The organism is Pseudomonas atagonensis, assembly GCF_011369485.1.
Taxonomy (GTDB): Bacteria; Pseudomonadota; Gammaproteobacteria; order Pseudomonadales; family Pseudomonadaceae; genus Aquipseudomonas; species Aquipseudomonas atagonensis.
In genome coordinates this window covers 111,851-169,521 of the sequence record NZ_VXCA01000011.1, presented here as the reverse complement: position 1 = coordinate 169,521, position 57,671 = coordinate 111,851, and the positions used below count along the sequence as shown (strand labels likewise).

General features: G+C 59.9%; 49 protein-coding genes and 2 pseudogenes (2 of these 51 running past the window's edge). 27 read left to right on the top strand and 24 right to left on the bottom strand.

All coding sequences use genetic code 11. The features are described from left to right. The 8 genes from gcvP to arcD (F2P67_RS07905) all read right to left on the bottom strand — a co-directional run. On the bottom strand, positions 1 to 2,797 hold the 5' portion of the coding sequence (gcvP, locus tag F2P67_RS07940; protein ID WP_425511019.1) for an aminomethyl-transferring glycine dehydrogenase. The gene continues 56 nt to the left of window position 1, outside the view; the window shows 2,797 of its 2,853 coding nt (coding positions 1-2,797); it begins with the start codon at positions 2,795 to 2,797; its stop codon lies off the left edge, out of view. Between the two features lie 11 nt (positions 2,798 to 2,808). After that, positions 2,809 to 3,192: a glycine cleavage system protein GcvH gene (gcvH, locus tag F2P67_RS07935; RefSeq protein ID WP_007951190.1), complete on the bottom strand. Its 384-nt coding sequence runs from the start codon at positions 3,190 to 3,192 to the stop codon at positions 2,809 to 2,811. A 434-nt stretch (positions 3,193 to 3,626) separates the two neighbouring features. Next, positions 3,627 to 5,135, bottom strand: coding sequence for a sigma-54-dependent transcriptional regulator (locus tag F2P67_RS07930; RefSeq protein ID WP_166219182.1), 1,509 nt, complete (start codon positions 5,133 to 5,135; stop codon positions 3,627 to 3,629). Between the two features lie 285 nt (positions 5,136 to 5,420). Then, positions 5,421 to 5,783 (bottom strand): DUF5064 family protein, encoded by a 363-nt coding sequence (locus F2P67_RS07925; RefSeq protein ID WP_166219180.1) that lies wholly within the window; start codon positions 5,781 to 5,783, stop codon positions 5,421 to 5,423. A 62-nt stretch (positions 5,784 to 5,845) separates the two neighbouring features. Beyond that, positions 5,846 to 6,775 carry a carbamate kinase gene (arcC, locus tag F2P67_RS07920; RefSeq protein ID WP_166219178.1) on the bottom strand — a complete coding sequence of 310 codons (930 nt, stop codon included), beginning with the start codon at positions 6,773 to 6,775 and terminating at the stop codon, positions 5,846 to 5,848. A gap of 69 nt (positions 6,776 to 6,844) precedes the next feature. Beyond that, positions 6,845 to 7,855: an ornithine carbamoyltransferase gene (locus F2P67_RS07915; protein ID WP_047296014.1), complete on the bottom strand. Its 1,011-nt coding sequence runs from the start codon at positions 7,853 to 7,855 to the stop codon at positions 6,845 to 6,847. A gap of 69 nt (positions 7,856 to 7,924) precedes the next feature. Further along, entirely contained in the window at positions 7,925 to 9,181 is a 1,257-nt protein-coding gene (gene arcA / locus F2P67_RS07910) for an arginine deiminase (RefSeq protein WP_166219176.1), read from the bottom strand. A 35-nt stretch (positions 9,182 to 9,216) separates the two neighbouring features. Next, on the bottom strand, positions 9,217 to 10,644 hold the full coding sequence (gene arcD / locus F2P67_RS07905) for an arginine-ornithine antiporter (RefSeq protein ID WP_166219174.1): 1,428 nt from the start codon (positions 10,642 to 10,644) through the stop codon (positions 9,217 to 9,219). Positions 10,645 to 11,081: 437 nt separating this feature from the next. On the opposite strand from arcD (F2P67_RS07905), the gene arcD (F2P67_RS07900) reads away from it, so the two are divergent. Together arcD (F2P67_RS07900) and F2P67_RS07895 are read left to right on the top strand one after the other, a co-directional pair. Next, positions 11,082 to 12,509, top strand: coding sequence for an arginine-ornithine antiporter (arcD, locus tag F2P67_RS07900; RefSeq protein ID WP_166219172.1), 1,428 nt, complete (start codon positions 11,082 to 11,084; stop codon positions 12,507 to 12,509). Beyond that, the gene (locus F2P67_RS07895; protein ID WP_166219170.1) at positions 12,506 to 13,369 is read left to right on the top strand and encodes a DNA-3-methyladenine glycosylase 2 family protein; all 864 of its coding nucleotides are present in this window, start codon (positions 12,506 to 12,508) and stop codon (positions 13,367 to 13,369) included. Before arcD (F2P67_RS07900) ends, F2P67_RS07895 begins: the two co-directional genes overlap by 4 nt. A gap of 273 nt (positions 13,370 to 13,642) precedes the next feature. On the opposite strand, the gene F2P67_RS07890 is transcribed toward F2P67_RS07895, so the two are convergent. The 9 genes and pseudogenes from F2P67_RS07890 to gap form a co-directional block, all read right to left on the bottom strand. Next, entirely contained in the window at positions 13,643 to 14,992 is a 1,350-nt protein-coding gene (locus tag F2P67_RS07890) for a CoA transferase (protein WP_166219168.1), read from the bottom strand. 175 nt (positions 14,993 to 15,167) lie between these two features. Next, a pseudogene (locus tag F2P67_RS28060) lies at positions 15,168 to 15,695 on the bottom strand (methyl-accepting chemotaxis protein); the annotation flags it as partial. A gap of 330 nt (positions 15,696 to 16,025) precedes the next feature. Then, a pseudogene (locus F2P67_RS28055) lies at positions 16,026 to 17,033 on the bottom strand (methyl-accepting chemotaxis protein); the annotation flags it as partial. A 670-nt stretch (positions 17,034 to 17,703) separates the two neighbouring features. Next, a complete protein-coding gene (locus tag F2P67_RS07880; protein ID WP_166219164.1) occupies positions 17,704 to 18,093 on the bottom strand; it encodes a YbaN family protein in 390 nt (129 codons plus the stop codon). 172 nt (positions 18,094 to 18,265) lie between these two features. Beyond that, on the bottom strand, positions 18,266 to 18,862 hold the full coding sequence (locus F2P67_RS07875; RefSeq protein WP_166219162.1) for a biliverdin-producing heme oxygenase: 597 nt from the start codon (positions 18,860 to 18,862) through the stop codon (positions 18,266 to 18,268). 111 nt (positions 18,863 to 18,973) lie between these two features. Further along, positions 18,974 to 21,559 (bottom strand): TonB-dependent receptor, encoded by a 2,586-nt coding sequence (locus F2P67_RS07870; RefSeq protein WP_166219160.1) that lies wholly within the window; start codon positions 21,557 to 21,559, stop codon positions 18,974 to 18,976. 122 nt (positions 21,560 to 21,681) lie between these two features. Beyond that, complete coding sequence (locus tag F2P67_RS07865) at positions 21,682 to 22,647, bottom strand: FecR domain-containing protein (protein WP_166219158.1); 966 nt, start codon at positions 22,645 to 22,647, stop codon at positions 21,682 to 21,684. A gap of 124 nt (positions 22,648 to 22,771) precedes the next feature. Further along, complete coding sequence (locus F2P67_RS07860; RefSeq protein WP_166219156.1) at positions 22,772 to 23,290, bottom strand: sigma-70 family RNA polymerase sigma factor; 519 nt, start codon at positions 23,288 to 23,290, stop codon at positions 22,772 to 22,774. Between the two features lie 191 nt (positions 23,291 to 23,481). Further along, on the bottom strand, positions 23,482 to 24,483 hold the full coding sequence (gene gap, locus F2P67_RS07855; RefSeq protein WP_166219154.1) for a type I glyceraldehyde-3-phosphate dehydrogenase: 1,002 nt from the start codon (positions 24,481 to 24,483) through the stop codon (positions 23,482 to 23,484). A 220-nt stretch (positions 24,484 to 24,703) separates the two neighbouring features. On the opposite strand from gap, the gene edd reads away from it, so the two are divergent. The 11 genes from edd (at position 24,704) to F2P67_RS07800 (ending at position 38,393) form a co-directional block, all read left to right on the top strand. After that, positions 24,704 to 26,530: a phosphogluconate dehydratase gene (gene edd / locus F2P67_RS07850; protein WP_166219152.1), complete on the top strand. Its 1,827-nt coding sequence runs from the start codon at positions 24,704 to 24,706 to the stop codon at positions 26,528 to 26,530. Continuing rightward, a complete protein-coding gene (locus tag F2P67_RS07845; protein WP_166219150.1) occupies positions 26,527 to 27,480 on the top strand; it encodes a glucokinase in 954 nt (317 codons plus the stop codon). The genes edd and F2P67_RS07845 overlap by 4 nt, the downstream gene beginning before the upstream one ends. 158 nt (positions 27,481 to 27,638) lie before the next feature. Next, positions 27,639 to 28,370 (top strand): response regulator, encoded by a 732-nt coding sequence (locus F2P67_RS07840; RefSeq protein WP_025112821.1) that lies wholly within the window; start codon positions 27,639 to 27,641, stop codon positions 28,368 to 28,370. Continuing rightward, complete coding sequence (locus F2P67_RS07835; protein WP_166219148.1) at positions 28,360 to 29,829, top strand: ATP-binding protein; 1,470 nt, start codon at positions 28,360 to 28,362, stop codon at positions 29,827 to 29,829. The genes F2P67_RS07840 and F2P67_RS07835 overlap by 11 nt, the downstream gene beginning before the upstream one ends. Positions 29,830 to 30,123: 294 nt before the next feature. Beyond that, positions 30,124 to 31,383 (top strand): D-mannose isomerase, encoded by a 1,260-nt coding sequence (locus F2P67_RS07830; protein WP_166219146.1) that lies wholly within the window; start codon positions 30,124 to 30,126, stop codon positions 31,381 to 31,383. Positions 31,384 to 31,502: 119 nt separating this feature from the next. Further along, positions 31,503 to 32,804, top strand: a complete 1,302-nt coding sequence (locus tag F2P67_RS07825; protein ID WP_166219144.1) for an ABC transporter substrate-binding protein — start codon at positions 31,503 to 31,505, stop codon at positions 32,802 to 32,804. Between the two features lie 221 nt (positions 32,805 to 33,025). After that, positions 33,026 to 33,934 (top strand): carbohydrate ABC transporter permease, encoded by a 909-nt coding sequence (locus tag F2P67_RS07820; RefSeq protein ID WP_085697145.1) that lies wholly within the window; start codon positions 33,026 to 33,028, stop codon positions 33,932 to 33,934. After that, complete coding sequence (locus F2P67_RS07815; RefSeq protein WP_166219142.1) at positions 33,927 to 34,772, top strand: carbohydrate ABC transporter permease; 846 nt, start codon at positions 33,927 to 33,929, stop codon at positions 34,770 to 34,772. Before F2P67_RS07820 ends, F2P67_RS07815 begins: the two co-directional genes overlap by 8 nt. A gap of 2 nt (positions 34,773 to 34,774) precedes the next feature. After that, positions 34,775 to 35,935, top strand: coding sequence for an ABC transporter ATP-binding protein (locus F2P67_RS07810; protein WP_166219140.1), 1,161 nt, complete (start codon positions 34,775 to 34,777; stop codon positions 35,933 to 35,935). Between the two features lie 137 nt (positions 35,936 to 36,072). Beyond that, positions 36,073 to 37,422: a carbohydrate porin gene (locus tag F2P67_RS07805; protein WP_166219138.1), complete on the top strand. Its 1,350-nt coding sequence runs from the start codon at positions 36,073 to 36,075 to the stop codon at positions 37,420 to 37,422. 116 nt (positions 37,423 to 37,538) lie between these two features. Next, positions 37,539 to 38,393, top strand: coding sequence for a D-hexose-6-phosphate mutarotase (locus F2P67_RS07800; protein ID WP_166219136.1), 855 nt, complete (start codon positions 37,539 to 37,541; stop codon positions 38,391 to 38,393). 207 nt (positions 38,394 to 38,600) lie between these two features. Here F2P67_RS07800 and F2P67_RS07795 read toward each other — a convergent pair whose 3' ends face one another. Then, positions 38,601 to 39,461, bottom strand: a complete 861-nt coding sequence (locus F2P67_RS07795; protein ID WP_171057240.1) for a MurR/RpiR family transcriptional regulator — start codon at positions 39,459 to 39,461, stop codon at positions 38,601 to 38,603. A 226-nt stretch (positions 39,462 to 39,687) separates the two neighbouring features. Between F2P67_RS07795 and zwf the strand changes: the two genes are divergently transcribed. From zwf to F2P67_RS07775, 4 genes are all read left to right on the top strand, one after another. After that, a complete protein-coding gene (gene zwf / locus F2P67_RS07790; protein WP_166219134.1) occupies positions 39,688 to 41,154 on the top strand; it encodes a glucose-6-phosphate dehydrogenase in 1,467 nt (488 codons plus the stop codon). Beyond that, positions 41,141 to 41,854 (top strand): 6-phosphogluconolactonase, encoded by a 714-nt coding sequence (gene pgl / locus F2P67_RS07785; protein WP_166219132.1) that lies wholly within the window; start codon positions 41,141 to 41,143, stop codon positions 41,852 to 41,854. Before zwf ends, pgl begins: the two co-directional genes overlap by 14 nt. Positions 41,855 to 41,871: 17 nt before the next feature. Continuing rightward, positions 41,872 to 42,537, top strand: coding sequence for a bifunctional 4-hydroxy-2-oxoglutarate aldolase/2-dehydro-3-deoxy-phosphogluconate aldolase (locus F2P67_RS07780; protein ID WP_016773539.1), 666 nt, complete (start codon positions 41,872 to 41,874; stop codon positions 42,535 to 42,537). A gap of 187 nt (positions 42,538 to 42,724) precedes the next feature. Beyond that, the gene (locus F2P67_RS07775; RefSeq protein WP_166219130.1) at positions 42,725 to 43,450 is read left to right on the top strand and encodes an intradiol ring-cleavage dioxygenase; all 726 of its coding nucleotides are present in this window, start codon (positions 42,725 to 42,727) and stop codon (positions 43,448 to 43,450) included. 6 nt (positions 43,451 to 43,456) lie between these two features. Here the strand turns inward: F2P67_RS07775 and F2P67_RS07770 are convergent, their stop codons facing one another. Together F2P67_RS07770 and F2P67_RS07765 are read right to left on the bottom strand one after the other, a co-directional pair. Continuing rightward, positions 43,457 to 44,638, bottom strand: a complete 1,182-nt coding sequence (locus tag F2P67_RS07770) for an aminotransferase class V-fold PLP-dependent enzyme (protein ID WP_166219128.1) — start codon at positions 44,636 to 44,638, stop codon at positions 43,457 to 43,459. Between the two features lie 30 nt (positions 44,639 to 44,668). Beyond that, positions 44,669 to 44,905 carry a DUF3820 family protein gene (locus tag F2P67_RS07765; RefSeq protein ID WP_003227425.1) on the bottom strand — a complete coding sequence of 79 codons (237 nt, stop codon included), beginning with the start codon at positions 44,903 to 44,905 and terminating at the stop codon, positions 44,669 to 44,671. A gap of 206 nt (positions 44,906 to 45,111) precedes the next feature. Between F2P67_RS07765 and F2P67_RS07760 the strand changes: the two genes are divergently transcribed. Next, positions 45,112 to 45,579, top strand: coding sequence for a ferritin-like domain-containing protein (locus F2P67_RS07760; RefSeq protein ID WP_166219126.1), 468 nt, complete (start codon positions 45,112 to 45,114; stop codon positions 45,577 to 45,579). A gap of 66 nt (positions 45,580 to 45,645) precedes the next feature. On the opposite strand, the gene F2P67_RS07755 is transcribed toward F2P67_RS07760, so the two are convergent. Together F2P67_RS07755 and F2P67_RS07750 are read right to left on the bottom strand one after the other, a co-directional pair. Beyond that, positions 45,646 to 46,116, bottom strand: coding sequence for a MaoC family dehydratase (locus tag F2P67_RS07755; RefSeq protein WP_093099066.1), 471 nt, complete (start codon positions 46,114 to 46,116; stop codon positions 45,646 to 45,648). A gap of 42 nt (positions 46,117 to 46,158) precedes the next feature. Then, the gene (locus F2P67_RS07750) at positions 46,159 to 47,103 is read right to left on the bottom strand and encodes an alpha/beta hydrolase (RefSeq protein WP_166219125.1); all 945 of its coding nucleotides are present in this window, start codon (positions 47,101 to 47,103) and stop codon (positions 46,159 to 46,161) included. 238 nt (positions 47,104 to 47,341) lie between these two features. On the opposite strand from F2P67_RS07750, the gene fadD2 reads away from it, so the two are divergent. Both fadD2 and fadD1 read left to right on the top strand, forming a co-directional pair. After that, positions 47,342 to 49,030, top strand: coding sequence for a long-chain-fatty-acid--CoA ligase FadD2 (fadD2, locus tag F2P67_RS07745; protein WP_166219123.1), 1,689 nt, complete (start codon positions 47,342 to 47,344; stop codon positions 49,028 to 49,030). Between the two features lie 362 nt (positions 49,031 to 49,392). Next, complete coding sequence (gene fadD1, locus F2P67_RS07740; RefSeq protein ID WP_166219121.1) at positions 49,393 to 51,090, top strand: long-chain-fatty-acid--CoA ligase FadD1; 1,698 nt, start codon at positions 49,393 to 49,395, stop codon at positions 51,088 to 51,090. A 163-nt stretch (positions 51,091 to 51,253) separates the two neighbouring features. Here the strand turns inward: fadD1 and F2P67_RS07735 are convergent, their stop codons facing one another. After that, complete coding sequence (locus F2P67_RS07735) at positions 51,254 to 51,631, bottom strand: hypothetical protein (protein WP_007951149.1); 378 nt, start codon at positions 51,629 to 51,631, stop codon at positions 51,254 to 51,256. A gap of 198 nt (positions 51,632 to 51,829) precedes the next feature. Between F2P67_RS07735 and F2P67_RS07730 the strand changes: the two genes are divergently transcribed. The 3 genes from F2P67_RS07730 (at position 51,830) to def (ending at position 53,677) form a co-directional block, all read left to right on the top strand. Next, on the top strand, positions 51,830 to 52,021 hold the full coding sequence (locus tag F2P67_RS07730) for a CsbD family protein (protein ID WP_166219119.1): 192 nt from the start codon (positions 51,830 to 51,832) through the stop codon (positions 52,019 to 52,021). A 163-nt stretch (positions 52,022 to 52,184) separates the two neighbouring features. Then, positions 52,185 to 53,135 carry a YihY/virulence factor BrkB family protein gene (locus tag F2P67_RS07725; RefSeq protein WP_166219117.1) on the top strand — a complete coding sequence of 317 codons (951 nt, stop codon included), beginning with the start codon at positions 52,185 to 52,187 and terminating at the stop codon, positions 53,133 to 53,135. 2 nt (positions 53,136 to 53,137) lie between these two features. Continuing rightward, positions 53,138 to 53,677, top strand: coding sequence for a peptide deformylase (gene def, locus F2P67_RS07720; protein WP_166219115.1), 540 nt, complete (start codon positions 53,138 to 53,140; stop codon positions 53,675 to 53,677). 122 nt (positions 53,678 to 53,799) lie between these two features. Here the strand turns inward: def and F2P67_RS07715 are convergent, their stop codons facing one another. Further along, on the bottom strand, positions 53,800 to 54,216 hold the full coding sequence (locus F2P67_RS07715; protein ID WP_166219113.1) for a GNAT family N-acetyltransferase: 417 nt from the start codon (positions 54,214 to 54,216) through the stop codon (positions 53,800 to 53,802). A gap of 325 nt (positions 54,217 to 54,541) precedes the next feature. On the opposite strand from F2P67_RS07715, the gene F2P67_RS07710 reads away from it, so the two are divergent. From F2P67_RS07710 to F2P67_RS07695, 4 genes are all read left to right on the top strand, one after another. Next, positions 54,542 to 55,483, top strand: coding sequence for a fatty acid desaturase (locus F2P67_RS07710; RefSeq protein WP_166219111.1), 942 nt, complete (start codon positions 54,542 to 54,544; stop codon positions 55,481 to 55,483). Positions 55,484 to 55,525: 42 nt separating this feature from the next. Continuing rightward, positions 55,526 to 56,317, top strand: a complete 792-nt coding sequence (locus tag F2P67_RS07705) for a phosphate/phosphite/phosphonate ABC transporter substrate-binding protein (protein WP_166219109.1) — start codon at positions 55,526 to 55,528, stop codon at positions 56,315 to 56,317. A gap of 114 nt (positions 56,318 to 56,431) precedes the next feature. Next, positions 56,432 to 56,959, top strand: coding sequence for a sigma-70 family RNA polymerase sigma factor (locus F2P67_RS07700; RefSeq protein WP_166219107.1), 528 nt, complete (start codon positions 56,432 to 56,434; stop codon positions 56,957 to 56,959). Further along, positions 56,956 to 57,671, top strand: the 5' portion of a protein-coding gene (locus tag F2P67_RS07695; protein WP_166219105.1) for an ABC transporter substrate-binding protein. Its footprint extends 298 nt past the window's final position; the window shows 716 of its 1,014 coding nt (coding positions 1-716); its start codon is at positions 56,956 to 56,958; the stop codon falls past the right edge of the window. Before F2P67_RS07700 ends, F2P67_RS07695 begins: the two co-directional genes overlap by 4 nt.

Here is a 57,671-nt window from a genome sequence, read left to right as displayed (position 1 = left end):
CGTTGTCGACGCGACCGACCGGCGGCCAGTACTTGCCTTCGATCAACGACGCCACCGGGTACACCGCCTGCTCGCGGCTGTACGGGTGGGTCCACTCGCCAACCAGTTCTGCTGCGGTGTGCGGGGCGTTCTTCAGCGGGTTGTCGTCCTTGTCCAGCGTGCCATTCTCTACAGCGCGGATTTCTTCGCGGATGCGGATCATGGCGTCGCAGAAGCGGTCCAGTTCTTCCTTGGATTCGCTTTCGGTCGGCTCGATCATCAGCGTGCCGGCCACCGGGAACGACATGGTCGGGGCGTGGAAACCGAAGTCGATCAGACGCTTGGCGACGTCATCGACGCTGATGCCGCTGCTGTCTTTCAGCGGACGCAGGTCGAGAATGCACTCGTGCGCCACCAGGCCGTTGCTGCCGGTGTACAGCACTGGGTAGTGCTCTTCGAGGCGACGGGAAATGTAGTTGGCATTGAGGATCGCCAGTTGCGAAGCTCGCTTCAGACCCGCGCCACCCATCATGCGAATGTACATCCAGGTGATCGGCAGAATGCTCGCGCTGCCGAACGGTGCTGCGCAGACCGCGCCTTCCTTGCGTTCCATGTGGCCGTGGCCTGGCAGGAACGGCGTCAGGTGCGATTTCACGCCGATCGGGCCGACGCCCGGGCCGCCGCCGCCGTGGGGGATGCAGAAGGTTTTGTGCAGGTTCAGGTGCGAGACGTCGCCGCCGAACTTGCCCGGCGCACAGAGGCCGACCATCGCGTTCATGTTGGCGCCGTCGATGTAAACCTGGCCGCCGTTGTCATGAATGATCCCGCAGATCTCGCGGATACCTTCTTCGAACACGCCGTGGGTCGACGGGTAAGTGATCATCAGCGCCGCGAGGTGTTCGCGGTGCTCGATGGCCTTGGCGCGCAGGTCTTCGATGTCGACGTTGCCACGCGCGTCGCACGCGGTCACAACCACGCGCATGCCAGCCATGTTGGCGGTCGCCGGGTTGGTCCCGTGGGCGGACGACGGGATCAGGCAGATGTCGCGACGGTCATCGCCACGGCTCTGGTGATAGGCGCGAATCGCCAGCAGGCCAGCGTATTCACCTTGTGAACCGGCGTTCGGTTGCAGCGAGATCGCGTCGTAACCGGTGGCGGCGCAGAGCATCGCTTCCAGTTCATCGGTCAGTTGCTGGTAACCGGCGCTTTGCTCGGCCGGAGCGAACGGGTGCAGGGCGCCGAATTCGGCCCAGGTCACCGGAATCATTTCGCTGGCGGCGTTGAGTTTCATGGTGCACGAGCCCAGCGGGATCATGGTGCGATCCAGCGCCAGGTCCTTGTCCGCCAGCTTGCGCAGGTAGCGCATCAGCTCTGTTTCCGAGTGATAACGGTTGAACACCGGATGGCTGAGGATCGGCGACTGACGCACCAGCGAAGCCGGGATGGTGCTTTGCACCGCAGCGGCCAGCGCAGCGAAGTCCGGCAGGGCTTTGCCGTCAGCGAACAGGCTCCACAGGGTTTCGATGTCAGCCTGAGTGGTGGTTTCGTCGACCGACAGGCCCAGACGCTGAGCGTCGACGACGCGCAAGTTGACCTGGGCAGCGTGCGCCTTGTCGTGCAGCGCGGCGGTTTGCGCGCCGGTGGCCAGGGTCAGGGTGTCGAAGAAGTGTTTCTGCTCGACGGTCTGGCCCAGCGCAGTCAGACCCTTGGCCAGAGTCGCGGTCAGGTGATGCACGCGGTTGGCGATCTGGGTCAGACCTTTCGGGCCGTGGTACACGGCGTACATGCTGGCGATGTTGGCCAGCAGCACTTGCGCGGTGCAGATGTTTGACGTGGCTTTCTCACGGCGGATGTGCTGCTCGCGGGTCTGCATGGCCAGACGCAGGGCCGGTTTGCCGAAGCGGTCAACCGAAACACCGACCAGGCGGCCCGGCATGTCGCGCTTGAATGCATCTTTGGTGGAGAAGTAAGCCGCGTGCGGCCCACCGAAGCCCAGCGGTACGCCGAAGCGTTGTGCGGAACCGATGGCGACGTCTGCGCCAAACTCGCCGGGGGCGGTCAGCAGGGTCAGGGCCAGCAGGTCGGCGGCGACGGCGACCAGCGCATTGGCGGCGTGGAAGCGTTCGGTGAGTTCGCGGTAGTCGAACACATCACCGTTGCTCGCCGGGTATTGCAGCAGTGCGCCGAAGAATGGAGTTACGTCGGTCAGTTCACGCTCGTCACCGACCACGACTTCAATGCCCAGCGGCTCGGCACGGGTGCGCAGCACGTCGAGGGTTTGCGGGTGGCTGTGGATCGAGGCGAAGAACTGGTGGCTGCCCTTGTTCTTGCTCAGGCGTTTGCAGAAGGTCATGGCTTCGGCAGCGGCGGTGGCTTCGTCGAGCAGTGAGGCGTTGGCAATCGGCAGGCCGGTGAGGTCGCTGATCAGGGTCTGGAAGTTCAGCAGCGCTTCGAGACGGCCCTGGGAAATTTCTGGCTGGTACGGGGTATAAGCGGTGTACCAGGCCGGATTTTCCAACAGGTTGCGCAGGATCGGCGACGGCGTGTGGCAGTTGTAGTAGCCCTGGCCGATGTAGGTCTTGAACAGCTGGTTCTTGCCGGCGATCGATTTGATCATCGCCAGTGCATCGGCTTCGCTCAGGCCGTCGTCCATGCCGAGCACGCTGGTGCCCTTGATGCTTTCCGGGATCACGCTAGCGCTCAAAGCTTCGAGCGAGTCGAAGCCGAGGCTGTTGAGCATGGCTTGCTCGTCACCGGCACGAGGGCCGATGTGACGGGCGATGAATTCGTTGGCGGTGCCGAGGTTTACTTGGGTCATGTCGTTACTCCTCAGGCTTCGGCTTGGGCTTTGATCAGACGGTCGTAGGCGTCCTGATCCAGCAGTTTGGCGACGGCCGAAGCATCGGCTGGCTTGAAGCGGAAGAACCAGCCTTCGCCCAGCGGGTCTTCGTTGACCAGTTCCGGGCTGTCTTCCAGTGCCGGGTTGGTGGCCAGAACTTCACCGTCCAGCGGCATGTACACGCCGCTGGCGGCTTTTACCGATTCCACGGTGGCGGCTTCAGCGCCTTTTTCATAAGCCTGCAGTTCAGGCAGTTGCACGAACACCACGTCGCCCAAGGCGTTCTGCGCGAAAGCGGTGATGCCGACGGTGACAGAGCCATCAGCTTCGGCGCGCAGCCATTCGTGATCTTCAGTAAAACGCAACTCGCTCATGGAAACTCCTCAGGGGCCAGACTCGTCTGGTGGACGCGGTGGAATACTCGGGCGGTAATGCCCTGATTTTATGAGCGGTTACTTAGCAAGAACGCGGCCAAAGTAAAAATATCCTTATAAAACAATAGCTTGTCTGATATTTAGATGGTTGTGGTCGAGTAGGCTGTAGCGAAAACGCTACAGCTTGGAGCGAAGAAAAAAGCTGAATCGGATCAAAGCCTTGCACAGCAGTGATCGGAGGAGGGTGTATCGATATCGTTCCGCTGTAGCGCTTTCAGTACAGTTGGGGGTCGCTTTTGAATGGGTTTCGAATCCGCCACATACCCTGCGGGAGCGGGCTTGCTCGCGAATACGGTGTGTCAGTCACCATAAATGCTGGCTGACCCGACGCATTCGTGAGCAAGCCCACTCCCACATTTTTGACCGAGTCCGGTTCAGGGCTTGTTGGGGATGCCGTACTTGCGCAACCGATGGGCGATGGCAGTGTGCGAAGTTTGCAGGCGACTCGCCAGTTGCCGGGTCGAGGGGTAGCTGACGTAGAGTTTTTCCAGTAACGAGCGCTCAAAGGCTTCGACCGCTTGTTCGAGGCTGTCGACGTCGCTGTCGGTCTGCCGCGCAACGGAGGTGCCGGCAATGTCGAGGTCGCCAATGTCCACCAGGCTGCTTTCGCAGATCGCGGCGGCGCGGAAGATCACGTTCTGCAATTGCCTCACGTTGCCCGGCCAGCGGTTGCCGAGCAGCGCCGGGTAAGTGCCCGGGGCGAGGCGACAGACCGGGCGCTGAATCTGCGCGCAGGCCTGCTGCATGAAATAACGCGCGAGCAGCAGAATGTCCTGACCGCGCTCGCGCAGGGGCGGCACCTCGACGTTGAGCACGTTGAGGCGATAGAACAGGTCTTCGCGGAACAGGCCTTCGCTGACCATTTTTTCCAGGTCGCGGTGAGTCGCGCTGAGGATCCGCACGTTGACCTTCACCTCACGATCGCCACCGACCCGACGGAAGCTGCCGTCGTTGAGAAAGCGCAGCAGTTTGGCCTGCAAGTACGGCGACATCTCGCCGATCTCGTCGAGAAACACCGTGCCCTGGTTGGCCAGTTCCATCAACCCCGGTTTGCCGCCGCGCGCTGCGCCAGTGAAGGCGCCGGGAGCGTAGCCGAACAGTTCGCTCTCGGCGAGGTTCTCTGGCAGGGCCGCGCAGTTCAGCGCGAGAAACGGCGCGTTGTGCCGCGCACTGATGGCGTGGCAGGCGCGGGCGACGAGTTCTTTGCCGGTGCCGGTTTCGCCTTGAATCAACAGCGGTGCGTCGAGGGCCGCGACCCTTTGCGCGCGGGCCTTGAGGGTGCGGATCGCCGGGGACTCGCCGAGCAGCGCATCGAAACCTTCGGCGTGATCGTGGTGCAACGCCGAGAGTTGTTCGCCGATGCGGTTCGGTTGATACAGGGTCAGCAGGGCGCCGGCGTCGGTGATCGGCGTGGCGTCGAGCAACAGGGTCTGGCCGTTGACGGTGATCTCGCGCAGCGGCAGGCGGAAGCCGTGTTCGAGCAACGTTTCGAGCAGGCCCGGATCGTTGAACAGTTCCGAGACACTTTCACCGGCCGGCTCGCGACCGTACAAGGCGATCAGGGCCGGGTTGGCCAGCAGCACCTTGCCGGCACTGTCCAGGGCCAGTACCGGGTCGGTCATTGCCGCGAGCAACGCGTCGAGCTGCAAGTGCCGACGCTGACCGGGCAGGATGTCGACCACCACCACGGCCTCCACGCCACGCACGCGAAACAACGCATCTTTGAGTTCTTCAAGCACTTGCGGGCTCAGGGTCGGCGCGTCGATGTAGACGTTCGGCGGGATCATTTCCACCGCATCCAGATTGAGGTTGCGCCCACCGAGAATAGCCAGGACTTCCTGGGTGATGCCGACGCGGTCGATGAAGCTGACGTGGATACGCATGGGGCGGTTCTGGGTTCTGGATTGCGGAGGGTGGCAAGTATGCCTTGATGGGGGACTGGGGTGAAATCTTGAGAATGGCGTCGTGCTCGAAATCCACCCCTCACCCCAGCCCTCTCCCGGAGGGAGAGGGAGCTGACCGAGGTGTCTGAGGTTTGACATCGACCTGGAAGAACCAGTCGATTATGGATTCAATAAAGCAAGGTCAGGTCGGCGTAACTCTGGAGCATCCCCGGATCAGTCCCCTCTCCCTCCGGGAGAGGGCTAGGGTGAGGGGCTCTTAAAGGCTTATTCGAAATGCTCTGGATTGACCGGATCCCCGGATTGCATATTCAACTTGGTGCGGATGTCTTCAAACATCAAGTCGTAATGTTTGTGCACCGAGCCGATCTGGCTGTGCGCTTTGGGAATTCCGTATTTTTCGGCGATTCGGGTCACGTCGCGGGCGAAGTTGTAAGCCTCTTCCTTGGGCAGGAAAAACGTCTCCTTCATGTCCTTGTCTTGCATGCTGCCATGCAGGGTGAACTGTATCCCTTTGCCTTTCTGCGGATCGGTGAACACTTCATAGTCGAGGCACACGTTGTAACTGACGTCATCCGGAGTTAACGCGTGCCGCTCGATGTGCAAGCGGCCGGGTTCGAACTGGGCCATGGGTTTCTCCTTTCAAGGCATGGGAGAAGGGCAGGCCTCGCGCCTGCCCCCGGAGTTTCTGATTATCGGTAGCTGATGCCGGGCTTCGCGGTGGTCACGCGAGTACCGGCGGTGCCCTGAACGATGGCTTCGATGTCTGCCAGCGAACCGATCACCGCAACCTTGCCAGTATGGCGCGCGAATTCGCAGGCTGCCTGAACCTTTGGTCCCATGGAACCGGCGGCGAAACCCAGGCGTTCGAGTTCGTCCGGGTGGGCCTCGGCGATGGCTTTCTGAGTTGGTTTGCCGTAGTCGATGAACGCCGCGTTGACGTCAGTGGCGATCACCAACAGGTCGGCTTCCAGTTGCTCCGCCAGCAGTGAGGAGCACAGATCCTTGTCGATCACTGCCTCGATGCCTTTGAGATTGCGCTTCTCGTCGTACATGGTCGGAATGCCGCCACCGCCGGCGCAGATCACGATGCTGCCCTTGTCCAGCAGCCACTTGATCGGGCGGATTTCGAAGATGCGTTTTGGTCGTGGGCTGGCCACCACACGGCGGAACTTGTCGCCGTCGGGAGCGATGGCCCAGCCTTTTTCGGCGGCGAGTTTTTCTGCTTCGGCTTTCTCGTAGACCGGGCCGATCGGCTTGGTCGGGTTCTTGAACGCCGGGTCATTGGCGTCGACTTCAACTTGAGTGAGCAGGGTGGCGAACGGCACTTCGAAGTCCAGCAGGTTGCCCAGTTCCTGTTCGATGATGTAGCCGATCATGCCTTCGGTTTCGGCACCGAGCACATCCAGCGGGTAAGGGGTGACGGAGGTGTAGGCGGCTGCCTGCAGCGACAGCAGGCCGACTTGCGGGCCATTGCCGTGGGCGATGACCAGTTGGTTGCCAGGATGGATCTTGGCGATTTGCTCGGTGGCGATACGGATGTTCGCGCGCTGATTGTCAGCGGTCATCGGCTCACCACGGCGGAGCAGGGCGTTACCGCCCAGAGCTACGACGATACGCATGGTGCATGTCCTTTTTTCGTGTTGATCGTTCCCACGCAGAGCGTGGGAACGATCAGTGCCAAAGTCGGGTTACAGGTCTGCCAAAGTCGACACCAGAATCGCCTTGATCGTGTGCATGCGGTTTTCCGCTTGCTCGAAGGCGATGCAGGCTGGCGACTCGAACACGTCGTCGGTCACTTCGATACCGTTGGCCAGATGCGGATACTGCTCGGCGATCTGTTTGCCGACCTTGGTATCGCTGTTGTGGAACGCCGGCAGGCAGTGCATGAACTTGGTCCGCGGGTTGCCGGTGGCTTTCATCAGCTCGGCGTTGACCTGATACGGCAGCAGTTGCTGGATACGCTCGGCCCAGGCTTCAACCGGCTCGCCCATCGATACCCAGACGTCGGTGTGGATGAAGTCGACGCCTTTGACGGCGGCTTTCGGGTCTTCGGTGAGGGTGATGCGCGCGCCGCTTTCTTCCGCGTATTTCTTGCAGCGATCGACCAGATCGTCATGCGGCCACAGGGCTTTCGGCGCGCAGATGCGCACGTCCATGCCGAGTTTGGCGCCGACCAGCAGCAGCGAGTTGCCCATGTTGTTGCGCGCGTCGCCGAGGTAGGCGTAGCTGATTTCATGGATCGGCTTGTCGGCGTGTTCACGCATGGTCAGCACGTCGGCGATCATTTGCGTTGGGTGATATTCATCGGTCAGGCCGTTGAACACCGGCACGCCAGCGAACTTGGCCAGCTCTTCGACGATTTCCTGCTTGAAGCCACGGTACTCGATAGCGTCGTACATACGACCCAGCACGCGGGCTGTGTCTTTCATGCTTTCCTTGTGGCCGATCTGCGAGGAATTCGGATCGATGTAGGTGACGTTGGCGCCCTGATCGTAAGCGGCGACTTCGAACGCGCAGCGGGTACGGGTCGAAGTTTTTTCGAAGATCAGGGCGATGTTGTTGCCCTTCAGGTGTTGCTGCTCGGTGCCGGTGTACTTGGCACGTTTGAGGTCGCGGGACAGGTCGAGCAGGTAACGCAGCTCACGTGGGGTGTGGTGTTCCAGGCTGAGCAGGTTACGGTTGTGAATGTTGAACGCCATGATGATTCTCCTTGGATTCGGTAATCGGCCCGACCGCGACAGGGTCAGTGCGGCCGGGGAGATGGTCGTTTAGTAGTCGATTGGGTCGCGCACGATGGGGCAGGTCATGCAGTGGCCGCCGCCACGGCCACGGCCCAGTTCGCCGGCGCTGATGGTGATGACCTCCACGCCGGCCTTGCGCAGCAGGGTGTTGGTGTAGGTGTTGCGGTCGTAGCCGATGACCACGCCCGGTTCCACGGCCACCACGTTGTTGCCGTCGTCCCATTGCTCGCGTTCGGCGGCGAAGCTGTTGCCGCCGGTTTCGACGACGCGCAGTTTCGGCAGGTTGAGGGCTTTGGCCACGACGTCGAGGAACGTGCCTTCTTCGCGACGGATGTCGATGCCGCCCTGTTTGCTTTCGTCAGGGCGCAGGGTGAAGGCGACGATCTGGTTGACCACTTCCGGGAAGATCGTGACGAGGTCGCGGTCGCAAAAGCTGAACACGGTGTCCAGGTGCATCGCCGCGCGGGATTTTGGCAGGCCGGCAACGATGACTTTTTCCACGGCTTTGTTCTTGAACAGATTCAGCGCCAGTTGGCCGATGGCCTGACGGGATGAACGCTCGCCCATACCGATCAGCACCACGCCGTTGCCGATCGGCATGACGTCGCCGCCTTCGAGGGTCGAGCTGCCGTGATCCTTGTCCGGATCGCCGTACCAGATTTCGAAGTCGGCGTTGGTGAACTGAGGGTGAAATTTATAGATGGCGGTGGTCAGCAGGGTTTCCTGACGGCGCGCCGGCCAGTACATCGGGTTCAGCGTCACGCCGCCGTAGATCCAGCACGTGGTGTCGCGGGTGAATTGAGTGTTCGGCAGCGGCGGCAGAATGAAGCTGGAGTGGCCGAGGAAGTCGCGGAACATCTGGATGGTCTTGCCACCGAAGCTGTCCGGCAGGTCATCGGCGGACACGCCGCCAATCAGGAATTCGGCGATGTGCCGTGGCTCCAGGCTTTTCAGCCAGGATTTGACTTCGTTGATCAGGCCCAGGCCCACCGAATCGGCGGTGACCTTGCGCTCGAGAATCCAGTCCAGCGCTTCAGGGATGGCGACGATGTCGGTCAGCAGGTTGTGCATTTCCAGCACTTCGATGCCGCGCTCACGCATTTTGGTGACAAAGTCGAAGTGGTCACGCTTGGCCTGGGCGACCCACAGCACGTCGTCGAACAGCAGTTCGTCGCAGTTGTTCGGGGTCAGCCTCTGGTGGGCCAGACCTGGGGAGCAAACCATGACTTTGCGCAGTTTGCCGGCTTCGGAATGGACGCCGTACTTAACTTTTTCCGTGGTCATTTCAGTGTTCCTCCAGATGACAAATCAATCAGGGGTTACAGGGTCAGGAAGCCGTCGTAGAGACCGTAGGCTGCCACCAGGGCACCGACGACCACCGCGGCGAAAATCAGCTTCTCGACGTTGGTGAAAACCGCTTGTTTGAGTTCGAGCTTGGCCTTGGCGAACAGGATCGCGCCGGGGGCATAGAGCAGGGCCGAGAGCAGCAGGTACTTCACGCCGCCGGCGTAGAGCAGCCAGACCGCGTAGACCAGGGCGATGCCGCCGATGATCAGATCCTTGCGCCGCTCGGCCGCAAAGCCTTCGTAGGTTTCGCCGCGCACCGCCAGCAGCAGGGCGTAGGCCGCCGACCACAGGTACGGCACCAGAATCATCGAGGTGGCGAGGTAGATCAGCGACAGGTAAGTGCTGGCCGAGAACAGGGTGATGATGAGGAAAATCTGCACCATCGCGTTGGTCAGCCACAGGGCGTTGACCGGCACGTGGTTGGCGTTTTCCTTGCGCAGGAACTCCGGCATGGTGTGGTCTTTGGCGGCGGCGAACATGATCTCCGCACACAGCAAGACCCACGACAGTAGCGCGCCCAGCAGGGAGATGATCAGGCCGACGCTGATCAGCACCGCACCCCAGTGACCGACCACATGCTCAAGCACGGCGGCCATCGACGGGTTCTGCAGTTTCGCCAGCTCAGGCTGAGTCATGATGCCCAGCGACAGCACGTTCACCAGCACCAGAAACAGCAGCACGGTGATGAAACCGATCACGGTGGCTTTACCCACGTCCGAACGTTTTTCCGCCCGGGCGGAGAAAATGCTCGCGCCTTCGATGCCGATGAACACCCACACGGTGACCAGCATCATGTTGCGCACCTGGTTCATCACGCTGCCCAGATCCGGGTTTTTCACGCCCCAGATGTCAGCGGTGAAGATGTCCAGTTTGAAGGCGAAAATCGCGATCAGCACGAACAGCAGCAGCGGTACGACCTTGGCGACCGTGGTCACCAGGTTGATGAACGCCGCTTCCTTGATCCCGCGCAGCACCAGGAAGTGCACGGCCCACAGCAACACCGACGCCCCGATGACGGCGGCAACCGTGTTGCCTTCACCAAACACCGGGAAGAAGTAGCCGAGGGTACTGAACAGCAGAACGAAGTAACCGACGTTGCCCAGCCAGGCACTGATCCAGTAACCCCAGGCGGACGAGAAACCCATGTAATCGCCAAATCCGGCCTTGGCGTAGGCGTAGACACCGCCATCAAGGTCAGGCTTTCGGTTGGCGAGGGTCTGGAAGACAAAAGCGAGAGTGAGCATGCCGACGGCAGTGATGGCCCATCCGATCAGTACCGCGCCGACGTCGGCGCTGGCGGCCATGTTTTGTGGCAAAGAGAATATCCCGCCACCGATCATTGAGCCGACCACGAGGGCAACCAGTGCACCTAATCGTAGTTTTCCGGGAGCTTCAGACATTGCATGACTCCATTGCAGGAGAGAAGAGATCACAGCGTAGTTCTGTTGTCTGTTCAAACAGCTGACATAGATCAGTGCATGGCCACATTCCATTGTTAATGAATGACTTATGAAACCACTAGAGGCATAAGGATCTGGTCTGCAATGCCTGTACTAGAGGCGTCTTGAGGCTTTTTTAAGGAATTGTTGCTATTACTTTCGAATTAACACGCTAGTTCCTTTTCAGCTTTTCGCAAATTTTTCACATCTGTTTTCAGCACAGAATTGATTTATTAGGATCAGCGCACAAAACTGTCTGAGCGTGCTAGGCGTTAGAGACAACGGCTATATATAAATGAACGTTTGTTGGCGTTACTCAATAAACGTCATTAGTCTTTATCCGTTTAGTTAATAGTTGTTACAAACAAAACCACACCACAGTTTTAAGGGAGACTGGAATGTCGCAACCGACGCAAAAGCTGCGCCTTGGCGCGTTGATCGCCCTGGTGGTGGGTTCGATGATTGGCGGGGGGATTTTCTCGTTGCCGCAAAACATGGCGGCGCGGGCCGATGCCGGGGCGATCCTGATCGGTTGGGGGATCACCGCCATCGGCATGCTGACCCTGGCCTTTGTCTTCCAGACGCTGGCCAACCGTAAGCCGGAGCTGGACTCCGGCGTCTACGCCTACGCCAAGGCCGGATTCGGTGATTACATGGGCTTTTCGTCGGCGTGGGGTTACTGGATCAGCGCCTGGCTGGGCAATGTCGGTTACTTCGTCCTGCTGTTCAGCACCCTCGGTTATTTCTTTCCGGTCTTTGGCCAGGGCAACACGCCCATCGCCATCGGTTGCGCCTCGGTGCTGTTGTGGGCCGTGCATTTTCTGGTGATGCGCGGGATCAAGGAGGCGGCGTTCATCAATCAAGTGACCACGGTGGCGAAGATCGTGCCGCTGATCATGTTCATCGTCATTGCCGCCGTAGCGTTCAAGGCGGACATCTTTACCCGCGACATCTGGGGCCACAGCAATCCGAGTTTTGGCGGGGTGATGGATCAGGTGCGCAACATGATGCTGGTCACCGTGTTCGTCTTCATCGGCATCGAAGGCGCCAGCGTGTACTCGGCGCGGGCGGAGAAACGCAGCGATGTCGGCCGCGCCACGGTGATCGGGTTTATCGGTGTGCTGGCGTTGCTGGTGCTGGTCAATGTGCTATCGCTGGGGATCATGAGCCAGCCGGAGCTGGCCAACCTGCAGAACCCGTCGCTGGCGGCGGTGCTGGAGCACATCGTGGGGCCTTGGGGGGCGTTGCTGATCAGCATTGGCCTGGCCATTTCCTTGCTGGGCGCACTGCTGTCGTGGGCCTTGCTCTGCGCGGAAATTCTTTTCGCCACGGCTCGCGACAAAACCATGCCGGCGTTCCTGAAAAAGGAAAACGCCAACCATGTGCCGGTCAATGCCTTGTGGCTGACCAACGTGATGATCCAGATTTTCCTGTTGATCACGCTGTTCTCGGCGGGCACATACACCAGCCTGATTTACCTCGCCTCGTCGATGATTCTGGTGCCGTATCTGTGGTCGGCAGCGTACGCGGTGCTGCTCAGCGGGCGCGGAGAAACCTACGAACATGCCTCGGCCGAACGCACCAAGGATCTGCTGATCGGCGGCATCGCCCTGAGTTATGCGGTGTGGTTGTTGTATGCCGGCGGGGTCAAGTATTTGCTGTTGTCGGCGCTGCTGTATGCGCCGGGAGTGATTCTGTTTGCCAAGGCCAAACATGAGCAGGGCGAGCCGTTGTTCACCACGGTCGAGAAAGGCATTTTTACCTGCGTGATCATTGGCGCCGGGCTGGCGGCGTATGGTTTGTACAGCGGGGTGTTGTCGTTGTGAGGCTGTCGCTTGAGTATCAGCCGCCCTATGACTGGGCGGCGATGCTGGGATTTTTGGCAGCGCGAGCGGTGGTCGGAATGGAGGCCGTTGTCGACGGTGTGTACTCGCGCAGCATTGGCTTGAACGGATGTCATGGCTGGTTTTCGATCCGTCCCGGAATGGGCGATGCGCTGGACGTGGAGCTGGCGTTCCCGGATCCGTCAGCGCTGCCCGAAATGACCGCGCGATTGCGGCGCATGTTTGATCTCGACGCGGATTTGCCGCTGATGCAACGGCATCTGGCGCAAGACCGGTTGCTGGCGCGGTTGATCGTCGAGCGACCGGGGCTGCGCGTTCCCGGTGCGTGGGACGGCCTGGAGCTGGCGTTTCGCGCTGTGCTCGGACAGCAGATCACCGTAGTGGCGGCGATTCGTCTGGCGGGGAGACTGGTTGCGCAGTATGGCGCGCCGTTGCGTTCGGCGATTCCAGGGTTGACACACGTTTTTCCTCAGGCGGATGTTTTGGCGGCGGCGGATCTAGCGGCGTTGGGCATGCCGAAAAGTCGTGGGCGCACACTGTCGGGCGTGGCGCAGGCGTTGCTGGAAGATCCCTTGTTATTTGAGCCGGATCGCGAGGGCGGGGTGGAGCGATTGCTGGCGCTGCACGGCATTGGTGATTGGACAGCGCAGTACATCGCGTTGCGGCAGTTGCGTGATATGGATGGGTTTCCGACCGGGGATGTCGGGCTGTTGCGGGCGTTGGAAGTGCTGGAAGGGCAGCGGCCGACTGCGCGGGAATTGGCCGTTCGTGCGGAGGCCTGGCGGCCTTATCGAGGGTATGCCGCTCAGCTGTTGTGGACGACCTTGAGCCGGGCTGATTGATACATCATCGCTCGACCTGAAATTGCGGCCCTCACCCCAACCCTCTCCCGGAGGGAGAGGGGGCCGACCGTGTTACCTTGCGCTGTCCATCGACCTGAAAGACCGAGTCGGTTATGGATTCGGCAGGAAATATTAAGGGGCGGATAGCGATGGCTGGCGCCTGGGATAGAGTCGATTGTGGATTCGACAAAGATCGTTCAGGTCGGTGGAACTCTTCAATATCCCCCAATCGGTCCCCTCTACCTTTGGGAGAGGGCTAGGGTGAGGGGCTCTTTACAACCACTGTGGCCGATGGGAACCCAACTCTGTGGCCGGCAATGCCCACTGCACCGGCGTCCCGCTGATCGTCAGCGGCGCTTGCAACCGGTGCGCCGGGCCCCACGGTGTCTGTTCGACCTGCAAACCCTGATCCCGCTCATCCTCGGCCCGCAACGCCTCATTGGTCCCCGGCCCATGCTCAATCAACAGCTTCGCCGTACGCGCCAGTGACAACCGCGCCGAACCGCCGTGCCCACTGCGCAAACGCTCGGTCAGCAACGTGATCGCACTCGCCGCCATCAGATACCCGGTCGCATGATCCAGCGCTTGCACCGGCAATGGCGTCGGTTTGTCCGCCTGCTTCCAGCACTGTCCGGCCTCGGCGATGCCGCTGCTCATCTGCACCAGGCTGTCGAAACCGCGACGGTTTTGCCACGGGCCGCTCCAGCCATAAGCATTGAGACAAACGTCGATCAGCCCCGGCGCCAGTTGTCGGCGACGTTCGATGCCGAAACCAAGGTTTTCCAGTGCGTCGGCGCGATAACCATGGAGAAGAATGTCGGCCTCTTTCAGCAAATTTTCGAACACTGTGCGATCTGCCGGATCATGCAGATCCAGTCGCGCACAGCGTTTGCCAAGGGTGACCTCCGGGACGACGCCGGGCTCGTTCCAGGTCGGCGGATCGATGCGCAACACATCGGCGCCGAGGCCGGCGAGAAAACGGCTGGCGGTGGGGCCGGCGAGCACTCGCGTCAGATCCAGCACCTTGATTCCCGCCAATGGCCGCTCGACCGAGCCTTGCCACGGTTGCGCGCTTTCATCCGGCGCATCGAGGAAGTGCACCAGTGGCTCGGCATTCACCGCCAACCCTTGCGGATGTTGTTGCCACTGCGCCCAACTGCGCATTTGCGCCGCACAACCCTTGGCATCGACGACCGCTTGCTCCAGATCCTTGCCCGTCCATTGCGCCACTTTTGCCGCCATCGCCGCGCGGTCGGCACAGGCACCGAGCACGCTTTCAGCTGCAGCGCGGTGATGCGGGGTGTTGGTGTGCAGACGGATCCAGCCGTCCTGCGTGGCGTAGTCGCCGGCGACCGGATCCCACAGCGGCGGCACTTGCCAGCCGATCGGGCGAATCGAGGTGGCGAACCAGAACGAGGCCAGGCGTCGATCGACTTCGACCCTCGGCAACTCATCGGTTTGCTGATGGAGCAATTCGCTGATGGCTTGCCCGGCAGCGGCGATGCTCGCGCAGGCAAGGTCAGTGACGGCGAACGCCGAGGGCAGGGCGCCGCTGGCGGTGAACGGAATCGGCGTGTGCTGCAAGCCGAGCGCGGCTTGAATGGACGTGAGCAGATCAGTCATCGAAGGCCCTCCGGAACGAGAGGGCGATGATAGTGCAAAAAAATCCCGGGTTAGATGAAACCCTGACGTTGACGCTTTCTTTGGTGGGAGAGGGCTTGCTCCCGAAGGCAGTGTGTCAGACGAGACTCATGTATCTGAGACAACGCTTTCGGGAGCAAGCCCTCTCCCACAATGGTTACACGCGGAACTGATCCATCAATTTCATCTGCTGACTGGCCAACGCATTCAACTGGCTGCTGATCGCAGCCGACTCGGTGGCCTGTTCGGTCAGGGTTTCGGTCACGGTGCGAATCGCCGAAACGTTGCGGTTCACTTCTTCAGCCACGGCACTTTGCTGTTCGGCAGCACTGGCGATTTGCAGGTTCATGTCGCTGATGACGGTGACCGCATCGCTGATTTTGCCCAGCGCGTCCACGGCCTGACGGATCTGCCCGGCGTTGTTGTGGGCCTGGGTCTGGCTCGAATGCATGGTCGCGACCACGCCACGAGTGCCGGTCTGGATGCGTTCGATGACCACGCGGATTTCCTCGACAGAATCCTGAGTGCGCTTGGCGAGGTTGCGCACCTCGTCGGCAACCACGGCAAAGCCACGTCCGCTCTCACCGGCACGGGCGGCTTCAATGGCGGCGTTGAGCGCCAGCAGGTTGGTCTGTTCGGCGATGCTGCGGATCACTTCCAGTACCGAACCGATCTGCTCACTGTTGACCGCCAGTTCTTCGACTTCGGTCACTGCTTTGCTGACTTCATCGGCCAGTTGATTGATGTCGCGGGTGCTGCGCTCGATGATCGACATTCCGTCCCTGGCCGACTGGTCGGCGCCCTTGGCGGCGTTGGCGGCGTTCGAAGCACTGTTGGCGACGTCGTGGGCGGTGGCGCTCATTTCGTTCGAGGCGGTGGCGACCTGGTCGATTTCGCGGAACTGCACCTGCATGCCTTCGCTGGTCTGGCGGGCGATTTCCGAAGACTGGTCGGCGGTGCCACGTGCTTCGGTGATGCTCTGTTTGATCTGCGCGATGGTCGGTTGCAACTTGTCGAGGAAGCGGTTGAACCAGTTCACCAGTTCGCCCAGTTCATCTTTCTTGGTGTAGTTCAGGCGTTGGGTCAGATCGCCTTCGCCACTGGCGATGTTCTTCAGCATCTCGGCGACGCTGTTGATCGGCCGGGTGACGCCGGAGGCGGTCAGCCAGATCAGCAACAGGCCGACCAACCCAGCGACTACAGCGACCAGCAGCGCGGTGAGCACACCGGTTTCCTGCGCGTCATCGAGTACCGCTTGCAACTTGACCGAGTCGGCCAGCAGCACTTGTTTCGGCAGGTCGATGACCACGCCCCAGGCGCGCGAATTGCCGATCGGATCGACCGGGTACACCGCACGAATCAGGTCGCCCTGTTCGAGAATTTTCGGCGTGCCGGAGCTGAGCAGTTGCAGGACGTCCTGGCCATCGGCGCCGAGGGTGTCGCTGATCTTTTTCCCGACCTTGGCGGCGTCGGAACTGTCGGCACCGAGCACGCCACTGCCGGAAACGATGAGCATGTGCCCGGCGTTGTTGAACAGGTTGCGCTGCGACTCCACGGCCGCTGCTTGCAGGGCATCCAGAGCAATGTCGACGCCGACCACGCCGATGGCCTTGCCATCGACGATCAATGGCACGGAAATGGTCGTCATGAGCATTTCCTTGTTGCCGACGGTGTCGGCATACGGGTCGAGCAGGCAGGTGCGCTTGTTGTCACGAGGGCAGGTGTACCAGCTGTTATACGGCGTACCGCTGAGGCTGAGGGTGGTCTTGGTCATGTCTTCTTCGACCATGATCGTGTTCAGCGCTGAACCGGCGGCGCGGCTCCAGTAGGTGGCGAAGCGCCCGGCTTCGTTGGACTGGCGCGCGGCGTCGTTGACGAACTCGCTGTCCTTACCGTCCAGACCGTTGGGCTCGAAGGCCAGCCAGATGCCGAGCACTTTGTCGTTGCGCTCGAACGCGGTTTTCAGGCTCAGGTTCAACTCTTCCCGCAGGGCACCGGCGTCCAGCGAACGCTTGGCGGCCATCACCCGCATGTCCTTGATCTGATCGGCCAGCGCGGTGATCACCAACAGGCTTTCGCCGAAGGTTTTCTGCACCCGCACCGCTTGTTCGGCGGCTTTGGCCTGCAGCAGGTTCTGCACACTGGCGGTCAGCAACTGGTTGCTTGAGTGGCTGACCAGCTCATCGTTCTGGTTGGTCTGGTAAATGTTCATGCCGACGATCAGCGCAACCACGCCGAGCAGACACAGACCGGAGAGCAGAACGATTTTCAGGCGAATGGAAAGAGAGTCGAACATGGGGCGATCTCGTGAATGAATAAACCGGTGGCCACGGGGTTTGGAATTACCCGGTTCGCCAAATCCATTCAGCGCCATGCATTGCTCATCGGCGTGAGGCGAGGGCGCATGAGCGGCATGCCGACGAACGGTTATCGCTAAACGTTTGCGCAGGAAAAAGTGCTGAAAAAGGGATTAATTACAGGGAAGTTTCATCTGCATGAACACTGTGTGTCCCGGCTTGGGAGGGACGTCTGTGGCGAGGGGATTTATCCCCGTTCGGCTGCGAAGCAGTCGTGAATTCATTGAATGCGGTCTGTCAGACCTGTCGCAATTGGTGGATTTGGGGCCACTTCGTAGCCCAGCGGGGATAAATCCCATCGCCACAAAAGTGCTTCACACAGAAACCCGGTGTGGATTAGACGGAGAGGGTTTCCGGGCGCGACCAGATCCACAGGTTGCCCATCGTCATCCCTGCAATTGCCAGATAAATCGGCCAGCCGTGATCGAGCATCACCAGCATCAGCGTTGCGCACAACAACATACTCACCGTGGCGCTGACCTTGGCCTTGCGGGCGATGATCTTGCCATTGCGCCAGTTGCTCAGGATCGGCCCGAACAGCCGATGGTTTTCCAGCCAGGCACTCAGGCGCGGCGAACTGCGGGTGGCGGCCCAAGCGGCGAGGAGAATGAACTCGGTGGTCGGCAGGCCGGGCACGACGATGGCGATCAGGCCAATGCCGAGGCTGACGTAGGCGAGCAGGCCGAACAGCAGACGGGCGAGTTTCGAGGCGGCGGGTTGGGGCATGAGCTCAGCGGTGGCTTCTGAAGCGGGATCGGGATCTTACAGGTTGTTGCAGTTCCCATGTGGGAGCGGGCTTGCTCGCGAAGGCGGTGTGTCTGCCAACATCTCTGTTGAATATTAGGCCGCATTCGCGAGCAAGCCCGCTCCCACAGTGGGTATTTCGGTGTGTCGGGAGTCAGGCCGGTTCGGCCTCTGTGGCGTAAGCCTGTTCCAGCAGCACGGTGAAGCGGTTGAACGCATCAATCGCGCCTTGCTCCACTTCGGCCTCTTCCTCGGCATTGAACTGTAGTGAATCGAGGGTGCGCACGAAGCTTTTCCAGCCCTCGGCACGGCCACCTTCAGGTTCGCCCAGATGACGGGCGCCGAAGGTTTCGCTCAGTTCCAGCGCCACGGCGCGTTTGATCAGAAACGCTGCACCGAGCTTCGAACCCTCGGACACAAAAATCCAGCCCAGCGCACGCGCCTTGCTCGGTTTTTTCACCGCACCGGCCACTGGTGCCGGGACTTCGGTGTGCAGATCCGCCAGGTCAGCCTTGGCCGCCTCAGCGCGGCAACGCGCCGGCAGGTCAGGCACGATTGCGGTCAGTTCGGCGTCGTTGTACAGCTCAACCAGCTCCGACTGGAACAGGTATTGCGCGACGACGAAACGGGCAAAGTTGGCGCGGGTCTCGAAGGGCGCATGAGCCTTCACCAGTGCGTCGAGTTTGGTGTGCGGCTCATGGGTGATCTGGTTCAAGCGTTGTGAACGCAGGGATTTTTCCGAAGTGGTCATGACTTGTCCTTGATAAAAGAGGCGCTTGATAACGAGACGAACAAGAAGACGTCCAAGCGTAAAAAAACCTCACTGTGCGGTGCCTGAACACGCGCAGTGAGGTTCATCGGATCAGATGTCCCAGATCAGATTGATCGCGAAGTTGCGACCCGGCTGAGTCAGGCGATCAAGGTTGGCCGGTTGCGTAACCGACGCTTCGCCGACGCTGTCGTAGCCGCGTACGTCATCCCACAGCCAGTATTTCTTGTCGGTCAGGTTGTAAATGCCGCCGCTGACGGTGACGTCGTCGGTGACTTTGTAGTACCCGGCCAGATCGAGAATGCCGAAGCCGGGGGTCTTGAACTGGCTGCTGACGCCGTCCGGCGACTTGAAGTTGCTGTCGTCGACGCGATCCTTTTTCTTCACCAGGGTCCAGCTCAGCAGGCCGCCGTAGTTGTCCTGGTCGTAACCCAGACCGAACACGCCGGTCAGCGGGTTGACGCTGTTGATCGGCTCGCCATTATCGTTGTTGCGGCCATAGGCGTAAGCAATCGAACCCTGGGTGTACAGGCCTTGCGGCGCGCCGAACGAATCCAGATTCAGGCGACCTTTGACTTCCGCCCCCTTGATGGTGGCGTGTTTGATGTTGCTCGACTGGAAAGTCAGCTCGCTATAGCCGGGCGTGACCGCGTCTTCGTTAATGAAGTCGCGGTACTTGTTGTAGAACACCGCCACATCGAACGAGCCTTGCTCGAAGTTGCCGCGCAGACCGGTTTCATAGCTTTTGCTTTTTTCCGGTTCCAGATCCGGGTTCGGCGCCACGCTGTAACCGGTGGTGTTGTTCTCGAAGCGACCGTACAGGGCTTTCGCCGTCGGGGTGCGGAAGCCCTCTGCGTACTGACCATACCAAGTGTAGTTTTCGGTCAGGGCGTAGGTCAGGCCGAATTTGGGCGAGACTTTGTGCCAGGTCTTGTTCTCGTCGCTGACCGTGCCTTTGCCGTCGGCGGCCACGGTATTGAGGAATTCCTGAGTGATGTGCGGCTTGAGCTGGGTGTAGTCGTAGCGCAGGCCCGGCAGGAAGGTCCAGTTGTTCCAGGTGATCTGATCCTGGGCGAACAGGCTGTACGTGTTGATGGTCGGATCCGGGAAGTCGGTGGCCTTGGCCAATACGTCAGCGGTGCTGGTCGCACCAATGGCGGTGCAGCCGCGACCGACGGCCAGACACTTGCCGTCGCCGCTGCGCGAGCCGGTGACTTTTTGCTGCTTGATCGTGGTGCCGTAGGTCAGGACATGATCGGTGTCGCCGATGGCGAACGCCTTGTCCAGCTGCGCGTCGAACACCCACTGCTTTTCCTCATAAATCGTGTCGCGGGTGCGCAGCACTTTACGGGTCATCGGGTAGTAATACTCTTCGGTGCTCTGGTCGGTCTTGGCGATCTGGTGGTTGAGGCTCCACTTCACGTTGTCGACCAGCAGACTGTCGAGGGCGAAGCGGTGCTCGAGTCCGAAACGCTCACGGGTGATGGTGTCGTTACCGGTGCGCCACTGGTACATGCCGCCCGGCAGCACGCTGTTCGGGATGGTTGGCGCGCCGTTGAAGTACGGGCCGCCGTAGGCGCTTTTCTGATCGGTGTCGCGATCATCCTTGTACTTTTCGTAGGTCAGGCCCAGGCGCGAATCTTCGTTGTAGTTCCAGCCGATCTTGGCCAGTACGCTGGTCGCCCGAACGTCTTCCGGGTTGGCGGCGGTGCGCTCGAGACCGATGCCGTTGTTGCTGCCGTAGGAATCGGTTTCGTGACCGTCGCGCTGGCTGTAGTGCAGCAAACCGTCGAACTGGTCGGCGCGGCCGGCGACAGTGGCGGATTTCAGCCAGCTGTCATCGGCCGAGCTGTAACCGGTTTTCAGGCGCGCGCCGACGTCTTTGCCCGGTTTGATGATGTCGTCGGCATCAAGGGTGTAGTAACTGACAGCGCCGCCAATGGCGTTGCTGCCGTACAGCACCGAGGCCGGGCCACGGAGGATTTCCACGCGTTTGACGATTTCCGGGTCAACGTAATTGCGCTGGGTTTTCGCGTAAGGGCCATTGAAGAAACCGTCTGGCACTTCGACGCCGTCGACCTGAGTGAGGATGCGGTCGCCATCGATACCACGGATGTTGTAGCCGCTGATGCCGCCACGTGTGCCGGCGCCGCCGACGGTTACGCCAGGTTCATAACGCACCAGATCCTTGATGGTGTTGACGTTGTTGCGATCCAGATCCTCACGGGTTTGCACGGTGACAGTGGCCGGTACGCTGTTGACCGACTGTTCCTGACGGGTGGCGCTGATGGTCACCTGATCCAGATTCAGCGCGCCGCCGCTGCTGCGTTTTTCCAGCACGACATTGTTGTTGCTCAGTTTGCGGAAGCTCAGGTTGGTCCCCACCAACAGGCGCTCAAGGGCTTTTTCCGGTGGCAACGAGCCGCGCACGCCCGGCGACGATACGCCTTGACCCAGTTCTGCCGGCAAACCGACCTGCCAGCCCGTCACGGCAGTGAAGGCGTTGAGGGCCGACACCAGCGGTTGCTGGCCGATGGCGAACGAGTAATCACCCATGTTGCGCGCCGGCTGCTCGGTGGCAGCCATCAGCGGTGCGGTGCCGGCCATCAGGATGGCGGCGGTCAGCAACGACAATACGCGTGAAGGGGAAGAGGTCTGGCGGGTAAGGCGAGAGGACATCGATAGCGCTCCGTGTCGCACGAATCTTTATAGGTGCTGATTGATTCGGCGTGTTGCGAATCAATTGCATTGGCTATAACGAGACGTACTGACCTTGGCTATCGAGTAAAAATAATTCTCATTTAGTTCAAAATCACCAGCGCGGGGAATTCCTGCAGGCGCGCCGAGGTGATGTGAGCGAGGGAGCGCACCACGTCGAGCGGCTGATCGAGGCGGTAGTTTCCGGTTACGGCGACATCGGCCAACTGTTCGTTGGTGTTGATGATCCAGCCCGGATAGTAGCGGCGCAGTTCGGCCAGCACTTGATTCAACGGGCAGTTTTCGAACACCAGTCGGCCCTGTACCCAGGCAAGTTCCGTGTTCGCGTCGAGTCTGGCCGGACGGTCGAAACCATTCGGGCCGATGCGGATGCTCTCGCCTGCGCTCAGGCGCACCCGGGCATCGTTGTGCGTGGCACGCAAATCGACATCGCCACGCTGCACGTTGACCTGCGCCACGCCGTCCAGATAACGCACGGCGAACGCGGTGTCGCGCACGCTGGCCTTGACCGGGCCGGCGTCGATTTCCAGCGGTTGAGTGCGATTGCCGGCAATCTCGAAAAACGCTTCGCCCTGATACAGGCGTGCGACGCGCTGTTGATCGTTGATCGTGCTGGAGAAGGCGGAATTGGTATTGAGCAGGACTTTCGAACCGTCCTCCAGCTGCAGGCGCTGGCGCTCGCCGACCACAGTCAGGTGATCGGCCTGAATGCGCATCGGCAGGTTGCTGAAACTGAACAGGCCGAGGATCAGCACGGCGGCGGTAGCCAGCGGTTTCCAGTGCGGGCGCAAACGGGAGAGGACAGTCACTTTCGCAGGTGCCGCGGCCAGGCTTTGCGCACACTGCACCACTTGCGGGCCGTCCCAGATCGCTTGCGCCTTGGCGAACGCCTGGGCATTCAAAGGATCGGCCGCCAGCCAGGCATGAAACTGCCGGGTCTGCTCCTCGTCCGGGCTGCCGAGCACGATGAGCCAGTCGAGTGCCTGGTCCATTGCGTTTGCAGCGTCCTGCGCCGATTCCGGCGAAGGCGAGCGGTGGGTGTCCGTCACGGTGTTTCCTCGGCAGTGTCTGTGCACGGCTGTTTTTTTAGTGAAGCGTAAAAGTCGGGCAAGGGTAGCAAAGCCCGATGATCCGTGCAGTCGATCCTGTCACTTACAGAAAAGCCCTACAGCTTCAGTCGCCATTCAGGCGTTCGGCGACACCGATGCAGATCGACATAATCAGCTTGAGTTCTTTCTGCACGGTACTGAGGGACACGTTCAGCTCGTCGGCGATTTCCTGGTAGCTGTGCCCGTGCAGGCGGCTGAGGATGAAAATCTGTTGCTGACGCGGGCTGAGTTCACTGAGGCTCACGTTCAAGCGCTCCAGCATTTGTTCGGCGTGGGCAGCGTCTTCGGCGCTGCTGGCGGGGGCGGCGACGCTGTGCACGACATCCTGCGGCACGTCGTCGACCATGGTGCGCGAATGGATCTTGCGCGCACGCAGATGATCCAGCGCCAGATTGCGCGCGGTCTGAAAGACAAAGGGTTCCAGGTGATCGATGGCCCGTTCGCTCAGCGCCCGCGTGACGCGCAGATAGGTCTCCTGCAACAGGTCTTCAGCGGTGCTGTGGTTGTTGACCATTCGTTCCAGCGTGCGCAGCAATGAAGTGCGCTGGGTGAGGAAGACATGGTTGAAGCGCGATTGACTCACGGGAGGACCTGATCCATTTCGAGCGAATGATAATGCTTATCATCCGCCCGGATGGTCAAGTGTTGATTTCAGATTGAAATCAAAAACCTGTGGGAGCGGGCTTGCTCGCGAAAGCGTCGTGTCAGGCAATAAATATGTCGACTGACCCACCGCATTCGCGAGCAAGCCCTCTCCCACAGGGGGTAGTCTGTTTATTCGGCGTTGCACAACGCCAGGCAGTTATCCAGCATGCGGTTGGAGAAGCCCCACTCGTTGTCGTACCAGGCCAATACCTTCAGCAATTTGCCGCTGGATTTGGTGTGGTTGGCGTCGAAGATCGACGACAGCGGGTTGTGGTTGAAGTCGCTGGACACCAGCGGCAGGGTGTTGAAACCGAGAATCTTCGAGTGCTGGCTCGCGGCTTTCATCAGCGCGTTGACTTCTTCGGCGCTGGCTTCTTTTTTCAGCTGTACGGTCAAGTCCACCAGCGACACATTGATCACCGGTACGCGCACGGCCATACCAGTCAGTTTGCCGGCCAGTTCCGGCAGCACCAGGCCTACCGCTTCAGCGGCGCCGGTCTTGCTCGGGATCATGTTCTGGGTGGCGGAGCGGGCGCGGTACGGGTCGGTGTGGTAGACGTCGGTCAGGTTCTGGTCGTTGGTGTAGGCGTGAATGGTGGTCATCAGACCGCTTTCGATCCCCAGTTCGCGGTGCAGCACCTGCGCAACCGGCGCCAGGCAGTTGGTGGTGCACGACGCGTTGGAGATGATCTGGTGCGACTGGCGCAGAATGTCGTGGTTTACGCCATAAACGACGGTGGCGTCGGCGCCCTTGGCCGGGGCCGAGATGATGACTTTGCGTGCACCGGCAGTAATATGCGCGGCCGCTTTGGCGCGGTCGGTGAACAGACCGGTGCATTCGAACACGACATCGATTTTTTCTGCGGCCCATGGCAGATCGGCCGGGTTGCGAATGGCGCTGACCGCAATGCGGTCACCATTGACCGTCAGGCTTTCGTTGTCATGCGCCACTTCGGCATCGAACGTGCCGTGAACAGTGTCATATTTCAGCAGGTGAGCATTGATGGAGCTGTCGCCCAGATCGTTGATGGCGACGATCTGCAAATCCTGACGGTAGCCTTGGGTATACAGTGCGCGCAGGACATTACGGCCGATGCGGCCAAAACCATTGATTGCGATTCGAAGAGTCATGGAACAGCGCCGCCGTCGTTTTGTTGTTGGAATTACAAGATTATTCGCATAAAAATAGAAAACAAGCCTTTTTAGTGGCAATATTTTGTTTTATCTACAACGAGTGACCTGAATCAACTGGTCCGAATGGTCAAAAAAACCGTCTGTCATTCCAACAACAACGGTGTTTGATCAGCATAGACAATCAGGTCGCCACATCCGTTAGCCTGGAGTTCTACACATGCATCCCCGCGTTCTTGAGGTCACCGAACGGCTTATCGCCCGCAGCCGCGCCACGCGTCAGGCTTACCTTGCGCTGATTCGCGGCGCTGCAACTGACGGGCCGATGCGCGGCAAGCTGCAATGCGCCAACTTCGCCCACGGTGTGGCCGGGTGCGGCAGCGAAGACAAGCACAGCCTGCGGATGATGAACTCGGCGAACATCGCGATTGTTTCGTCTTATAACGACATGCTCTCGGCGCACCAGCCGTACGAAGTCTTTCCTGAACAGATCAAAAACGCCCTGCGCGAAATCGGTTCGGTCGGCCAGTTTGCCGGCGGTACGCCGGCGATGTGCGACGGCGTGACTCAAGGCGAACCGGGCATGGAACTGAGCCTGCCGAGTCGCGAAGTGATCGCCATGTCCACAGCGGTGGCGCTGTCGCACAACATGTTCGACGGTGCGCTGATGCTCGGCATCTGCGACAAGATCGTCCCGGGCCTGATGATGGGCTCGCTGCGTTTCGGTCACCTGCCGACGATCTTCGTGCCGGGCGGGCCGATGGTCTCGGGGATTTCCAACAAGGAAAAAGCCGACGTGCGGCAGAAGTACGCCGAAGGCAAGGCGACCCGCGAAGAGCTGCTCGAATCGGAAATGAAGTCCTACCACAGCCCGGGCACTTGCACGTTCTACGGCACCGCCAACACCAACCAGTTGCTGATGGAAGTCATGGGCCTGCACTTGCCTGGCGCCTCTTTCGTCAACCCGAACACGCCGCTGCGTGATGCTCTGACCCGCGAAGCCGCGCACCAAGTCACCCGCCTGACCAAACAGAACGGCAATTTCATGCCGATCGGCGAAATCGTCGACGAGAAGGCGCTGGTCAACTCGATCGTGGCGCTGCACGCCACCGGCGGCTCGACCAACCACACCCTGCACATGCCGGCCATCGCCATGGCGGCGGGCATTCAGCTGACCTGGCAGGACATGGCCGACCTCTCCGAAGTCGTGCCGACCCTGAGCCACGTCTACCCTAACGGCAAAGCTGACATTAACCACTTCCAGGCCGCTGGCGGCATGTCGTTCCTGATCCGCGAACTGCTCGAAGCAGGCCTGCTGCACGAAGACGTCAACACCGTGCTCGGCCACGGATTGAGCCAGTACACCAAGGAGCCGTTCCTCGATAACGGCCAACTGGTGTGGCGCGAAGGCCCGACTGACAGCCTCGACGAAAACATCCTGCGTCCGGTTGCGCGGGCGTTCTCGGCAGAGGGCGGTTTGCGCGTGATGGAAGGCAACCTCGGTCGCGGCGTGATGAAAGTGTCCGCCGTTGCGCTGGAAAACCAGATCGTCGAAGCACCGGCCATGGTGTTCCAGGATCAACAGGATCTGGCCGATGCGTTCAAAGCCGGTCTGCTGGAAAAAGATTTTGTCGCGGTGATGCGCTTCCAGGGCCCGCGTTCCAACGGCATGCCGGAACTGCACAAGATGACGCCGTTCCTCGGTGTGCTGCAGGATCGCGGCTTTAAAGTCGCGCTGGTGACTGACGGACGCATGTCCGGCGCGTCGGGGAAAATCCCGGCGGCGATTCACGTCAGCCCGGAAGCTTATGTCGGTGGCGCTTTGGCGCGGGTGCAAGAGGGCGATATCATCCGCGTCGATGGCGTCAAAGGCACTTTGGAACTCAAGGTCGACGCCGACGAGTTTGCAGCGCGTGAACCCGCCAAAGGCCTGTTGGGCAACAACATCGGCAGCGGTCGCGAACTGTTTGGTTTCATGCGTTTGGCCTTCAGCTCGGCGGAGCAGGGCGCCAGCGCCTTCACTACTGCCCTGGAGACGCTTAATTGAAACTGGCTTTGGTCGGTGACATCGGAGGCACAAACGCGCGGTTCGCGTTGTGGAAAAACCAGCAACTGGAATCGGTTCAGGTGCTGGCTACGGCCGACCATGCCAGCCCGGAAGAGGCGATCAGCCTCTACCTGAGCGGGCTCGGTCTGGCGCCGGGTTCGATCGGTTCGGTGTGCCTGTCAGTGGCAGGTCCGGTGAGTGGCGATGAATTCAAATTCACCAACAACCACTGGCGCCTGAGCCGCAAGGCTTTCTGCCAGACCTTGCAGATCGAGCTGTTGTTGCTGGTCAACGACTTCTCGGCGATGGCGCTGGGCATGACCCGTTTGCAGCCAGGCGAATTCCGTGTGGTCTGCGAGGGCACGCCGGAGCCGTTGCGCCCGGCCGTGGTGATCGGCCCGGGCACTGGCCTGGGCGTCGGCACGTTGCTCGATCTGGGCGAAGGCCGGTTTGCTGCGTTGCCGGGGGAGGGCGGGCACGTTGATCTGCCGCTGAGCAGCCCGCGTGAAACGCAACTGTGGCAACACATCCACAACGAAATTGGCCATGTCAGCGCCGAAACCGCGTTGAGCGGCGGCGGCTTGCCTCGGGTTTACCGCGCAATCTGCGCGGTGGATGGCCATGAACCAAAACTCGACACGCCCGAAGCGATCACGGCGGCGGGACTGGCGGGTGATCCGATTGCCCTGGAAGTGCTGGAGCAGTTCTGCTGCTGGCTCGGTCGTGTGGCCGGCAATAACGTACTGACCACCGGTGGCCGTGGCGGGGTGTATATCGTCGGTGGCGTGATTCCGCGTTTTGCCGATTTCTTTCTTGAAAGCGGTTTCGCCCGCAGCTTTGCTGACAAGGGCTGCATGAGCGATTACTTCAAGGGGATTCCGGTTTGGCTGGTGACAGCGCCTTACTCGGGTCTCGTCGGTGCAGGAGTGGCGCTCGAACAGGAAGGCTGAAGATCGTTCCCACGCTCTGCGTGGGAATGCAGCCAGTGACGCTCCGCGTCACTGGACGCGGAGCGTCCCTTGATAAATTCCCACGCAGAGCGTGGGAACGATCGGTCTGCACATCAGGCATAATCCGCCCCAATTCCAACAACAAGGATGCCTTCGAAGTGAGCTCAGTCAACAAGTCGATATTGTTGGTCGATGACGACCAGGAAATACGCGAGTTGCTGGAAACCTACCTGACCCGCGCCGGGTTTCAGGTACGTGCCACGGCCGATGGCGCCAGTTTCCGCCAGGCACTCAACGAGGCGCCGAGCGATCTGGTGATCCTCGATGTCATGCTGCCCGACGAGGACGGTTTCAGCCTGTGTCGCTGGGTGCGGCAGCATCCACGTCAGGCGCAAGTGCCGATCATCATGCTCACCGCCAGTTCCGACGAAGCCGACCGCGTGATCGGTCTGGAGCTCGGCGCCGACGACTACCTTGGCAAACCCTTCAGCCCCCGCGAACTGCAAGCGCGCATCAAAGCGTTGCTGCGCCGTGCCCAATTCGGTCAGGAGCGCAGCGGCAGTGAAGTGCTGGCCTTCGATGAGTGGCGGCTGGACATGGTCAGCCATCGCCTGTTCCACACCGACGGTGAGGAAGTGATTCTCTCCGGAGCCGATTTCGCGCTGCTGAAACTGTTCCTCGATCACCCGCAGGAAATCCTCGATCGCGACACCATCGGCAACGCCACCCGTGGCCGTGATCTGATGCCGCTTGATCGCATCGTCGACATGGCGGTCAGCCGTTTGCGCCAGCGCCTGCGCGACACGGAAAAACCGCCACGACTGATTCGCACCGTGCGCGGCAGCGGCTACCAACTGGCAGCCAACGTGGTTGCCGGCAATGGTCACTGAGTCGCTGCGCAAACTCGCCGCCAGAGTGCCGGTGCCGCGCTCGCTGCTCGGGCGGATGCTGCTACTGACCTTGCTTGCGGTGTTGTTCGCACAGACGTTGTCGAGCGTGATCTGGGTGTCGCAATTGCGTGCCACTCAGCTCGAAGGCCTGGTCACCAGTGCCCGCAGCCTCGCCCATTCGATGACCGCCAGCGTCAGTTATTTCCGCTCGCTGCCGGTGGCGTATCGGCCGCTGGTGCTCGATCAGTTGCGCAGCATGGGCGGCACGCGTTTTGTGGTGACGCTCAACGACAAACCGCTGGGCATGGACGTGCTGCCGGTCACGCCGCGCAAAGCAGCGGTGATGCAAGCGGTCGACGAAGTGCTGCGCCAATCCCTTGGCCACGACACGGACATCTCGGTGACTTTTGTCAGTCCCGAGGATTTGCGCATCTTCAATGCCGGGCTGAAGCTCGATGAGCTGCCGCGCTCCTGGGCGCATTACGCGCTGACGCTGGAACCGGTGAATCCGCCGGTGCTGGTCACGCAGATTCAGATGGCGCCCGGTGAATGGCTATACATCGCGTCGTTGCTGCCCGAGCCTTACACCAGTCTGGAAGAGCAGGGCCTGCCGTCGCAGCAGGTGTGGTTCATTGTGCTCACCAGCGGTTTCCTGTTGTTGTTCATTGGCCTGTTGGTGCACTGGCAGAGCCGGCCGCTCAAGCGTCTGGCGCGAGCCGCGCGGGACATGTCGCTGGGCGCCGACGTCGAGCCGGTGGCCGAGGGCGGCGGCAGTGAAGTGGTCGAGGTGGGCCGCGCCTTCAACACCATGCGCGAGCGCATCAGCCGCTATCTGACTGAGCGCAGCCAGTTGTTCAGCGCGATATCCCATGACCTGCGCACGCCGATCACTCGTCTGCGCTTGCGCGTCGAATTGCTGGAAGACGAGAAGCTGCAGGCCAAGTTCGGCCGCGATCTGGATGAGCTGGAGCTGCTGGTCAAAGGCGCGCTGCAATGCGTGAAAGACACTGACATCCACGAGAACATCGAACCGGTCGATCTCAATCATGTGCTCGATTGTCTGGTGGAACCGTATCTGGCGCCCAACGGCAATGGCCGCGTGACGCAACAGGGTCGGGCGCTGGCGGCGTATCCGGGCAAGCCACTGGCACTCAAACGCTGCATCGGCAACCTGATCGACAACGCGTTGAAGTACGGGCAGAACGCGCATCTGCACATTGATGACGATGACAGCGCGTTTGTCCTGCATGTCGACGATGAAGGCCCGGGCGTGCCGGAGCAGCGGCTGGAGCAAGTGTTCGAACCGCACTTTCGCTTGGCGGGGCAGCAGCAGGGGTATGGTTTGGGGTTGGGCATCGCGCGCAATATTGCCCACAGCCATGGTGGGGAAGTGACGTTGCAGAATTTGCGTGAGGGTGGGTTGCGGGTGACCCTGCAACTGCCGCGTTCGGCGGATTGAGTCAAAAGCTTTCCCTCACCCTAGCCCTCTCCCAGAGGGAGAGGGGACTGATCGGGGGATGCTGCAGAGATACGCCGACCTGGAAGTCCGGTAGCGAATCCATAATCGACTCGATGTGACAGGTTGGCGGATAGCTCGGCACCACTCGGTCGGCCCCCTCTACCTCTGGGAGAGGGCTGGGGTGAGGGTCACTCTTTGTCACGGTCTGGTGACAAAACCAGCCCCCTTCGTTACAAGCCCGCCCCGGCCCGTTGTTTAGACTCCCCGCAGTCATAACAACAAAAAAGGCCATCCATGGATCGCTTCCAACCCGGCTTCAGCAGTTGGCTGAACGCCCCTGCCCACCAGCAATGGCTCGCCGCCGAAGGCCTGCGCCTGCTGGATTTCGCCAAGGCGTCAAAACTGCCCGAAGGTTTCGGCAACCTCGACGAACGCGGCCGTCTGCCCGCGAACGCGCAAGCCGAAACCATGAACACCGCACGCATGACCCACAGCTTCGCCATGGCCCATATTCAAGGTCTGCCGGGTTTCGCCGAACTGGTCGATCACGGCATCGCCGCGCTGCGCGGGCCGTTGCGTGACGCGCTGCATGGCGGCTGGTTTGCGGTCGCCGAACACCGCGACGGCAACGAAGGCAAGAATGCCTATCTGCACGCCTTCGTAGCATTGGCGGCAAGTTCTGCGGTGGTCGCCCAGCGTCCCGGCGCGCAGGCGTTGCTCGATGATGCAATCGACATCATCGACACCTGGTTCTGGAGCGAAGAAGAGGGTGCCCTGCGCGAATTCTTCAACCGTGACTGGAGCGAAGAGGAAGCCTATCGCGGTGCCAACAGCAACATGCACGCGACCGAAGCGTTTCTCGCCCTCGCCGACGTCACTGAAGACCCGCGCTGGCTGGTGCGCGCGCAACGCATCGTCGAGCGGGTGATTCACGGTCACGCAGCCGCTAATGGATATATGGTCATTGAGCATTTCGACCGAAACTGGCAGCCGCTGCGCGAATACAACCACGACAACCCGGCCGACGGTTTTCGCCCCTACGGCACCACGCCGGGCCACGGTTTCGAGTGGGCGCGGCTGTTGCTGCACCTCGAAGCGGCGCGGGGTCAGGCCGGCATGCTTACGCCCGGCTGGCTGGCCACCGACGCGCAAAAACTCTTCGAACAAAACTGCCGCCACGGCTGGAACATCGATGGTGCGCCGGGCATCGTGTACACCCTCGACTGGGACAACAAAGCGGTCGTCCGCCATCGTCTGCACTGGACCCATGCCGAAGCCAGCGCTGCGGCAAGTGCCTTGCTCAAACGCACCGGCGATGCGCAATTCGAGAGCTGGTACCGACTGTTCTGGGAATTTTGCGAGGTGAATTTCATCGACCGTTGCGACGGCAGCTGGCACCACGAACTCAATCCGCAAAACATCCCGAGTGCCGATATCTGGCCGGGCAAACCCGATCTGTATCACGCCTGGCAAGCGGTGCTGATCCCTCGTCTACCCTTGTCACCGAGCATGGCGACTGCGCTGGCGCAGTGGTCCCGGCACAGTCCTGTGTAACCATGTGGTGACATTCCCGCGTCCCTTCGTTACCTGCGAAGGGAATCGCCCTGTTTAAACTCCTGTGCAGCGCAAGCACCAGACTTGCAATGCATAACAACAAGAAAGGTACATCTCAGATGAATGCGATTTCTCGCCTCGCTACTGTCATTTCTGTCGCCTCCCTGTTCCCGCTCGCAATTCTGCCTCTCAGTGTGTCCGCTGCCGAATCCAAAGGTTCGGTGGAAGTCGTGCACTGGTGGACGTCCGGTGGCGAAAAAGCTGCCGTTGATGTGCTCAAGGCCCAAGTTGAAAAAGACGGCTTCACCTGGAAGGACGGCGCCGTTGCCGGCGGTGGCGGTGCGACTGCCATGACCGTACTGAAAAGCCGTGCCGTGGCCGGTAACCCGCCGGGCGTTGCCCAGATCAAAGGCCCGGACATCCAGGAATGGGCGTCGACTGGTCTGCTCGACACCGACGTCTTGAAAGACGTTTCCAAAGAAGAGAAGTGGGACAGCCTGCTCGACAAGAAAGTCTCCGATACCGTGAAGTACGACGGTGATTACGTGGCCGTGCCGGTGAACATTCACCGCGTGAACTGGCTGTGGATCAACCCGGAAGTCTTCAAGAAAGCCGGTATCACCAAGAACCCGACCACCCTCGAAGAATTCTACGCCGCTGGCGACAAGCTCAAGGCGGCGGGCTTCATTCCGCTGGCCCACGGCGGTCAGCCTTGGCAGGACAGCACCGTGTTCGAAGCCGTGGTGCTTTCGGTCATGGGCGTCGATGGCTACAAGAAAGCCCTGGTCGATCTGGACAACAGTGCGCTGACCGGCCCGGACATGGTCAAGGCTCTGACCGAGCTGAAGAAAGTCGCGACCTACATGGACGCCGACGGCAAGGGCCAGGACTGGAACCTTGAAGCCGCCAAAGTCATCAACGGCAAGGCCGGCATGCAGATCATGGGTGACTGGGCCAAGTCCGAATGGACCGCCGCCAAGAAAGTCGCCGGCAAGGATTACGAGTGCGTAGCCTTCCCGGGCACCGACAAGGCGTTCACCTACAACATCGACTCGCTGGCTGTGTTCAAGCAGAAAGACGCTGGTACTGCGGCCGGTCAGCAGGACATCGCCAAAGTCGTATTGGGTGAAAACTTCCAGAAAGTCTTCAGCATCAACAAAGGCTCGATCCCGGTTCGCAACGACATGTTGAACAACATGGAGAAACTCGGTTTCGACTCCTGCGCACAAACCGCTGCCAAGGACTTCCTCGCGGACGCCAAGTCTGGCGGCCTGCAGCCGAGCATGGCGCACAACATGGCGACCACGCTGGCCGTGCAGGGCGCGTTCTTTGATGTCGTGACCAACTACATCAACGACCCGAAAGCCGACCCGGCCGATGCTGCGAAGAAACTCGGCGCGGCGATTCAGTCGGCTAAATAACGGCTAACACCGCAACCCCTGTGGGAGCGGGCTTTTGTGGCGAGGGGATTCATCCCCGTTGGGTCGCGCAGCGACCCCAAAGAGTTGCAATGGTGGAGCTTCAGAAACACCGCATGCAATGGTTTTGCGACTGCTTCGCAGCCGAACGGGGATAAATCCCCTCGCCACCAAGCCCGCTCCCACAAGGGATCTCACTGTAATTCTCTGTACTGGATTTCCCCATGAGTTCTGTTGCTGTGTTCAGCAAGGCCTCGCCGTTCGATGCATTGCAGCGCTGGCTACCGAAACTGGTGCTGGCGCCGAGCATGTTCATCGTGCTGGTGGGCTTCTATGGCTACATCCTGTGGACGTTCGTGCTGTCGTTCACCACGTCGACCTTCCTGCCGAATTACAAGTGGGCCGGACTGGCGCAATACGCGCGGCTGTTCGACAACGACCGCTGGTGGGTGGCGAGCAAGAACCTGGCCGTGTTCGGCGGCATGTTCATCGGCATCACTTTGGTGATCGGTGTGACGCTGGCGATTTTCCTCGACCAGAAAATCCGTCGCGAAGGCTTCATCCGCACCATTTACCTGTACCCGATGGCGCTCTCGATGATCGTCACCGGTACCGCATGGAAATGGCTGCTCAACCCGGGCATGGGCCTGGACAAATTGCTGCGGGACTGGGGCTGGGAAGGCTTCCGTCTCGACTGGCTGATCGACCCGGATCGCGTGGTGTATTGCCTGGTGATCGCGGCGGTCTGGCAAGCTTCGGGGTTCATCATGGCGATGTTCCTCGCCGGTCTGCGTGGCGTCGATCAATCGATCATTCGTGCCGCCCAGATCGACGGCGCAAGCATGCCGCGCATTTACTGGAAAGTGGTGCTGCCAAGCCTGCGTCCGGTGTTCTTCAGTGCGGTGATGATCCTGGCGCACATCGCGATCAAGAGCTTCGACCTGGTCGCGGCGATGACGGCGGGTGGCCCGGGTTATTCTTCCGACCTGCCGGCGATGTTCATGTACTCGTTCACGTTCAGCCGTGGGCAGATGGGCATGGGCTCGGCCAGTGCAATCCTGATGCTCGGTGCGATCCTCGCGATCATCGTGCCTTACCTGTACTCCGAGCTGAGGACCAAGCGTCATGACTAGTCTCGCTGCCAAACCTGCGATCAGCCTGAGTCGCATCGCGATTTACGCCGTGCTGATCCTCGCTGTCATGCTGTACCTGATTCCGCTGGTGGTGATGCTGTTGACCAGCTTCAAGACCCCGGAAGACATCAGCACCGGCAACCTGCTGAGCTGGCCGACCGTGGTCAGCGGCATCGGCTGGGTCAAGGCCTGGGCCACGGTTGACGGTTACTTCTGGAACTCGATCAAGATCACTGTTCCGGCAGTCATCATCTCCACCGCCATCGGTGCGTTGAACGGCTACGTACTGTCGTTCTGGCGCTTCCGCGGTTCGCAGCTGTTCTTCGGTCTGTTGCTGTTCGGCTGCTTCCTGCCGTTCCAGACCGTGCTGCTGCCGGCCTCGTTCACCCTTGGCAAAATGGGCCTGGCGAGCACCACCACGGGCCTTGTGTTCATCCATGTGGTCTACGGTCTGGCGTTCACCACGCTGTTTTTCCGTAACTATTACGTGAGCATTCCGGATGCGCTGATCAAGGCAGCACGCCTGGACGGTGCAGGGTTCTTCACCATCTTCCGCATGATCATCCTGCCGATGTCGACGCCGATCATCATGGTTTGCCTGATCTGGCAATTCACCCAGATCTGGAACGACTTCCTCTTCGGTGTGGTGTTCTCCAGTGGCGATTCGCAACCGATCACCGTGGCGCTGAACAACCTGGTCAACACCAGCACCGGCGCCAAGGAATACAACGTGGACATGGCAGCGGCGATGATCGCCGGGCTGCCGACCCTGCTGGTCTATGTGGTCGCAGGCAAGTATTTCGTGCGCGGGCTGACGGCCGGCGCAGTCAAGGGGTAATCATGGCTACGCTCGAACTTCGCAATGTAAACAAGACCTACGGTGCCGGCCTGCCGGACACCCTGAAGAACATTGAACTGTCGATCAAGGACGGTGAGTTCCTGATCCTCGTCGGCCCGTCGGGCTGCGGCAAGTCGACCCTGATGAACTGCATCGCCGGTCTGGAAACCATCACCGGTGGCGCGATCATGATCGGCGACCAGGACGTCAGTGGCATGAGCCCGAAGGATCGCGACATCGCCATGGTGTTCCAGTCCTACGCGCTGTACCCGACCATGAGCGTGCGCGAGAACATCGAATTCGGTCTGAAAATCCGCAAGATGCCGCAGTCGGCGATCGACGAAGAAGTAGCTCGCGTGGCGAAGCTGCTGCAGATCGAACATCTGCTTAACCGCAAGCCGGGCCAGCTCTCTGGTGGTCAGCAACAGCGTGTGGCCATGGGTCGTGCACTGGCGCGGCGGCCGAAGATCTATCTGTTCGACGAACCGCTGTCCAACCTCGACGCCAAGCTGCGCGTCGAGATGCGCACCGAAATGAAACTGATGCACCAGCGCCTGAAAACCACCACGGTCTACGTGACCCACGACCAGATCGAAGCGATGACGCTGGGCGACAAGGTTGCGGTGATGAAGGACGGCATCATTCAGCAGTTCGGTACGCCAAAAGAGATCTACAACGATCCGGCCAACCTGTTCGTCGCGAGCTTCATCGGCTCGCCGCCGATGAACTTCATTCCGCTGCGTCTGCAACGCAAGGACGGTCGTTTGCTGGCGCTGCTAGACAGTGGTCAGGCGCGTTGTGAATTGCCGATGGGCATGCAGGACGCAGGTCTTGAAGATCGCGAAGTGATCCTCGGCCTGCGTCCGGAGCAGATTGTTCTGGCGAACGGCGAGGGCAATGGCCTGCCGAGCATCAAGGCTGAAGTGCAAGTCACCGAGCCGACGGGGCCGGACACCTTGGTGTTCGTCAACCTGAACGACACCAAGGTCTGCTGCCGACTGGCGCCGGACGTGGCGCCGCAGGTGGGCGAGAGTCTGACGCTGCAATTCGATCCGTCGAAAGTGTTGTTGTTCGATGCCAAAACTGGCGAGCGTTTGGGCGTTGCGGGCCAAGCGCAAACTGAAGCGCGTTCGGCGAACGTCGCGCAATTCAAAGGTCGCTGAAGATCAAATGTGGGAGCGGGCCTTTGTAGGTTTGCTCCAAAAGAGGAGTACGCGGCGGATTGCCTGTAATCCATCGCAATTTATGTAAACCGCGTTAGATAAAAACAGTTAATAACAATAAAGACGAGGATGTAGGGATGAAAAAGAAACACGTCAATGCCCGGTTGATCTGCCAAATCTCCGCCGCGGCAGCACTGGTGCTGGCCGGTAACGCGATGGCCGCGGATGCCTTCAGCTCCGATTCCAAATGGATGACCGGCGACTGGGGTGGTGAGCGGACCAAGCTGATCGAGCAGGGTATCGACATCAAGGCCGACTACGTTGGGGAAGTCGGTGGCAACCTGCACGGTGGCTACAACGACGACAAGACCGCGCGTTACGCTGACCAGTTCGGTCTCGGCGTGGCACTCGATCTGCAAAAGCTGTGGGGCTGGGACAACACTCAGGCCAAGATCCAGCTGACCAACCGTAACGGTTACAACATCTCCAACGACCGCGTCGGCGATCCGCGTGCCGGCACCTTGAGTTCATCGCAAGAAGTCTACGGCCGTGGCCACATGGTGCGTCTGACCCAGTTGTGGATTCAGCACCAGTTCTTCGACAACAAACTCGACGTCAAGGCCGGTTACTTCGGTGAAGGCGAAGACTTCAACACCTTCCCGTGCGACTTCCAGAACCTGGCGTTCTGCGGCTCGCAAGTGGGTAACTGGGCAACCAACATCTGGTACAACTGGCCAGTCAGCCAGGCCGCGATTCGCGTCAAGTACAACATCAACGACGAGCTCTACGCGCAGATCGGTGCGTACAACCAGAACCCGTCGCAGCTGGAACACGGCAACGGTTTCAAGCTCAGCGGCAGCGGCACCGCCGGTACTGTTCTGCCAGTCGAACTGGTCTGGTCGCCGAAGGTCAACAGCCTGCCGGGCGAATACCGCGTCGGTTACTACAAGAGCACCGCTGATGCTGCCGACGTCCGTGAAGACGTCAACGGTTTCGACGCAGCGACCACTCGCGACGCCTACAAAACCCACAGCAGCAAACACGGCTACTGGTTCGTCGCACAACAGCAACTCACCAGCCACAACGGTGATGCGACTCGTGGTCTGAACATCGCCGCCAACGCTACGTTCCACGACAAGGACACCAACTTCATCGACAACTACCAGTCGGTGATGTTCGTCTACAAAGGCCCGTTCGATGCGCGTCCGAAGGATGACATCGGCATTGGTGCGGCGCGTATCCACGTCAACGATGACGTCAAGAAAAACGCCGAGCTGCTGAATGCTTCCAACGGTGTTTCGGACTACGACAATCCGGTGTTCTCGCCGATTCGTGAAACCGAATACAACTACGAGCTCAACTACGGCATCCACGTCACCAACTGGCTGACCGTGCGCCCTAACCTGCAATACATCACGCACCCTGGTGGTGTGGATGCAGTGGACAACGCTTTGGTCGCTGGCCTGAAAATTCAGTCTACGTTCTAACGCGTCTGCGATAAGCTCCTCTCTATGTGCGCATATTTGCGGACAGCCCAGGCTGTCCGCTTTTTTTTGGAAAGGGGCGTCGCAGCCCATGAAAGTTGAGTCTGGAACCGTGGCCCATGCATGAGCATCCGCTGCAACGCTTCTTCAAATCCCTGCGTGAACGACCGGTGTTCGCCTGGGAGCGCTATCAGATGCGCGACGTGTTGGTGATCGATCACCCGCTGTGTCAGGCGGTGTTCAGTCGTCAGGGCGCGCAGTTGCTGCACTTTCAGCCGCGTGGGCAAAAGCCGTGGTTGTGGTGTGCGGCGAAGTGGCCGCATGTCGGCGCCATTCGTGGCGGTGTGCCGGTGTGCTGGCCGTGGTATGGCCGCCATCCAAGCGAAAACGCGTGGCCGTCACACGGTTGGGCGCGTTTGCTCGACTGGAAACTGCTCGACAGCAGCAGCGCCGAGGATGGCGTGCGCCTGCACTGGCAATTGCAGTTGTGCGACTGGCAGGTCGATCTGCACGCGCACCTGGGTGAACGCATGGAGTTACGCCTGAGCACCGAACATCAGGATGACATGCCGTGCCAGATGAGCCAGGCTTTGCATGCTTACTGGCGTATTGGCGATGTCAGTGAGATAGCGCTGTCTGGCCTCGAAGGCGCGCAGGGTTACGACCAGTTGAACCGTGAGATTTGTCAGCAGGAAGGCGAGTTGCGGGTCGACGGTGGCTGTCAGCGAGTGTTTCAGCATGACGGTGAATTGCAGCTGAAAGATCACGCCTGGCAGCGCGAATTGTGCATCGATACCGGCGACAGCGCGGACACGGTGGTCTGGCATCCGGGCTCACGACCGTTGCTTGGCGTGACCTGGGATGAGATTTCGGAGTTTGTCTGTGTCGAAGCGGCGGCGGGCGGAACGGACAGTCTGCATCTGGCGCCGGGGGAGAAGGCGCACCTCAGTTTGCAGGCGTGGGCTGGGGCTTGAGTGTGTCAGTTCGACCGCTGCCCTCACCCTAACCCTCTCCCGGAGGGAGAGGGAACCGATTGGGGGATATTCAAGAGATTCACCGACTTGAACGAATGTCTTTGAATCCATAGTCGACCCAATCTTTCAGGTCGATGTATAGCGCAAGACACTTCGGTCAGTCCCCTCTCCCTCTGGGAGAGGGCTAGGGTGAGGGGCTTTTGATCTCTAGTTGAACTCATCGCCAACCGGATACCGGCTGGCATTCAAGCTCTCTTTGATCTTGCGCAGATGCGGCTGGAAATCCACCCCGCGACGCAGCGTCATCCCTGTCGCCAGCACGTCCAGCACCGTCAACTGAATGATCCGTGAAGTCATCGGCATATAGATGTCGGTGTCTTCTGGCAGCGGAATGTTCAGGCTCAGCGTACTGGCCTTGGCCAGCGGCGAATTTTCGGCGGTCAGGCCGAGCACCGAAGCGCCGTTCTCGCGAGCAATACGCGCCACCTCCACCAGTTCGCGGGTGCGGCCGGTGTAGGAAATGATCACGAACAGCTCGCCGGTGTGCGCCACCGAAGCAATCATCCGCTGCATCAGCACGTCGGCATGAGCGGTGACGGCGAGGTTGAAGCGGAAGAACTTGTGCTGCGCATCCAGCGCCACCGGTGCCGAAGCGCCGAGGCCGAAGAAGTGAATCTGCCGCGCCTGAATCAACAGATCGACGGCGCGGCTGATCAGGTTCGGATCGAGCGCCTGACAAGCGCTGTCCAGCGAGGCGATAGCACTGCCGAAAATCTTCTGCGTGTAGGCCTCGGGATTGTCGTCGGCCTCGACCGCACGGCTGACATACGCCGCGCCACTGGCCAGGCTCTGCGCCAGTTGCAGCTTGAGTTCGGGATAGCCGCTGACACCGAACGAACGGCAGAAGCGATTGACCGTCGGTTCGCTCACCGATGCCGCCTGGGCGAGGGCGGCGATGCTGAAGCGGGTGGCCTGCTGCGGGTTGAGCAGGATCACCTCGGCGACTTTGCGTTCGGCCTTGTTCAGGTCTTCAAGGCGACTCTGGATCTGTTCCAGTAAATTTCGCACGCGGTCCATATGGAATTCCTAATTCACCTGCGCAAAGGTGCGCCGGGCTATGCAAATTGGGCCTTTGATATGGCCCGTAACGGTGGCCTATCCTACTGATGGCTCCGACCGACCACCACTCGGAATCTGTATTTTGCGAAAATGTTGTGGTTATTACTACATTTTCCCTTGAGTGATGCCTTGAAAAAAGGTATTTGTAGCTTAACTTGATAAAAGAACAAACATCATGCCTTCGATTACGGTTGAACCGTGCACCTTTGCCTTGTTCGGCGCTCTTGGCGATCTGGCCCTGCGCAAGCTGTTTCCTGCCCTTTATCACCTCGATGGCGCCGACCTGTTGCACGAGAACACGCGCATCATCGCGTTGGCCCGTGAAGCGGGCACCGAGCAGCAGCACATGGCGTTCATCGCCGCCGAACTGCGCCGCTACGTCGGCAAGGAACTGGACGAAGCCGTCGCCGAGCGTTTTCTCGCACGCCTGACCTACCTGCACGTCGACTTCCTCAAGGCTGAAGATTACGTCGCGCTGGCTGAACTGGCCGGCAGCACGCAACGCATGATCGCCTATTTCGCTACACCGGCCGCGGTGTACGGCGCGATTTGCGAGAACCTGGCGAAAGTCGGTCTGGCAGAAAACACCCGCGTAGTCCTTGAGAAGCCGATTGGCTCCGACCTTGAATCGTCGCGCAAGGTCAACGACGCCGTGGCGCAGTTCTTCCCGGAGAACCGCACCTACCGCATCGACCATTACCTGGGCAAAGAAACCGTTCAGAACCTGATTGCCCTGCGTTTCGCCAACAGTCTGTTCGAAACCCAGTGGAACCAGAATTACATCTCCCATGTGGAAATCACCGTCGCCGAGAAGGTCGGTATCGAAGGCCGTTGGGGTTACTTCGACAAGGCCGGCCAACTGCGCGACATGATCCAGAACCACCTGTTGCAGCTGCTCTGCCTGATCGCCATGGACCCGCCGGCCGACCTCTCCGCCGACAGCATCCGCGACGAAAAGGTAAAAGTGCTCAAGGCGCTGGCACCGATCAGTCCGGAAGGCCTGACCACCCAAGTGGTGCGCGGCCAGTACATCGCCGGCCACAGCGAAGGCAAATCCGTACCGGGTTACCTCGAAGAACCGAATTCCAACACCCAGAGCGACACCGAAACCTTCGTTGCCCTGCGTGCCGATATCCGTAACTGGCGCTGGGCCGGCGTGCCGTTTTACCTGCGTACCGGCAAGCGCATGCCGCAAAAGCTGTCGCAGATCGTCATCCACTTCAAAGAACCGTCGCACTACATCTTCGCCCCTGAGCAGCGCCTGCAGATCAGCAACAAACTGATCATCCGCCTGCAACCGGACGAAGGTATTTCGCTGCGCGTGATGACCAAAGAGCAGGGCCTGGACAAAGGCATGCAACTGCGCAGCGGGCCGCTGCAACTGAATTTCTCCGACACCTGGCGTAGCGCGCGGATCCCCGATGCCTACGAGCGGTTGTTGCTGGAAGTGATGAACGGCAATCAGAACCTGTTTGTCCGTAAAGATGAAATCGAAGCCGCGTGGAAGTGGTGTGACCAGCTGATCGCCGGGTGGAAAAAATCCGGTGACGCGCCCAAGCCGTATGCGGCCGGGTCGTGGGGGCCGATGAGCTCCATTGCATTGATCACGCGGGACGGGAGGTCGTGGTATGGCGATATCTGATGTGAAGCTGCCTGCGGGCGTGACTGCCAATGAATTCAAGAGCCCGGTGCTGTTGGCCGAAGGGCTGGCGCTGAATGTTGCCAAGCAACTGAGTGAAGCCATTGCGGCACGCGGCAACGCGGTGCTGGTGGTATCCGGCGGTCGTAGCCCGGTGGCGTTTTTCCAGCATTTGGCCAAGCAGGAACTGGACTGGTCGAAGGTCGTCGTGACCCTCGCCGACGAGCGTTGGGTGCCGGTTGAACACGCCGACAGCAATGCCGGCCTGCTCAAGCAGTATCTGCTTAAAGGCCCGGCAGCCAAGGCGCAGTTCCTCAGCCTCTACAGCGCTGCGGCGAATGTCGAGCAGGCAGCGGAAAACGCCGATCGCTTGCTCGCCGAGTTGCCGCCGATTGACGTACTGGTGCTGGGCATGGGCGACGACGGTCATACCGCGTCGCTGTTCCCCGACAGCCCGAATCTGACTGAAGCGCTGCAAGCCGACGGCACCCGTCGTTGCTGGCCGATGCTCGCGCCGAGCGTGCCGCGTCAGCGCTTGACCATGAGTCGTGCGCTGTTGGCGTCGGCGAAGCACAAGATTCTGTCGATTTCCGGTCAGTCGAAACTGACCACCCTGAATGCCGCGCTGGCATCCGATGATGTCGCCGCCATGCCGGTTCGCGCGTTTCTGCAACCCACGTTAGAGATTTACTGGTGCCCATGAGCCAAGGAACAGCCGCTATGACAACCCCATCCCCGACCGTTTCCATGGCGGACAAAGTTGCCCTGATCGACAGCCTCTGCGCCAAGGCGCGGATCCTGCCGGTGATCACCATCGCCCGTGAACAGGACGTGTTGCCGCTGGCCGACGCCCTGGCCGCCGGTGGTCTGACCGCGCTGGAAGTGACCCTGCGTTCGCAGTTCGGCCTCAAGGCCATCCAGATCCTGCGCGAACAGCGTCCGGAACTGATGACCGGTGCCGGCACCGTGCTCGATCGCAACATGCTCGCGGCGGCCGAAGCGGCGGGTTCGCAATTCATCGTCACGCCGGGCATCACACGTGACCTGCTCGAAGCCAGCGTCGACAGCCCGATTCCGCTGTTGCCGGGCATCAGCAACGCCTCCGGCATCATGGAAGGCTATGGTCTGGGTTATCGTCGCTTCAAGTTGTTCCCGGCTGAAGTCAGCGGTGGCGTGGCCGCGATCAAAGCCCTCGGCGGCCCGTTCGGTGAAGTGAAATTCTGCCCGACCGGCGGCGTCGGCCCTGCCAACATCAAGAGCTACATGGCGCTGAAAAACGTCATGTGCGTGGGCGGTAGCTGGATGCTTGATCCTGAGTGGATCAAGAACGGCGACTGGGCCCGCATTCAGGAATGCACCGCCGAGGCATTGGCACTGCTGGACTGACGCTTTTGAGTCAGTTGCAACCTGACACTTCGTTGTGTGTTCTACGGCTTTACGGTGCGCTTGGTCGGTGCACCGTTTTTTTTTGCCCGGGAAAAAGTGGCGAATACATCCCGCGATACACAGTTACCGCACAAGCGATTTTCCCCGGCGCTAATCTGCGTACTTCTTACGGAAGAGAGTACGTGTCATGGATCGAGACTTCTCAGCCTCATCGCCACAACCGGTTTATCAATTGGCGCCGGAGCAAATCGCCGGGCCATATTTTCGCAATGCGAAACTGCTTAGACGCAATATCAGTGAGGGCGCCGAAGGCTTGCCGCTGTTGCTGCGCCTGACCATCGTCGACGCGATGACCGGGGAGCCGGTGAGCGGCGCGCTGGTGGACATCTGGCATTGCAATGCGCGCGGTGCATATTCGGGCTGGAGCCGGATCAATCCGGATCTCGAAGTCAGCGTCGAAGCCATCGGTTCGATACCGCGCACGGACGATGACACCTATCTGCGCGGCAGCCAGTTCTGCGATCACAAGGGCCGCGTGCGCTTCACGACCATCTACCCGGGCTTCTACGCCGGGCGCGCGCTGCACATTCATGTGGCGGTGCGCATTGTGTCCGGTCACGAATATCTCGAAGAGCGCAACGTCGCCTGGGTCGGGCAGCTGTATTTCCCCGAGGTGGTCTCGCGTTCGGTGCTCAACGCCAAGGCTTATCGCGGACGTGCCTCAACGGTGCTGAACAATGCCCAGGACAGTTTCTATGCCGGGCAGGGCGGCGAAAACTCGACGCTGACCGTATGGCCGGTGGGCCGTGACTCACACGAGGACGGTTTCTTCGGTCACCTGACAATCGGCATCGACACCTTTGCGGTGTCGTCGCAGATCAAACCCGAGGATTTCGACAAATACACGGTGTAAACGGGCTCAGCGCAATTCGTTGAGCGCGCGGGTGAGCAATTGCATTTCGGCGGCTGTAGTGGTCAGGCCGGGCGTGACGCGAATGCACGGCCCGCACGCGGCGCCGTTACGCACGACGGTGAACAGGTTGAAATCATTGAGCAGACGCTCGGCCATGGCCTGTTGATCGTCGTGCCGGGAGAAACGAAACGCGGTAATCCCGCAATACAGGCGCGGGTCGTCCGGGGTCAGCACTTCGATGCCCGGCAGATGCCGCACGGCGCTGACCCACAAGTTGCGCAAGTAATTGAGTCGCGCGCCTTTCGCCGCCGGTCCGCCGAGTGAGCGGTGTTCCTCGAATACCAGGGGCAAGGTCATCAATGCCGGAATGTTCGGTGTGCTGTACGAGGTACGCGCGCGAATGTCGTTGCCCGGGTAGTGCATTTCGCCCATGTCCGGGTCGATGTCGGACAGGCGTTGCGGAGCGATGTAGATAAAACCCAGGGTCAGTGGTGCTCCGATCCATTTGTGCAGGTTGTAACCGGCAAAGGCGATGCCCAGTTCTTCAAGGTCGAATTCGATCTGACCGAGGGCATGCGCGCCATCGAGGATGATGTCGATGCCATGCTCTTTGGCCAGCGCCGCAATGGCCTGAACCGGCATGACCAGCCCGGTACGGTGAGTGACATGGGTCAGGGCCATCAGCTTGAGTTTCGGATGGCGAATGAAGGTCTCGCGGTAAGTCTCAAGCAGGCTGTCGAAGCTCGTCGGGTGCGTATGAGCAATCTCGATCACCTCGACGCTGCGATGCCCTGCCAACCAGCGCATGGCGCCCTTGACCGTGTCGTATTCGAGGTCGCAGATCAGCACCTGATCGCCCGGTTGCAGGCGGTTGTAGTTGCGAATCAGCGATTGCAGACCTTCGGTGGCATTGCGGGTGAAGGCCACGCTCTGCGCGCGCACGCCGATCAGCTCGGCCAGTTGTGCGCGGATTTCGAGGTTGTCGTGCTGTTCGAATCGTTGGCGCACGTACACCGAATTGCTGGTATTGATCAGCTCGATGTGGCGTTGGTACTCCTCGATCACCGTGCGCGACATGCGCCCGAAGTAACCGTTCTCCAGGTTAACGGGGCCGGGTTGAACGTCGTAGCGGTCGGCGAACGTCTGCCAGAAGGCTTCGTCACGGGCGCGGCGGGTGTTATCGGGCATGGTCGGCTTGGCTCTTGGGAGTAGGGCGCTTCAGTGGCGCGGGGCGGGTTTGCCGTGTTTGGCGCGCAGCGGTTCGAGCAAGTCCGAGAGGCCGTTGTGGTCGATTTCCTGCATCAGCGCGAGCAAACCACCGAGTTCACCATGAGGAAAACCTTCACGGGCAAACCAGTTCAGGTAAGGCCCCGGCAGGTCGGCAATGATCCGGCCCTTGTATTTGCCGAAGGGCATTTCACGGGTGATCAGCAGTTCGAGTTTTTCGGGATTCATGCGGGTTCGTCTGGCTGCTAAAAATCAAACTGGAAAATACAGGCATTCTGCATGCAGGCCAAATGACAGATCATGCAAATAACCGTGATGCAGATAGTTCATTTAACTTTAAGTCATTGATAATTAACGAATTAATTCTTATCGGAAAGCTGGCACGCACACTGCAATATCCCTTGCATCTTCCACCGATCGCAAGGAATTGAAAAATGACCGACATGAATAAAGAAGCCATCTCTGTACTCAATGACCTGATTGAAACCTGCAAGGACGGTCAGGAAGGGTTCAAGACTTGCGCTGAAGACATCAAGCATCCTGAATTGAAAACCCTGTTTGTCACTCGCTCTGCCGACTGCGCCACCGCTGCTGCTGAATTGCAGGCTGCCGTGCGCTCGATGGGCGGCGATCCGGAAACCTCTACCAGCGTCAGCGGTGACCTGCACCGTCGCTGGGTCGACGTCAAAGCCATGTTCACCGGCAAAGACGAAGAGGCCGTACTCAACGAGGCCGAGCGCGGTGAAGACCACGCACTGAAGGCTTACCGTGAAGCCCTTGAAAAAATCACCAAGCACAACCTGGTGGGCATTCGTGACCTGGTTGAACGCCAATACCACGGCGTACAACGCAACCACGATCAGGTAAAAGCCCTGCGTAACCAGGCTCGTGCTCGTTCGTAAGCGTTAGTCGGGTACAAAAAACGCCAGCTAGTCTGGCGTTTTTTTATGTCTGCGATTCAGCGTGAATCAGCCAATGCTGATCGGCGGCAACGTCGGCAGCGTCACGGTCTGCTGTTTGCGCGGTGCGAGAATTTCCGCCTCGCCATCCACCACCAATTCATCACGCTGGTTGAACACGCGAGTGGCGATGCGTACGCGAAACTTCGGCAGCTTCTCGAGAATTTCCAGGCGCACGGTCAGGGTGTCGCCAATCTTTACCGGCTTCTGAAAGCTCATCTGCTGGCCGATATAAATGGTGCCCGGCCCAGGCAGCTCGCAGGCCACGGCTGCACTGATCAGCGCTCCGCTGAACATGCCGTGTGCGATGCGTTCCTTGAACATGCTGGCGGCGGCGAACTCGGCGTCCAGGTGCACCGGGTTGTGATCGCCGGACATCGCGGCGAACAGCTGAATGTCGCGCTCTTCGACGGTCTTGCTGTAGCTCGCGGTCTGGCCGACTTCGAGGGCTTCGTAAGGGATGTTGGTAACCTGGGTCATCGGTCTCGGTTCCTGTGACGGATTAAATGAATCCACAAAAATTTATTCGCTGCGGTGAGGGCGCGGATGGCTCAGGGCCTGGTCGATCCAAGCCAGCACATCGGCGATCACTTCGTCGCGATTGGTTTCGTTGAACAATTCGTGCCGCGCCTGCGGGTAGATTTTCAGCTGCAGGTTTTGGCTGCCGGCCGTGCGCAAGGCAGTGGCCAGATCAGTCAGACGCTTGCCTTCACTCACCGGATCACATTCGCCGCCGATCACCAGCAGCGGCAGGCCCGGGTCGATCTGCGCGAGATTGGACGCTTTGCTGATTTGCTGCAAGCCGCCGAGCAGGTCGATCCACAGTTGATTGGTGCAGCGAAAGCCGCACAGCGGGTCGTTGGCGTAGAGGTCGACTTCGCGCGGATCGCGGCTCAGCCAATCGAAGCGCGTGCGCACCGGTTTGAATTTTTTATTGAACGAGCCGAACGACAGCCATTCGATCAGCGCGCTGCGGCCCTTGCCGCCCTGGCGCAGTTTCTCCACGCGGGCGATCTGCCGCGCCGCCGCATAGAGCGACACCGGCTGAAAGTTCGAGCCACTGAGAATGGCCCCGTGCAGGCTGGCGCTGTGGTGCAGCAGATAGCCCTGGGCGAAGTAACTGCCCATGCTGTGGCCGAGCAGGATGATCGGTACGCCAGGATGCTGCTGGCCGATGTATTGATTGAGGCTGGCCAGGTCGCCCAGCACTTTGCACCAACCGTCATGGTCGGCGAAATGGCCAAGCGTGCCGTGATCGGCGGTTTTGCCATGTCCGCGCAAATCCGGCGCGTATACGCCATATCCTTTGTCGCAAAACGTGTCGGCCAATCGTGCGTAACGGCCACTGTGTTCCGCCATGCCGTGGGCCAGCAGAACCACCGCTTTCAACGGTGCGACCGGCAACCATTGATTGACGAAGAGGCGGCTGCGGTCACTCGCGTCAAGCCATAGGGTGTCGTGGATCATGGCGATTCCTTTGCTCAGAGTCGAAGCATTGTATAGCGCATCTGCTGCCCGACGTCCGATCAGCCCACGCCACGGCGGGAAGATTCACACGATCAATGACGGCTTTGCCCGTATTTGCCTGATTGGCCATAACTGCTAGTGTCCGTGAAGCTCCGCTTTTTGCTGTTTTCTTTTCACGGATTGAAAGAGAAATGACAGAAAGCGGCCCGGATCGGCTCAGGTAAAGAGGACAAGAACAATGCAACCTGATTTCTGGAATGACAAACGCCCGGCCGGCGTTCCGCTGAACATCGACATGGGGGAATTCAAGTCGGTGATCGAGGTGTTTGAGCGTTCCTGCAAAAAGTTCGCCGACCGCCCGGCGTTCAGCAACATGGGCGTGACCCTGACCTATGCCGAACTCGAACGCTACAGCGCAGCCTTCGCCGGTTACCTGCAAGCGCATACCGATCTGGTGCCGGGGGATCGCATTGCGGTGCAGATGCCCAACGTCCTGCATTACCCGATTGCGGTGTTCGGTGCCTTGCGCGCCGGGCTGATCGTGGTCAACACCAACCCGCTGTATACCGCGCGGGAAATGCGCCATCAGTTCAAGGATTCCGGTGCGCGCGCACTGGTGTACCTGAACATGTTCGGCCAGAAAGTCCAGGAAGTGCTGCCCGACACCGACATTCAGTACCTGATCGAAGCAAAGATGGGCGATCTGATGCCCACGGCCAAGGGCTGGCTGGTCAACACCATGGTCAGCAAGGTCAAGAAAATGGTCCCGGAGTATTCGCTGCCCCAGGCGATTTCCTTCAAGACGGCCCTGCGTATGGGACGCGGGCTGGGCATCAAGTCGCTGAAAGTCAGTCTGGATGACATCGCCGTCCTGCAATACACCGGCGGCACCACCGGCCTGGCCAAGGGCGCGATGCTCACCCACGGCAATCTGGTGGCGAACATGCAGCAAGTGCGCGCGTGTCTGGCGCAGTTGGGGCCGGATGGCCAGCCGCTGCTGCGGGAAGGGCAGGAAGTCATGGTCGCGCCGCTACCGCTGTACCACATCTATGCATTCACGGCGAATTGCATGTGCATGATGGTGTCCGGCAACCACAACGTGTTGATTACCAATCCACGGGACATTGGCGGCTTCATCAAGGAGCTGAAGAACTGGCGTTTTTCGGCATTGCTGGGGCTGAACACGCTGTTCGTTGCGCTAATGGAGCATCCTGATTTCAAAACCCTGGATTTCTCCAGTCTGAAACTCACCAACTCTGGTGGTACCGCGCTGGTCAAAGCCACCGCCGAACGCTGGGAGCAGATCACCGGTTGCCGCATCACCGAAGGCTACGGCCTGACCGAAACCTCACCCGTGGCTTGCACCAACCCGTATGGCGACCAGTCGCGTCTGGGCACGGTCGGCCTGCCGGTGCCGGGCACGCTGCTCAAAGTCATCAATGATGACGGGGTCGAGCAGCCGATGGGGGAGCGTGGCGAACTGTGCATCAAAGGCCCGCAGATCATGAAGGGCTACTGGAACAAGCCCGAAGCCACCGCCGAGGTGCTGGATGCCGAGGGCTGGTTCAAGTCCGGTGACATCGCCGTGATCGACCCGGACGGGTTTGTACGCATCGTTGATCGCAAAAAGGACATGATCATCGTCTCCGGTTTCAACGTGTACCCGAACGAGATCGAAGACGTGGTCATGGCCCACCCGAAAGTCGCCAACTGCGCGGTGATCGGTGTGCCGGACGAGCGCTCCGGGGAGGCGGTGAAGCTTTTTGTGGTGGCACGCGAGACCGGCGTGAGCCTTGAAGAGCTGAAGGCCTACTGCAAAGAGAATTTCACCGCGTACAAGGTGCCGAAACACATCGTGCTGCGTGAGTCGTTGCCGATGACGCCTGTCGGGAAAATTCTGCGGCGGGAGTTGCGCGATATTGCCTGATCGGTGAATGGCCGCGCGCTGCGCGGATCGCGGGCAAGCCACGCTGCCACAGGGTTGTCGCCGACTCTGTAGCAGCGGGCTTGCCCGCGATGCATTTCGGGATGCTGAAAGCCTTGTAGCGCGGGGCTTTCAAGGCTTTATAGGATTTTTGCTCTAAAATGACCGTTAGCAAGTCTTGAGTCATCAATGTGACTGTGTGGGCCGATTTTGGCTCTAGTCGACCCATTCCAAAGCTGCTACTCTCGGCGCGCTTTGTGACTTCTCGGCCTATCTAAAAGCCAGATTCACCAATACAAAACACACACCAATAATAATCGCATCAAATGCGGTGAAGAATTCGCGTTGCTGAGGAGTGGGCTTCCATGATCGAAGACTTTTGGAAGGATAAATACCCGGCTGGAATTGCTGCCGACATCAATCCAGACGAGTATCCGAACATTCAGGCAGTGTTGAAGCAATCCTGCCAACGCTTCGCCAACAAACCGGCTTTCAGCAACCTGGGCAAGACAATCACCTACGGTGAACTGTACGAATTGTCCGGTGCGTTTGCCGCGTATCTGCAACAGCATACCGACTTGCAGCCCGGTGATCGAATCGCCGTGCAATTGCCCAACGTTCTGCAGTACCCGGTGGCCGTCTTCGGTGCAATCCGTGCCGGGCTGATCGTGGTCAACACCAACCCGCTGTACACCGCGCGGGAAATGGAACACCAATTCAATGACTCCGGCGCCAAAGCCCTTGTTTGCCTGGCAAACATGGCGCACCTGGCCGAAGCCGTGGTGCCGAAAACCGGCGTCAAACACGTCATCGTCACCGAAGTTGCTGACCTGCTGCCACCGATCAAGCGCCTGCTGATCAACAGCGTCATCAAGTACGTGAAGAAAATGGTGCCGGCCTATCACCTGCCCAAAGCCGTCAAGTTCAATGACGTGCTGAGCAAGGGCCAGGGCCAGCCTGTGGCGGAAGCCAATCCGGACAGCGGTGATGTCGCCGTGCTGCAATACACCGGTGGCACCACCGGCGTGGCCAAGGGCGCGATGCTGACCCACCGCAACCTCGTCGCCAACATGCTGCAGTGCAAGGCGTTGATGGGCTCCAATCTCAATGAAGGTTGCGAGATCCTGATCACGCCGCTGCCGCTTTACCACATCTATGCGTTCACCTTTCATTGCATGGCGATGATGCTGATCGGCAACCACAACATCCTGATCAGCAACCCGCGCGACTTGCCGGCGATGGTCAAGGAACTGTCGAAGTGGAAGTTCAGCGGTTTCGTCGGTCTCAACACGCTGTTCGTGGCGCTGTGCAACAACGAAGGTTTCCGCAAGCTGGACTTCTCCGCGCTGAAAGTCACCCTGTCCGGCGGCATGGCCCTGCAACTGGCGGCCGCCGAGCGCTGGAAAGCCGTGACCGGTTGCCCGATCTGCGAAGGTTACGGCATGACCGAAACCAGTCCGGTCGCAACCGTGAACCCGATCCAGAACATCCAGATCGGCACCATCGGCATTCCCGTGCCGTCGACCCTGTGCAAAGTCATCGACGATGCCGGTGTCGAGCAGCCTTTGGGTGAAATCGGCGAACTGTGCGTCAAGGGCCCGCAAGTGATGAAAGGTTACTGGCAGCGCCAGGAAGCCACCGATGAAATGCTCGACAGCGAAGGCTGGCTGAAGACCGGTGACATCGCGCTGATCCAGCCGGACGGCTACATGCGCATTGTCGATCGCAAGAAAGACATGATTCTGGTCTCCGGTTTCAACGTCTACCCGAACGAACTGGAAGACGTGCTGGCGACCCTGCCGGGCGTGCTGCAGTGTGCGGCCATCGGCGTGCCGGACGAAAAGTCGGGTGAGGCAATCAAGATTTTCATCGTGGCCAAACCGGGCGTGACCTTGACCAAGGAAACCGTGATGGAGCACATGCGTGCCAACGTCACCGGCTACAAGGTGCCGCGCTCGGTAGAGTTCCGCGATGCGCTGCCGACCACCAACGTCGGCAAGATCCTGCGCCGCGAGTTGCGTGACGAAGAGCTGAAGAAGATCAAGGCCAAGTCCGCCGCCTGAAATTAAAAAGCCCCGCAGATGCGGGGCTTTTTGTTGCTGGATTGATCGTTCCCACGCTCTGCGTGGTAACGCATCCCGGGACGCTCTGCGTCCCTGCAGAGCTGGACGCGGAGCGTCCGGGGCGGCATTCCCACGCGGAGCGTGGGAACGATCAATCGTGCGATTACTGGCGGAACGGCGCGAAATTCACGTTGGTGCCCGCCGGACGCATGTCCTGCAAATACGAATCCTTGTCAGCACTCAATTCCAGGCTCAACGCCGCTTTGCGCTTGCCTTCATTGCGAATCACCAGACCTTCGAGCTTTTCACGCAAGAACACCGTCGGCACTTTCAGGTGTAGCAGTTCGTCGGTCGCCGGCGTGTGCATCAGCAGGTGAATCCACTCGTACTGACCAATGGCCAGGCGCGACACCGGCAAGTCGAACCACCAGATGTTGCGGTTGCGGTTCAGTTCGGCGAAGTGGCAGTTGTTGGTGCCGAGCACAGCGCCGCCCAGTTCCTGGTTTCTACGGGCAATGGCCTGCTTTTTATCGAGTTTCATAACATTCCTGCGGGATCGGTTCTCGGGCGTGTGGCGCCCATATGCAGCGCATTCTCAAGGCAACGCCGATAAACATAAAGCCCAACCTGTTCAGAGCGACGAAAAGAAGCACTGAAAATAAATGAAACTCCCCGCAAACCCGGCCGGTCAATCATTACGTACTGACTTTTCCCCCTAATTGCACCAAGGAGAAACACCATGAGTAGCACAGGCGATAAAGTAAAAGGCATGGCCAACGAAGCAGTCGGCAACATCAAGCAAGGCGTCGGTAAAGCCACCGACAACACCAAGCTGCAAGCCGAAGGCAAGGTTCAAGAGAAAAAAGGCGAAGCCCAGCAAGCGGTTGGCAAAGCCAAAGACGCAGTGAAGAAAACCGTCGACAAGGCGTAATTCAGCCTTGAACGAAACACATGAACGGCCATCCAAGGATGGCCGTTTTTGTGTCGAAAGCCCGCGCAGACCCCCAAGAGTCGCCAAGTAGGCTAACGTGATGTAAAAAACGGCCCCTGAGTCGCCACGACTTCAACCTGTAAAGCGGCGAAAGGAGACGCGAATGATTTTTCCGGACATGAAAGGTCTGCCCCTGCACCGGGTGATGGTGCGCACGGTCACTGAATTCGTCGACGACGAGATGTCGACTTACGCTTCGGCACTGGCCTACCAGATGCTGTTCTCGCTGTTCCCGTTCATTCTGTTTCTGATTGCCCTGATCGGTTTCCTGCACCTGCCGGATTTCTTCTCCTGGCTGCGCCTGCAGTCGGAACTGGTTCTGCCGCCGCAAGCGCTGGAGCAGGTCAACCCGGTGATCGATCAGTTGCAGCAGTCCAAGGGCGGTTTGCTCTCGGTCGGTATCGTCGTCGCTCTGTACACCGCGTCAGCGGGTGTGCGCCTGATGATGAGCGCGATGAACGCCGCTTACGATGTGGTCGAAGGCCGGCCGATCTGGAAGCGTTTTCCGCTGTCGATTTTCTACACCGTCGGCATTGCCGGCATGCTACTGGTGGCGGCGGCGCTGATGGTGCTCGGGCCGCAAGTGATGGGCTGGATCGCTGCGCAGGTCGGCCTGGAAGACTTCATCGTCACCGTCTGGACCATCGCGCGCTGGCCGGTGATCGTGATTCTGATGATGGTCGCCGTGGCGCTGATCTATTACGTGATGCCCGACGTCAAACAGGAATTCCGCTTCATCACCCCAGGTTCAGTGCTGGCCGTGGTGGTGTGGATCATCGCCTCGTTGGGGTTCGCGTTTTATGTGAAAACCTTCGCCAACTACAACGCGATGTATGGCAGCATCGGCGCGATCATCGTGCTGTTGTTGTATTTTTATATTTCCGCCGCGGTGTTGCTGCTCGGCGCGGAAATGAATGCGGTGATCGAGCACATGTCCAGCGAGGGCAAGGATCCGGGCGAGAAGGTCCCCGGCGAACTCGACGAACATCCCAAACAACACGTCTCGGGCCTGGGCCGCGATCATTCGCTCAAGCCGGACACTGACGAAGTCTGATCATGATTCGTGAAGTTCTGAAAATGGGCGACGAACGCCTGCTGCGCATTGCCCCGCCAGTACCGGCAGAAATGTTCGACAGCCCTGAGCTGTGGCAACTGATCGACGACATGTTCCAGACCATGGAAAGTGTCGGCGGTGTAGGTCTCGCGGCGCCGCAGATCGGAGTCGATCTGCAACTGGTGATCTTCGGCTTCGAGCACAGCGAACGTTACCCGGACGCCGAAGCGGTGCCGCAGACGATTCTGATCAATCCGTTGATCACGCCGTTGAGTCCGCTCATGGAAGAGGGCTTCGAGGGTTGCCTGTCGGTGCCGGGCTTACGCGGTGAAGTGGAGCGTTATCAGCAGATTCGCTACGAAGGGTTCGACCCGAAAGGCGAGCCGATTGTGCGCGTGGCGTCAGGCTTTCACGCACGGGTGGTGCAGCACGAGTGCGATCACCTGATCGGCCGACTGTACCCGTCGCGGATTACCGATTTCAGCAAGTTCGGCTTCACTGAAGTGATGTTTCCCGACCTTGATCCCGCTGCCGACGACTGAGCCAAGTTCATCACATATCCCCTGTGGGAGCGGGCTTGCTCGCGAAAGCGGTGTGTCAGTCACTGATTGGATGACTGATAAATCGCATTCGCGAGCAAGCCTGCTCCCACATTGGTTTTGCATCAATTCGAAGCATTCAGTCCCATGGCAATCATCGGCTTGCTCCGCGCATAACGGCTCAACCGCTCGGCCATAGCCTGGGGCAGGGCGGGGTCGAAACTGAACCCTCGGCGTTCATAAAAACCGCGCAAGTCCGGATGGCAGAACAGCCAGACCGGCTCCGTCACGTCCTGCACTGCCGCACTGATCAGAGTCGCAGCGATCCCCTGTTCACGACACGCCGGGTCAACAAACAACCCGGTCAACCAGTGTCCACCCGCCACTGGCCGCAGGCACAGCGCCGCGACAATATCGCCGCGCCGCGCCACCCACAATTGCGCATCGCGCACGGCTTTCATCGAGGATTGGTGGCTGCGGTAAAACTTGTTCATCAACGGCCAGAGTGACTCGTCGAGCAGGCTGTAGCGGGTGTCGGGCATGGGATCGGACTGTCGGTGGGTGTGGCGGCGATTATAAAAGAACGCGCGCCTCGGGATAGGTGTATACCTGACCTCACATCCCCTGTGAGTGGAGTACACATCATGTCCAAAGGTTTGAATTCAAAGAAAGCCGACAAGAAAAAACCGGCCAAGACTGCCATTGAAAAACGCGCCGAGAAGAAAGCCAAGAAAGTCGATATTTTCGGCCATTGATCGCACCCTTCAGGAGCCCGGTTCTCGGGCTCCTGCCTGAACCCGAAAATAATCTGCAAGCTTTCGCAGCGTCGTTGCACAGAAGGGGAAGACTCCTGCTTCGAGCAACGCCATGCCCCATTACTTCGATGCCGCCCACCGCCTGCAAATCGAAACCCTGCGTCAACGCTTCACCGCCCGTAGCGAATGGCCGACCTGGCTGTTGCTGATCGGCGTGTATGGCGGCTGGTTCGCCATCGTCCTCAATAGCCATTGGCTGGGGCGCGGCTGGAGCACGGCGCTGCTGATTCCGCTGCTGGTGCTGTGGCTGTCGGTGCAGCACGAATTGCTCCACGGGCATCCGACCCGTTGGATTCGCTTCAACAAAATCCTCGGCTATGCGCCGTTTGCCGTTTGGTATCCGTACACGCTGTATCGCGACAGCCATTTGCTGCATCACCGCGATGAGGATTTGACGGTGCCGGGTGTCGATCCGGAAAGTCGTTACCTGACGGCGGCACGTTGGCAGGGCAGTTCGTTATTCGAGCGCGGTCTGCACTGGCTGAACAAAACCGTCCTCGGCCGGTTCATCCTTGGCGCGCCGCTGGCCCTGCTGACGCTGGCGGGTGAAGAACTGCAGCGCCTGAAAAACGCTGAATGCCAGGCCTGGCTGATGTGGCTCACCCATGGCACGTTCACGTTCTTGATGCTGTGGTTTATCGAGCGCTACAGCGCAGTGCCGGTGTGGCATTACCTGCTGCTGATCAGTGTGCCAGCGCTGTCGATTGCGATGATTCGCTCCTACTACGAGCATCGTCCGCATGCGCATCCCGAGCAACGCACGGTGCTCAACGAGGCCGGTTGGCCGTGGCGCTGGTTGTTCCTCAATCTGAATTTTCATCTGGTGCATCACGACTTGCCGGGGCTGGCGTGGTACGACTTGCCCAGGGTTTACCGCATGCATCGCGAGCAGTGGGTGGCGCGCAGCGGGGGTTTTCTGGTGCAGGGCTACGGGCAGTTGTGGCGGCGGCATGGGTTCAAGCCGATCGACAGCCCTCAGCATCCGTTTCACTGACTTGCCCCCACATTGGAAATTTGTTGTCCGGGAAGAATGCGTATGAGCCAACACCAAATCGAACTGCTGATGTACACCGCGCCCGAGCGGATTCGTGCGGCCAACGAACGCTGGATTTCGCGCATTCTGGAAAACCTCGACGTCACTCGACTGTGCGCGGAAAAACTGTCGTTGCCTGAGCTGTGGCTTTCACCGGATCTGTTGCTGACGCAGACCTGCGGTTATCCACTGATGACGGCTCTGCGCGGCAAGGTTCGAATCATCGGTCGCCCCCGTTACGAGTTCTCCGACGCCAGCGCCGGCAGTCATTGCAGCCTGATCCTCTGCCGCGCCGATGATCCACGCAAAACCCTGGTGGACTTTCGCAACAGTCGCGGCGTGATCAACAGCGAGGATTCCAACAGCGGCATGAACCTGTTGCGTCAACGACTGGCTCCGTTGCAGCAAGGCGGCCGGTTTTTCGCCTCGGTCGGTATCAGCGGCGGACACCGCGAGAGCCTGCGCTGGTTGCGCGAAGGTCGCGCCGATCTCGCCGCCGTCGACAGCGTGACCTACGCCTACCTCGCGCAGCATGCGCCCAAGGAGATCAGCGGATTACGCACGGTGGTGCGCAGTGCCTTCAGCCCGACCTTGCCTTTTATCACGGTGGCCAGCGCCAGTGACGCGCAGATCGAACAGTTACGTGAAGTGATGAATCGATCCCTGGCCGAACTGACCGATGTCGCGCAAACCCTTGGATTAGCCGAGGTGTTGCCGGCCAGCGAAAGCGATTATCAGGTCTTGCTCGACTACCAGCGGGAGGCCGAAGCGCTGGGTTACGGACGTCTTCGGTAATCTCTAAATAGAATATAAAAATTCTTTTTAAGTATTTTTAACGAATAAGGCGCCTTGCTACGATCGCGCCACCGGAACACCGGACATTCAGCGACCCTTTACCAAGGAGCCCCTATGTCCGGCACCGAACCGTCCCACCGCGACAACCTCGACACCCTGTTCCGCGCCCACTATCAATGGCTTTGCAGCTACCTGCGCCGGCATCTGCATGACGCCGCCAGTGTTGAAGACATTGCCGCCGAAACCTTCACGCAACTGCTCGAAGCGCCGGCACTCACGGCGATTCGCGAACCTCGCGCATTGCTCACCACCGTTGCCCAACGCCTGCTTTATCGACGCTGGCGCCGCGCCGATCTGGAGCGCCGTTACCAGCAGCAGATCAATGTGGACACCGTCGCATCGCCGGAAGAACTCGCGCAACTGGCGCAAACCCTCAAGCGCCTTGATCACAGCCTGCAGCGTCTGCCGGGCAAGGTTCGCTTGACCTTTCTGCTGGCGCGTATCGATGGCCTGACTTACCCGCAAATCGCCGCCGAACTGGGCATTTCCCAGCGCTCGGTCAGCGTTTACATGACCCGTTCCCAAGCGCTGTGCGATCGCCACAGCGCCAACCAATTCCTACAAGACAAGAGGTCTGCATGAGATCGATCAAAAGCCTGCTCGGCGGTTCGTTGCTGGCACTGAGCCTGAGTGTCTGCGCTGTTTCTGCGGCGGAGAAAACTACGCCGATTCACTTTGGCGACATCACCTGGGAAAGCGGCAGCTTCATCACCGAAGTGCTGCGCCTGATCGTTGAAAAGGGCTACGGACTCCCGACTGACACGCTGCCGGGCAGCACCGTCAGCCTCGAAGCGGCGCTGGCGAAAAACGATATTCAGGTGATCGGTGAAGAGTGGGCCGGGCGCAGTCCGGCATGGGTCAAGGCGGCCGCCGAGGGCAAGGTGTTTGGCCTCGGCGACACGGTCAAAGGCGCGACCGAAGGCTGGTGGGTGCCGGAATACGTGATCAAGGGCGATCCCGAGCGCGGCATCAAGCCATTGGCGCCGGAGTTGAAATCGGTAGCCGATCTGCCGCGCTACAAAGACGTGTTCCGCGACCCGGAAGACCCGAGCCGTGGGCGTTTCCTCAACAGCCCGACCGGCTGGACTTCGGAAATCGTCAACAGCCAGAAGCTCAAGGCCTATGCGCTGAACGACAGCTTCGTCAACTTCCGCACCGGCTCCGGTGCAGCGCTGGATGCCGAGGTGGCGTCGTCGATAAAACGCGGCAAACCGGTGCTGTTTTACTACTGGTCGCCGACCCCGCTGTTGGGTCGTTTCAAACTGGTGAAGCTCGATGAGCCGCCGTTCGACGC

Bases quoted from the DNA above. Each gene is read 5' to 3' on its own strand.
- F2P67_RS07750 (WP_166219125.1), bottom strand. From the start codon at position 47,103: ATGATCCACGACACCCTATGGCTTGACGCGAGTGACCGCAGCCGCCTC.
- F2P67_RS07780 (WP_016773539.1), top strand. From the start codon at position 41,872: ATGACAACCCCATCCCCGACCGTTTCCATGGCGGACAAAGTTGCCCTG.
- F2P67_RS07930 (WP_166219182.1), bottom strand. From the start codon at position 5,135: ATGCGTATCCACGTCAGCTTCATCGACCGCGTCGGCATCACCCAGGAA.
- arcD (WP_166219174.1), bottom strand. From the start codon at position 10,644: ATGTCTGAAGCTCCCGGAAAACTACGATTAGGTGCACTGGTTGCCCTC.
- F2P67_RS07880 (WP_166219164.1), bottom strand. From the start codon at position 18,093: ATGCCCCAACCCGCCGCCTCGAAACTCGCCCGTCTGCTGTTCGGCCTG.
- arcC (WP_166219178.1), bottom strand. From the start codon at position 6,775: ATGCGTATCGTCGTAGCTCTGGGCGGTAACGCCCTGCTCCGCCGTGGT.
- F2P67_RS07760 (WP_166219126.1), top strand. From the start codon at position 45,112: ATGACCGACATGAATAAAGAAGCCATCTCTGTACTCAATGACCTGATT.
- F2P67_RS07805 (WP_166219138.1), top strand. From the start codon at position 36,073: ATGAAAAAGAAACACGTCAATGCCCGGTTGATCTGCCAAATCTCCGCC.
- F2P67_RS07925 (WP_166219180.1), bottom strand. From the start codon at position 5,783: ATGGCCCAGTTCGAACCCGGCCGCTTGCACATCGAGCGGCACGCGTTA.
- F2P67_RS07835 (WP_166219148.1), top strand. From the start codon at position 28,360: ATGGTCACTGAGTCGCTGCGCAAACTCGCCGCCAGAGTGCCGGTGCCG.
- F2P67_RS07875 (WP_166219162.1), bottom strand. From the start codon at position 18,862: ATGACCACTTCGGAAAAATCCCTGCGTTCACAACGCTTGAACCAGATC.
- arcD (WP_166219172.1), top strand. From the start codon at position 11,082: ATGTCGCAACCGACGCAAAAGCTGCGCCTTGGCGCGTTGATCGCCCTG.
- F2P67_RS07815 (WP_166219142.1), top strand. From the start codon at position 33,927: ATGACTAGTCTCGCTGCCAAACCTGCGATCAGCCTGAGTCGCATCGCG.
- F2P67_RS07755 (WP_093099066.1), bottom strand. From the start codon at position 46,116: ATGACCCAGGTTACCAACATCCCTTACGAAGCCCTCGAAGTCGGCCAG.
- F2P67_RS07770 (WP_166219128.1), bottom strand. From the start codon at position 44,638: ATGCCCGATAACACCCGCCGCGCCCGTGACGAAGCCTTCTGGCAGACG.
- fadD1 (WP_166219121.1), top strand. From the start codon at position 49,393: ATGATCGAAGACTTTTGGAAGGATAAATACCCGGCTGGAATTGCTGCC.
- F2P67_RS07715 (WP_166219113.1), bottom strand. From the start codon at position 54,216: ATGCCCGACACCCGCTACAGCCTGCTCGACGAGTCACTCTGGCCGTTG.
- F2P67_RS07725 (WP_166219117.1), top strand. From the start codon at position 52,185: ATGATTTTTCCGGACATGAAAGGTCTGCCCCTGCACCGGGTGATGGTG.
- fadD2 (WP_166219123.1), top strand. From the start codon at position 47,342: ATGCAACCTGATTTCTGGAATGACAAACGCCCGGCCGGCGTTCCGCTG.
- F2P67_RS07800 (WP_166219136.1), top strand. From the start codon at position 37,539: ATGCATGAGCATCCGCTGCAACGCTTCTTCAAATCCCTGCGTGAACGA.
- F2P67_RS07825 (WP_166219144.1), top strand. From the start codon at position 31,503: ATGAATGCGATTTCTCGCCTCGCTACTGTCATTTCTGTCGCCTCCCTG.
- F2P67_RS07730 (WP_166219119.1), top strand. From the start codon at position 51,830: ATGAGTAGCACAGGCGATAAAGTAAAAGGCATGGCCAACGAAGCAGTC.
- F2P67_RS07870 (WP_166219160.1), bottom strand. From the start codon at position 21,559: ATGTCCTCTCGCCTTACCCGCCAGACCTCTTCCCCTTCACGCGTATTG.
- edd (WP_166219152.1), top strand. From the start codon at position 24,704: ATGCATCCCCGCGTTCTTGAGGTCACCGAACGGCTTATCGCCCGCAGC.
- F2P67_RS07710 (WP_166219111.1), top strand. From the start codon at position 54,542: ATGCCCCATTACTTCGATGCCGCCCACCGCCTGCAAATCGAAACCCTG.
- arcA (WP_166219176.1), bottom strand. From the start codon at position 9,181: ATGACCACGGAAAAAGTTAAGTACGGCGTCCATTCCGAAGCCGGCAAA.
- F2P67_RS07700 (WP_166219107.1), top strand. From the start codon at position 56,432: ATGTCCGGCACCGAACCGTCCCACCGCGACAACCTCGACACCCTGTTC.
- F2P67_RS07915 (WP_047296014.1), bottom strand. From the start codon at position 7,855: ATGGCGTTCAACATTCACAACCGTAACCTGCTCAGCCTGGAACACCAC.
- F2P67_RS07890 (WP_166219168.1), bottom strand. From the start codon at position 14,992: ATGACTGATCTGCTCACGTCCATTCAAGCCGCGCTCGGCTTGCAGCAC.
- zwf (WP_166219134.1), top strand. From the start codon at position 39,688: ATGCCTTCGATTACGGTTGAACCGTGCACCTTTGCCTTGTTCGGCGCT.
- F2P67_RS07820 (WP_085697145.1), top strand. From the start codon at position 33,026: ATGAGTTCTGTTGCTGTGTTCAGCAAGGCCTCGCCGTTCGATGCATTG.
- gap (WP_166219154.1), bottom strand. From the start codon at position 24,483: ATGACTCTTCGAATCGCAATCAATGGTTTTGGCCGCATCGGCCGTAAT.
- pgl (WP_166219132.1), top strand. From the start codon at position 41,141: ATGGCGATATCTGATGTGAAGCTGCCTGCGGGCGTGACTGCCAATGAA.
- F2P67_RS07830 (WP_166219146.1), top strand. From the start codon at position 30,124: ATGGATCGCTTCCAACCCGGCTTCAGCAGTTGGCTGAACGCCCCTGCC.
- F2P67_RS07735 (WP_007951149.1), bottom strand. From the start codon at position 51,631: ATGAAACTCGATAAAAAGCAGGCCATTGCCCGTAGAAACCAGGAACTG.
- F2P67_RS07810 (WP_166219140.1), top strand. From the start codon at position 34,775: ATGGCTACGCTCGAACTTCGCAATGTAAACAAGACCTACGGTGCCGGC.
- gcvH (WP_007951190.1), bottom strand. From the start codon at position 3,192: ATGAGCGAGTTGCGTTTTACTGAAGATCACGAATGGCTGCGCGCCGAA.
- F2P67_RS07765 (WP_003227425.1), bottom strand. From the start codon at position 44,905: ATGAATCCCGAAAAACTCGAACTGCTGATCACCCGTGAAATGCCCTTC.
- F2P67_RS07705 (WP_166219109.1), top strand. From the start codon at position 55,526: ATGAGCCAACACCAAATCGAACTGCTGATGTACACCGCGCCCGAGCGG.
- def (WP_166219115.1), top strand. From the start codon at position 53,138: ATGATTCGTGAAGTTCTGAAAATGGGCGACGAACGCCTGCTGCGCATT.
- F2P67_RS07775 (WP_166219130.1), top strand. From the start codon at position 42,725: ATGGATCGAGACTTCTCAGCCTCATCGCCACAACCGGTTTATCAATTG.